Origin of the sequence: Thioalkalivibrio sulfidiphilus, from assembly GCF_000377945.1 — a bacterium.
In the GTDB taxonomy this organism is placed as follows: Bacteria; Pseudomonadota; Gammaproteobacteria; order Ectothiorhodospirales; family Ectothiorhodospiraceae; genus Thioalkalivibrio_A; species Thioalkalivibrio_A sulfidiphilus_A.
This window is the reverse complement of the sequence record NZ_KB898930.1, coordinates 55,471-100,161: the sequence shown is the minus strand read 5'-3', so window position 1 is coordinate 100,161 and position 44,691 is coordinate 55,471. Positions and strand designations below refer to the sequence as shown.

At 63.1% G+C, this 44,691-nt stretch carries 47 protein-coding genes (1 of these 47 only partly in view); 12 read left to right on the top strand and 35 right to left on the bottom strand.

Features of this window, described 5'->3' with window-relative positions; all coding sequences use genetic code 11:
* The first annotated feature begins 412 nt into the window (after window positions 1-412).
* The 7 genes from D580_RS0105830 (at window position 413) to D580_RS0105800 (ending at window position 8,347) form a co-directional block, all read left to right on the top strand.
* Window positions 413-982 (top strand): hypothetical protein, encoded by a 570-nt coding sequence (locus D580_RS0105830; protein WP_018953493.1) that lies wholly within the window; start codon window positions 413-415, stop codon window positions 980-982.
* 134 nt (window positions 983-1,116) lie between these two features.
* Window positions 1,117-2,289: a cation diffusion facilitator family transporter gene (locus D580_RS0105825; RefSeq protein WP_018953492.1), complete on the top strand. Its 1,173-nt coding sequence runs from the start codon at window positions 1,117-1,119 to the stop codon at window positions 2,287-2,289.
* A 254-nt stretch (window positions 2,290-2,543) separates the two neighbouring features.
* Complete coding sequence (glnA, locus tag D580_RS0105820; protein ID WP_026289747.1) at window positions 2,544-3,953, top strand: glutamate--ammonia ligase; 1,410 nt, start codon at window positions 2,544-2,546, stop codon at window positions 3,951-3,953.
* A 146-nt stretch (window positions 3,954-4,099) separates the two neighbouring features.
* A complete protein-coding gene (locus D580_RS15235) occupies window positions 4,100-4,630 on the top strand; it encodes a DUF4124 domain-containing protein (protein ID WP_018953490.1) in 531 nt (176 codons plus the stop codon).
* A 246-nt stretch (window positions 4,631-4,876) separates the two neighbouring features.
* Window positions 4,877-5,944 carry a nitrogen regulation protein NR(II) gene (gene glnL, locus D580_RS0105810; protein ID WP_018953489.1) on the top strand — a complete coding sequence of 356 codons (1,068 nt, stop codon included), beginning with the start codon at window positions 4,877-4,879 and terminating at the stop codon, window positions 5,942-5,944.
* Window positions 5,945-6,113: 169 nt separating this feature from the next.
* Entirely contained in the window at window positions 6,114-7,529 is a 1,416-nt protein-coding gene (gene ntrC, locus D580_RS0105805; protein WP_018953488.1) for a nitrogen regulation protein NR(I), read from the top strand.
* 314 nt (window positions 7,530-7,843) lie between these two features.
* The gene (locus D580_RS0105800) at window positions 7,844-8,347 is read left to right on the top strand and encodes an REP-associated tyrosine transposase (RefSeq protein ID WP_018953487.1); all 504 of its coding nucleotides are present in this window, start codon (window positions 7,844-7,846) and stop codon (window positions 8,345-8,347) included.
* Between the two features lie 135 nt (window positions 8,348-8,482).
* Here the strand turns inward: D580_RS0105800 and D580_RS0105795 are convergent, their stop codons facing one another.
* From D580_RS0105795 to D580_RS0105720, 17 genes are all read right to left on the bottom strand, one after another.
* Window positions 8,483-11,278, bottom strand: a complete 2,796-nt coding sequence (locus D580_RS0105795; RefSeq protein ID WP_018953486.1) for a DUF6701 domain-containing protein — start codon at window positions 11,276-11,278, stop codon at window positions 8,483-8,485.
* A gap of 16 nt (window positions 11,279-11,294) precedes the next feature.
* Complete coding sequence (locus D580_RS0105790; protein ID WP_018953485.1) at window positions 11,295-11,690, bottom strand: hypothetical protein; 396 nt, start codon at window positions 11,688-11,690, stop codon at window positions 11,295-11,297.
* On the bottom strand, window positions 11,687-12,571 hold the full coding sequence (locus D580_RS0105785) for a type II secretion system protein (RefSeq protein WP_018953484.1): 885 nt from the start codon (window positions 12,569-12,571) through the stop codon (window positions 11,687-11,689). Before D580_RS0105785 ends, D580_RS0105790 begins: the two co-directional genes overlap by 4 nt.
* A 4-nt stretch (window positions 12,572-12,575) precedes the next feature.
* Window positions 12,576-13,103, bottom strand: coding sequence for a prepilin-type N-terminal cleavage/methylation domain-containing protein (locus D580_RS0105780; RefSeq protein ID WP_018953483.1), 528 nt, complete (start codon window positions 13,101-13,103; stop codon window positions 12,576-12,578).
* A complete protein-coding gene (locus tag D580_RS0105775) occupies window positions 13,093-13,533 on the bottom strand; it encodes a pilus assembly FimT family protein (RefSeq protein ID WP_018953482.1) in 441 nt (146 codons plus the stop codon). Before D580_RS0105775 ends, D580_RS0105780 begins: the two co-directional genes overlap by 11 nt.
* A 43-nt stretch (window positions 13,534-13,576) precedes the next feature.
* Window positions 13,577-13,957, bottom strand: coding sequence for a type IV pilin protein (locus tag D580_RS16965; RefSeq protein WP_038043226.1), 381 nt, complete (start codon window positions 13,955-13,957; stop codon window positions 13,577-13,579).
* Between the two features lie 281 nt (window positions 13,958-14,238).
* Window positions 14,239-14,733, bottom strand: a complete 495-nt coding sequence (locus D580_RS0105770; protein ID WP_018953481.1) for a hypothetical protein — start codon at window positions 14,731-14,733, stop codon at window positions 14,239-14,241.
* Entirely contained in the window at window positions 14,730-15,950 is a 1,221-nt protein-coding gene (locus D580_RS0105765) for a type II secretion system F family protein (RefSeq protein ID WP_018953480.1), read from the bottom strand. Before D580_RS0105765 ends, D580_RS0105770 begins: the two co-directional genes overlap by 4 nt.
* Window positions 15,951-16,013: 63 nt before the next feature.
* Window positions 16,014-17,738, bottom strand: a complete 1,725-nt coding sequence (locus D580_RS0105760; protein WP_038043233.1) for a GspE/PulE family protein — start codon at window positions 17,736-17,738, stop codon at window positions 16,014-16,016.
* 25 nt (window positions 17,739-17,763) lie between these two features.
* The gene (locus D580_RS0105755; RefSeq protein WP_018953478.1) at window positions 17,764-19,131 is read right to left on the bottom strand and encodes a tetratricopeptide repeat protein; all 1,368 of its coding nucleotides are present in this window, start codon (window positions 19,129-19,131) and stop codon (window positions 17,764-17,766) included.
* Complete coding sequence (locus tag D580_RS0105750) at window positions 19,128-20,030, bottom strand: ExeA family protein (protein WP_018953477.1); 903 nt, start codon at window positions 20,028-20,030, stop codon at window positions 19,128-19,130. The genes D580_RS0105755 and D580_RS0105750 overlap by 4 nt, the downstream gene beginning before the upstream one ends.
* An 8-nt stretch (window positions 20,031-20,038) precedes the next feature.
* A complete protein-coding gene (gene mshL / locus D580_RS0105745; RefSeq protein WP_018953476.1) occupies window positions 20,039-21,706 on the bottom strand; it encodes a pilus (MSHA type) biogenesis protein MshL in 1,668 nt (555 codons plus the stop codon).
* The gene (locus tag D580_RS15830; RefSeq protein ID WP_155999737.1) at window positions 21,703-22,125 is read right to left on the bottom strand and encodes a hypothetical protein; all 423 of its coding nucleotides are present in this window, start codon (window positions 22,123-22,125) and stop codon (window positions 21,703-21,705) included. The genes mshL and D580_RS15830 overlap by 4 nt, the downstream gene beginning before the upstream one ends.
* Window positions 22,118-22,780, bottom strand: coding sequence for a hypothetical protein (locus tag D580_RS0105735; protein ID WP_018953474.1), 663 nt, complete (start codon window positions 22,778-22,780; stop codon window positions 22,118-22,120). Before D580_RS0105735 ends, D580_RS15830 begins: the two co-directional genes overlap by 8 nt.
* Window positions 22,777-23,427: a PilN domain-containing protein gene (locus D580_RS0105730; RefSeq protein ID WP_018953473.1), complete on the bottom strand. Its 651-nt coding sequence runs from the start codon at window positions 23,425-23,427 to the stop codon at window positions 22,777-22,779. Before D580_RS0105730 ends, D580_RS0105735 begins: the two co-directional genes overlap by 4 nt.
* On the bottom strand, window positions 23,424-24,416 hold the full coding sequence (pilM, locus tag D580_RS0105725) for a pilus assembly protein PilM (protein WP_018953472.1): 993 nt from the start codon (window positions 24,414-24,416) through the stop codon (window positions 23,424-23,426). The genes D580_RS0105730 and pilM overlap by 4 nt, the downstream gene beginning before the upstream one ends.
* Window positions 24,417-24,863: 447 nt before the next feature.
* The gene (locus D580_RS0105720) at window positions 24,864-25,829 is read right to left on the bottom strand and encodes a dihydroorotate dehydrogenase (protein ID WP_018953471.1); all 966 of its coding nucleotides are present in this window, start codon (window positions 25,827-25,829) and stop codon (window positions 24,864-24,866) included.
* On the opposite strand from D580_RS0105720, the gene D580_RS0105715 reads away from it, so the two are divergent.
* Window positions 25,828-26,301, top strand: a complete 474-nt coding sequence (locus tag D580_RS0105715) for a tRNA (cytidine(34)-2'-O)-methyltransferase (protein ID WP_018953470.1) — start codon at window positions 25,828-25,830, stop codon at window positions 26,299-26,301. The genes D580_RS0105720 and D580_RS0105715 overlap by 2 nt on opposite strands.
* 63 nt (window positions 26,302-26,364) lie before the next feature.
* Here the strand turns inward: D580_RS0105715 and D580_RS0105710 are convergent, their stop codons facing one another.
* The 6 genes from D580_RS0105710 to D580_RS0105685 all read right to left on the bottom strand — a co-directional run bounded on the left by D580_RS0105710 (window position 26,365) and on the right by D580_RS0105685 (window position 29,622).
* The gene (locus tag D580_RS0105710) at window positions 26,365-27,366 is read right to left on the bottom strand and encodes an NAD(P)H-dependent glycerol-3-phosphate dehydrogenase (protein WP_026289746.1); all 1,002 of its coding nucleotides are present in this window, start codon (window positions 27,364-27,366) and stop codon (window positions 26,365-26,367) included.
* 13 nt (window positions 27,367-27,379) lie between these two features.
* On the bottom strand, window positions 27,380-27,886 hold the full coding sequence (gene secB / locus D580_RS0105705; RefSeq protein ID WP_018953468.1) for a protein-export chaperone SecB: 507 nt from the start codon (window positions 27,884-27,886) through the stop codon (window positions 27,380-27,382).
* Between the two features lie 224 nt (window positions 27,887-28,110).
* On the bottom strand, window positions 28,111-28,551 hold the full coding sequence (gene trxC / locus D580_RS0105700) for a thioredoxin TrxC (RefSeq protein WP_018953467.1): 441 nt from the start codon (window positions 28,549-28,551) through the stop codon (window positions 28,111-28,113).
* Window positions 28,552-28,561: 10 nt separating this feature from the next.
* Window positions 28,562-28,828 carry a glutaredoxin 3 gene (gene grxC / locus D580_RS0105695; protein ID WP_026289745.1) on the bottom strand — a complete coding sequence of 89 codons (267 nt, stop codon included), beginning with the start codon at window positions 28,826-28,828 and terminating at the stop codon, window positions 28,562-28,564.
* An 11-nt stretch (window positions 28,829-28,839) separates the two neighbouring features.
* On the bottom strand, window positions 28,840-29,265 hold the full coding sequence (locus D580_RS0105690; RefSeq protein WP_018953465.1) for a rhodanese-like domain-containing protein: 426 nt from the start codon (window positions 29,263-29,265) through the stop codon (window positions 28,840-28,842).
* Between the two features lie 36 nt (window positions 29,266-29,301).
* Complete coding sequence (locus D580_RS0105685; protein WP_012639815.1) at window positions 29,302-29,622, bottom strand: ArsR/SmtB family transcription factor; 321 nt, start codon at window positions 29,620-29,622, stop codon at window positions 29,302-29,304.
* 115 nt (window positions 29,623-29,737) lie between these two features.
* Between D580_RS0105685 and D580_RS16960 the strand changes: the two genes are divergently transcribed.
* The 4 genes from D580_RS16960 (at window position 29,738) to D580_RS0105665 (ending at window position 33,726) form a co-directional block, all read left to right on the top strand.
* Window positions 29,738-30,925 (top strand): murein hydrolase activator EnvC family protein, encoded by a 1,188-nt coding sequence (locus D580_RS16960; RefSeq protein ID WP_018953463.1) that lies wholly within the window; start codon window positions 29,738-29,740, stop codon window positions 30,923-30,925.
* A gap of 169 nt (window positions 30,926-31,094) precedes the next feature.
* The gene (locus tag D580_RS0105675; protein WP_018953462.1) at window positions 31,095-32,393 is read left to right on the top strand and encodes a S41 family peptidase; all 1,299 of its coding nucleotides are present in this window, start codon (window positions 31,095-31,097) and stop codon (window positions 32,391-32,393) included.
* Window positions 32,393-33,232 carry a divergent polysaccharide deacetylase family protein gene (locus D580_RS0105670; RefSeq protein ID WP_018953461.1) on the top strand — a complete coding sequence of 280 codons (840 nt, stop codon included), beginning with the start codon at window positions 32,393-32,395 and terminating at the stop codon, window positions 33,230-33,232. The genes D580_RS0105675 and D580_RS0105670 overlap by 1 nt, the downstream gene beginning before the upstream one ends.
* Entirely contained in the window at window positions 33,172-33,726 is a 555-nt protein-coding gene (locus D580_RS0105665; RefSeq protein ID WP_018953460.1) for a DJ-1 family glyoxalase III, read from the top strand. The genes D580_RS0105670 and D580_RS0105665 overlap by 61 nt, the downstream gene beginning before the upstream one ends.
* 190 nt (window positions 33,727-33,916) lie before the next feature.
* Here the strand turns inward: D580_RS0105665 and purT are convergent, their stop codons facing one another.
* From purT to D580_RS0105620, 12 genes are all read right to left on the bottom strand, one after another.
* Window positions 33,917-35,122 (bottom strand): formate-dependent phosphoribosylglycinamide formyltransferase, encoded by a 1,206-nt coding sequence (purT, locus tag D580_RS0105660; RefSeq protein WP_018953459.1) that lies wholly within the window; start codon window positions 35,120-35,122, stop codon window positions 33,917-33,919.
* Window positions 35,123-35,400: 278 nt separating this feature from the next.
* The gene (locus tag D580_RS0105655; protein WP_018953458.1) at window positions 35,401-35,712 is read right to left on the bottom strand and encodes a hypothetical protein; all 312 of its coding nucleotides are present in this window, start codon (window positions 35,710-35,712) and stop codon (window positions 35,401-35,403) included.
* Between the two features lie 155 nt (window positions 35,713-35,867).
* On the bottom strand, window positions 35,868-36,140 hold the full coding sequence (locus tag D580_RS0105650) for a hypothetical protein (protein WP_012639822.1): 273 nt from the start codon (window positions 36,138-36,140) through the stop codon (window positions 35,868-35,870).
* A gap of 541 nt (window positions 36,141-36,681) precedes the next feature.
* Window positions 36,682-37,935: a DNA sulfur modification protein DndB gene (locus D580_RS16095; RefSeq protein WP_081617245.1), complete on the bottom strand. Its 1,254-nt coding sequence runs from the start codon at window positions 37,933-37,935 to the stop codon at window positions 36,682-36,684.
* 31 nt (window positions 37,936-37,966) lie between these two features.
* Window positions 37,967-38,299, bottom strand: a complete 333-nt coding sequence (locus D580_RS17065) for a GIY-YIG nuclease family protein (RefSeq protein WP_081617244.1) — start codon at window positions 38,297-38,299, stop codon at window positions 37,967-37,969.
* 4 nt (window positions 38,300-38,303) lie between these two features.
* Window positions 38,304-38,579, bottom strand: a complete 276-nt coding sequence (locus tag D580_RS16530) for a hypothetical protein (protein WP_155999735.1) — start codon at window positions 38,577-38,579, stop codon at window positions 38,304-38,306.
* A gap of 35 nt (window positions 38,580-38,614) precedes the next feature.
* Complete coding sequence (locus D580_RS0105645; RefSeq protein ID WP_018953457.1) at window positions 38,615-39,439, bottom strand: phosphoadenosine phosphosulfate reductase family protein; 825 nt, start codon at window positions 39,437-39,439, stop codon at window positions 38,615-38,617.
* Entirely contained in the window at window positions 39,432-42,932 is a 3,501-nt protein-coding gene (locus D580_RS0105640) for a hypothetical protein (RefSeq protein ID WP_026289743.1), read from the bottom strand. The genes D580_RS0105645 and D580_RS0105640 overlap by 8 nt, the downstream gene beginning before the upstream one ends.
* Entirely contained in the window at window positions 42,929-43,855 is a 927-nt protein-coding gene (locus D580_RS0105635) for a DUF4007 family protein (protein ID WP_018953454.1), read from the bottom strand. The genes D580_RS0105640 and D580_RS0105635 overlap by 4 nt, the downstream gene beginning before the upstream one ends.
* Complete coding sequence (locus D580_RS0105630) at window positions 43,852-44,025, bottom strand: hypothetical protein (protein WP_196799724.1); 174 nt, start codon at window positions 44,023-44,025, stop codon at window positions 43,852-43,854. The genes D580_RS0105635 and D580_RS0105630 overlap by 4 nt, the downstream gene beginning before the upstream one ends.
* A gap of 187 nt (window positions 44,026-44,212) precedes the next feature.
* Entirely contained in the window at window positions 44,213-44,404 is a 192-nt protein-coding gene (locus D580_RS0105625) for a hypothetical protein (RefSeq protein ID WP_018953452.1), read from the bottom strand.
* A gap of 42 nt (window positions 44,405-44,446) precedes the next feature.
* Window positions 44,447-44,691, bottom strand: partial view of a type II toxin-antitoxin system RelE family toxin gene (locus tag D580_RS0105620; protein WP_018953451.1) — the 3' portion only. It continues 19 nt past the right edge of the window; 245 of the gene's 264 nt are visible here — the last part of the coding sequence; the start codon falls outside the window, past its right edge; the stop codon is at window positions 44,447-44,449.

The window sequence follows — 44,691 nt, the reverse complement described above, 5'->3', positions numbered from 1 at the left end:
CGGCTGGCGTGGTTGCGCAAAGGGGCTAGTGTCCTGTCTGTTAAATATCTTGTCATTCAGCGCGGCTGCGCGGGCGTGTGGCTAGGCACGCTTGCGCAGGAATGGCCACCCCCATTTCAAGCAAGCGTAACAACGCCACACGCCCGCGCAGCCGCGCCCGCAGGGAGCCTCGCAAAAGCGCCAAGGCAAGGCGCGCACCGCAGCCAATGGCAAGCCCTTGGCAAGGTGCGCAACGCCGCATTGGCGCTTTTGCGAGGCTCTGATTGGCAAGATATTTATCAGACAGGGCACTACAGTATACCGTCCGGGCCGCATCACAGACCAGCCGTCTGCCCGGACGTTGAACCTGGCCCAGTTGATGCTAAGAAAAACAGAGAGGACTTCTTTTGCATCCACGCAACGGGAGGATCGCATGCCTGAACTCATCATGGAGCCCACCCCTGCCGCCCAGTGGCAGCGCCTCGTGCAGGAGGCCGCCGGCCAGGTTCACCAGGAACTGGACGAGACCCTGGAGAGCTACCTGGTCCTGCTCATGATCCGTTTCACCGAAAACCCCGAGACCGGACACCGCATCATGGCCCTGGACTATCTGCACGGACTGCGTGCCGCGCCCCGGGCCCAGGCCGTGGCCCTGCGGGACGTGGGCGATCACTGCCTGCTGTTCTCCGGCCTGTTCAGCCAGCGGGCCCGGCGCCGGCGGGTGAACGTGGGCTACTTCGTGGACATCGGCCGCTCCGCCTACCAGCAGGTGGCCGACCGCCAGCCGGGTGGCTCCCTGAGCGACCTGTTCGGCGCCCTGGCCCACGGCTTCATGGGCCTTTCCGACGTGCTGCGCGCCATGCGCGAACTGGGCGGCGCCCCGGGACTCTCCGCCCTGGAGGCCATGGAATTGTGGCAGGACCACGGCAGCCGCCAGGCCCGCCAGGTGCTGGAAGGCCTCACCGATGCCACCCCCCTGCGCGGGCCTGAGACACGGCAATGAAGTGGCAAGTGGCAAGTGGCAAGTGGCAAGGAAAATTCTGCAACGTATTACCTCTCATCAGGGAGAGGGTCGGAATGGTTTTCCTTGCCACTTGAGACTAGCCACTAGCCACTGTCATCCATCAAACTGGATGGATGACTGACACCTCCGAACTCCTGCCCGGCAAATCCCGCGAGCGCACCATGCGCCGCGTGACGCTCACGGCGGCGTTCACCAACCTCACGCTCTCGGCGGCACAGATCGTCGGCGGCGTGTTCACCCAGTCCCAGGCCCTGATCGCCGACGGCGTGCACACCCTCTCGGACCTGATGAGCGACGGCGTGGTGCTGCTGGCCGGTCGCCAGGCCAACGTGGCGCCCGACAGCGAACACCCCTACGGTCACGGACGCATCGAGACCCTGGCCACCGTGGTCGTCGGCCTGCTGCTGCTGGGCGTGGGCATCGGCATCGGGGTCGATGCCGGGCAGCGCCTGTTCGAACCCGAGCGCCTGCTGAGCCCCGAACCCCTGGCCCTGGCCTTCGCGGTGCTGGCCATCGTGTTCAAGGAGGGGCTGTACCAGTACACCATCCGGGTCGCCCGGCGCATCCGCTCCAACCTGCTCAAGGCCAACGCCTGGCACCACCGCTCCGACGTGGTCTCCTCCATCGTGGTGCTGGTGGGCGTGGGCGGCACCCTGGCCGGCCTGCCCTACCTGGACGCCGTGGCCGCGGTGCTGGTGGCGGCGCTCATCGCCCACATGGGCGGGAAACTGATCTGGGACAGCGCCCGGGAGCTGATCGATACGGGTCTGGCCGAGGAGCGGGTCGAGCGCATCCGCCAGACCATCCTCGCGGTGGAAGGGGTGAAGAACCTGCACATGCTGCGCACCCGGCGCATGGCCGGCACGGCCCTGGCCGATGTACACATCCAGGTGCCTTCCCGGCTGAGCATCTCCGAGGGCCACCAGATCAGCGAGCGTGTGCGCCAGGCAGTCACCGAGGCCATCGACGAGGTCACGGACGTGACCGTGCACATCGACCCCGAGGACGACCAGCACAACCCGCCAGCCCTGGACCTGCCCACACGCACGGATCTGCTCTCCCGGCTCCAGGGGCAGTGGGCGGAGATCCCCGAAACCCGCCAATTGGAGAATGTGGTGCTACATTATCTGGGCGGGCGGGTACACCTGGAGCTTTATCTGCCCCAAAGTGTGGCGCCGGACGCCGAATCTGCCTCAAACCTGACCAGCCGTCTGCGACAGGCCAGCAAGCAGCTTGCGGATGTGGGTGAAGTGGTGGTCTATTTCCGGGGCAACGGATCGCGATAGGCGCACGAGGCACGTCGCCCGACCCTGATGCACCAGAATGGAACGAGCGCTTGGCGATTCGCACCATGATGGTGCGATTTTGTTTCCGCACCGATCCCTGACGCCCCTGCAGCCCTTGCTGCGCCGCCATTGGGCGGATGGCATGGATCATGCCTCATAACAGGGCAGACGGTTCGCCAGGGCACCGATGAAGCACCTGGCGTACCGGTAACAACCATTTCGACCACGTTTATTTACTCCCCGGAGGAGCAGGCATGTCCCCAGCAGATGTGATGAAGATGATCAAGGAAAACGGCGTCAAGTTCATCGACTTCCGTTTTACCGACACCCGTGGCAAGGAGCAGCACGTCTCTGTGCCCGCCCACACCATTGAAGAGGACGTCTTCGAGAGCGGCAAGATGTTCGACGGCTCCTCCATCGCCGGCTGGAAGGGCATCAACGAGTCCGACATGATCCTCATGCCCGACGCCGCCAGCGCCGTCATGGACCCCTTCTTCGACGAGCCCACCCTGATTATCCGTTGCGGCGTCGTGGAACCCGCCACCATGCAGGGCTATGACCGCTGCCCCCGTTCGCTGGCCCAGCGCGCCGAGGCCTACCTGGCCAGCACCGGCATCGCCGACGGCGCCCTGTTCGGCCCCGAAAACGAGTTCTTCGTGTTCGACGACGTGAAGTGGGGCAACGAGATCTCCGGCTCCTTCTTCCGCGTGGACTCCGACGAGGCCTCCTGGAACTCCGAGAAGGTGTTCGAGGGCGGCAACATCGGCCACCGCCCCACCGTCAAGGGCGGCTACTTCCCCGTGCCCCCGGTGGACAGCCTGCAGGACCTGCGTTCCGCCATGTGCCTGGCCCTGGAAGAGATGGGTCTGACCACCGAGGTGCACCACCACGAGGTGGCCACCGCCGGCCAGTGCGAGATCGGCGTCGGCGCCGCCAGCCTGACCCGCAAGGCCGACGAGGTGCAGATCCTCAAGTACGTGGTGCAGAACGTGGCCCACAACTATGGCAAGACCGCCACCTTCATGCCCAAGCCCCTGGTGGGCGACAACGGCAGCGGCATGCACGTGCACATGTCCCTGTCCAAGGGCGGCGTGAACCTGTTCAGCGGTGACCAGTACGGCGGCCTGTCCGAGACCGCCCTGTACTACATCGGCGGCATCATCAAGCACGCCCGCGCCCTGAACGCCTTCACCAACGCCTCCACCAACAGCTACAAGCGTCTGGTGCCCGGTTTCGAGGCCCCGGTGATGCTGGCCTACTCCGCCCGCAACCGTTCCGCCTCCATCCGCATCCCGTTCGTGATGAGCCCCAAGGCCCGCCGCATCGAGGTGCGCTTCCCGGATTCCACCGCCAACCCCTACCTGGCCTTCGCGGCCCTGATGATGGCGGGTATCGACGGCATCCTGAACAAGATCCACCCCGGAGAGGCCATGGACAAGAACCTGTACGACCTGCCCCCCGAAGAGGAGAAGCAGATCCCGCAGGTCTGCCACGCCCTGGATCAGGCCCTCAACGCCCTGGACAAGGACCGCGAGTTCCTCAAGGCCGGCGGCGTGTTCACCGACGACATGATCGACGCCTACATCGCCCTGAAGATGGAAGACGTGACCCGCATCCGCATGACCACCCACCCGGTGGAGTACGACATGTATTACAGCCTCTAAACGAAGCTGAAGGCCCCAAAAAAGAAGGCCCCGCATTGCGGGGCCTTCTTTTTTGGGCAGAGGCAAGCGGCAAGTAAAGGCATTGTTCCTCTTGTCTCTTGCCTCTTGTATCTTGTATCTGGTCCACCACACGCTAGGCTCTAACCATGCGCCTCAAATTTATACCCCTGCTGCTCCTCGCCCTCACGGCGTCCGCTCATGCCGATGTCTACCGCTGGACCGATGCCGAGGGCAACGTGGTGTTCGGCGACAACCCGCCCAAGGGGGTGGAGGCGGAGCGCATACAGCTGCGCCAGCCCATGACCACGCCTGCCATGCCCGAGGCCCGGCAGATCCTGGATCGGGCGCGCGAGACCCGCGATGAGACCCCCGCCACCCCCTACCAGCGCCTGCGCATCGCAAGCCCCGGCGACGACGAGCCGGTGCGTGCCAACGACGGCAACTTCACCATCTCGGTGGAGATCCACCCGGAACTGCGCACCCAGCAAGGACACCGCCTGCGCCTGATCATGGACGGCAGCCCCGTGGGCACCAGCGACCGGCCCAGCTTCGAGATGCGCAACATCGACCGTGGCACCCACCGGATCCAGGTCCAGGTGCTGGACCGCAATGACCAGGTCATCCAGGAGTCCGAGCGGGTCGAGTTCCACCTGCTGCGTCATCATATCCGTCGCTAGCCCGCACCGCGAGATCAAACGCACCTCCGGTGCGCCTCTCTCGTACCAAACATCAGCGCACGCACCGATTTGGTGCAATAATGCATCCGGCCCTGTGATCAGGCACCGTCCTGGCGCCTGACCGCACACGCCTTCTGCTGGCCGGACCCCCGGAAAATCCCGGTCTTCCGCGCCATGCCCCAGGGCTGTGCAGTGATCGCCGGTTTCTGCACCAGGCTGGTTTGCTTTTTGCATGGTGGTCAGCGTATGCCCAAGTCACAGACGCCCTACCCCTACCTGCTGGAAAACCTGACCACCGCCGTGCTGGTGCTGGATGCCCAACTGCATCTCAGCTACATGAACCCGGCGGCGGAAATGCTGTTCGAGATCAGCCTGGGTAGGGTGCAGGGCCAGTCCATGGACGCCCTGGTGCGCGAGGATGCCCAGCTGCGCACCAGCCTGGAGCATTCCCTGCGCACCGGGCACCCGTTTACCGAGCGCGAGCACATACTGCACCCGGTGCACGGCCGCCAGGCCACCGTGGACATGACCGTCACGCCGCTCACCGAGACCCACCAGCCCCGCCAGCTGCTGGTGGAACTGGTGCAGATCGACCGCCAGCTGCGCATCTCCCGGGAGGAGAGCCTGCTCAGCCAGCACGCCGCCACCCGCGCCCTGGTGCGCGGCCTGGCCCACGAGATCAAGAACCCGCTGGGCGGCCTGCGCGGCGCGGCCCAGCTGCTGGAGCGTGAACTGCCGGACAAGGGCCTGCACGAGTACACGCGCATCATCATCGGCGAGGCGGATCGGCTGCAGGCCCTGGTGGACCGCATGCTCGGCCCCAACAACATCCCGCGCAAGAAGCTGCTCAACGTCCACGAGGTGCTGGAACACGTGCGCAGCCTGCTGTCGGTGGAGGCCCCGGAAGGCGTGCGCATCGACTCCGACTACGACCCCAGCATCCCCGAGCTGCTTGCCGACCGCGACCTGATCATCCAGGCGGTGCTCAACATCGCCCGCAACGCCCTGCAGGCGGTGGGCGAGTCCGGGCGCATCGTGCTGCGCACCCGGGTGCTGCGCCAGTACACCGTGGGCCAGGTGCGGCACAAACTGGTCGCCCGCATCCAGATCATCGACAACGGCCCGGGCATCCCCGAGGAGATGCGCGAGCGCATCTTCTACCCCATGGTGTCTGGCCGCGACGGCGGCACCGGCCTCGGCCTGTCCATCGCCCAATCCCTCATCAACCAGCACGGCGGGCTGATCGAATGCAGCTCCCAGCCGGGCAAGACCGTATTTTCGCTGCTGATTCCGCTGGAGACCACGGATGATTAACCTGCATAGCCCACCCCCGTTCTACTGCGGCCGTCGAACTGCTCCCTGTGGCGGGGCGTACTCGCTCCAGCCGACTCGAGGTAGTGAGCACTACACCTTCGCCGACTTCCGCTCCGTTCCCCCCGCCACAGCGGCATTTCGTCACCCTCGCTACGAACAGAGGTGAGCCATGCAGGTTAGTCACGAACACGTCTGGGTCATCGACGACGACCGATCCATTCGCTGGGTCCTGGAACGGGCCCTGGACAAGGCAGGCATCGAGGTCACCTCCTTCGAGACCGCCGGCGCCGCCCTCGATGCCCTGGAGAAGGACACCCCCGACGCGGTGGTGACCGACATCCGCATGCCTGGCATGGACGGCCTGGAACTGCTCGACCGCCTGCACCGGGATCACCCGCAGCTTCCGGTGATCATCATGACCGCCCACTCGGACCTGGAGAGCGCCGTCTCCGCCTACCAGGGGGGCGCCTTCGAGTACCTGCCCAAGCCCTTCGACGTGGACGACGCCGTGGCCCTGGTGCACCGTGCCTGCCAGCTGCACCGGGAGCGGGCACAGCCGGAGGTGGGCCATAACGGCGAGAGCACCGAGATCATCGGCGAGGCGCCGGCCATGCAGGAGGTCTTCCGCGCCATCGGCCGGCTGTCGCGTTCCAACATCACCGTGCTCATCAACGGCGAATCCGGCACCGGCAAGGAACTGGTGGCCCGGGCCCTGCACCGGCACAGCCCGCGGGCGAACATGCCCTTCATCGCGCTCAACACCGCCGCCATCCCCAAGGACCTGCTGGAATCGGAACTGTTCGGCCACGAGAAGGGCGCCTTCACCGGCGCCCAGGCCTCACGCCGCGGCCGCTTCGAGCAGGCCGACGGCGGCACCCTGTTCCTGGACGAGATCGGCGACATGCCCGCGGAGCTGCAGACCCGCCTGCTGCGCGTGCTGGCCGACGGCGAGTTCTACCGGGTGGGCGGCCACACCCCCATCCGGGTGGACGTGCGCATCATCGCCGCCACCCACCAGAACCTGGAACAGCGGGTGCGCGAGGGCCTGTTCCGCGAGGACCTGTTCCACCGCCTCAACGTGATCCGCATCCACGTGCCCTCCCTGCGCGAACGCCGCGAGGACATCCCGCTGCTGCTCAACCATTTCCTGGGCCAGGCGGCCAAGGAACTGAACGTGGAGCGCAAGGTGCTCCTGCCCGAGGTGCGGGATTACCTCTCGAGTCTCGACTGGCCCGGCAACGTGCGCCAGCTGGAGAACACCTGCCGCTGGCTCACGGTCATGGCCTCCGGTCGCGAGGTGCACCTGGACGACCTGCCGCCCGAGTTCCGCGAGCAGCCCGAGACCACCACCGCCATCGGCTGGGAACAGGCCCTGGCCCAGTGGGCCGACCAGGCCCTCGCCCGTGGCGAACACGCCCTGCTGGAACAGGCCATGCCCGCGTTCGAGCGCATCATGATCCGTGCCGCCCTGAAGCGCACCGGCGGCCGTCGCCAGGACGCCGCCAAAATGCTGGGCTGGGGCCGCAACACCCTGACACGCAAGATCAACGAACTGGGCATGGAAGAAGGCAAGGACGAGGCGTAGGCCGGACAGAGCGCAGCGGTGTCCGGCATCTGGCTGCCCGATACCGCTTCGCTTTATCGGGCCTACGGTCGGAACACGATCCTCGTAGGCCGGACAGAGCGCAAGCGGCGTCCGGCATCTGGCTGCCTGTTACCGCTTTGTCTTGCCTATGGCTCCGAGATAGGATTTACGTAGGCCGGACAGAGCGCAGCGGTGTCCGGCTCCCGATGCCCGATACCGCTTCGCTTAATCGGGCCTACGCTCAAACCGCGATCTCGTAGGCCGGTCCGAACGTCAGCGGTGTCCGGCAACCCACGAAGGTTCAAGGAGGAACCATGTCCGACTATCGACGCGTCTATCATTACGGCGGCCTGTACTTCTTCACTGCCGTCACTGCCAACCGGCGCCCCCTCTTCTCCAACGCACAATCCATCGAGATACTGCGCATGGCCTTTCGCTATGTCATGCAGCGGCGCCCCTTCCAACTCGAGGCCATCGTGATTCTGCCTGACCATCTGCATTGCCTGTTGCTATTGCCGGAGACAGACAGCGACTATTCCAACCGTTGGAAAATGCTCAAGGGGTATGTCAGCCGCCGTCTGGGCAACAAAAATGGCCCCATCTGGCAACCACGCTTCTGGGAACACCTGATCCGCGACGATCATGATCGACGGCGCCACATGGACTACATCCACTTCAATCCGGTCAAACATGGGCTTGTCGATGATCCGGCGTCCTGGCCCGCAAGTTCTTTCCGCCGATATCTGGAACGAGGCATTTATCCGACAGGTTGGGGCCGGAGTGAACCCGCGCAGATTGCAGCCATGAACTGCGAATGACTTTGTCGTGTCCCGGGTCGCCCGATACCGCTTTGCTTTATCGGGCCTACGGTCGGAACACGATCCTCGTAGGCCGGACAGAGCGCAAGCGGTGTCCGGCATCAGCCCGCCCGATGACGCCTCTGCCTTTCGGGCCTATGGCAACTCGCGGATGTATATGTGGCGCTCGTTGCCTCCGTATACGCCGAAGGTGGCACGGGCCTCGGGACCACGCAGGGTGCCGTCACCATCCCAGTCAAATGTGAGCCAGGGCAGGTCCGCGCCGTTGGACACGGAGATGTCCGGGGTCACGTCCACGTAGCCCGTATTGCCCGCGCCGGGCGCGTTGAGCCGAACGTCTAGACGCCCGCCCGAAGCCGGGGTGTTCACTACGCTGGCACTCGTGGTGCCGCCGGAGAGCTGGATGTCCAGAGCAATGTCGCTGGCATCGATCGCCGTGCAGTTGTCCTCCGTGTTCAAGCGGAAGGCCCCATCACGGAAATAGGTAGTGTACATGGGCACCGTGAGCGGCAGCAGCTCGGGCCCATGGGCGTTTTGCATCTCCAGCCGCCCCCAGCGTTGCTCGTCGTTGCCGCCCTCGAAGCCGATCGTGAATACGAACGGGTTGCCAGGAAAGGCGACGCCATCAGCATCCACCACCTCGAATTCGACACGCACGGCACCGTTGATCGGGTCCACAGGATCGCCATTTCGGTCATAGGTGAACTCACCGCCGAAGCCCACGGTCACTTCACCCTGACAACCGTTGCACTGAATGGGGTCGTCATGGGTTGCCATCTCCACAAAAACAACACCATCCGGCAACGAGTCTGGCCCCCCGTGACTGTAGTCGGGACTGATGTGTGACAGTCGCCACCACGGTCCATCGTAGTTTTGGGTGATCGCGCCATCTCGATTGCGCGCCGTGATGCGTACCTGGGGCGCGGTGGCATAGGTGAACGGCTGGGACAGATAAGTGAACGTGCCGCAGGCGGGCTGGAAACTGGGTTGGTTCACCAGCGCCACATGGAAATGATCCGGCGTGAAGCGGCCGATGTTCGACGAACACACATCGACACCTACACCCTGAAAAGCGACGCTCGTCTCGAATCGGATGATGCCGACCTCGCCGAAGGAAACTTCGGCGGCTGTCTCACTGGTGCCTTGCGCAAAGACCGCGTCTCCACTGGAGTAGGTAAGGCCTGGATTAATGCCACCCGTTGGCAGCGTCAGATCCACTGCGGGCTGGCCGATGTTCCATGCCGGTACCCAGGCATAAACCCCAGGGTCGCTGAGCATGACAGAGCCACAACCGTCCCAACGCCCATCACCATTACCATCCAGTCCAGGCTGCCAGCGCAGACTCTTGAAGGTTAGATCGAATACTTCGCCGGCCTTCTTGAAGGGATCACCCTCATGATCCGCAGCTGCGGGGTTATCGACCGCCCCCACATAGACCGCAAGGGGCCGCACCACAAACATGTTGCTCGTGTCATAGCTTGGAATGACATCTCCCGTGGGGTTGTTTGACTCATCGAACACAGGGATGTCCAGATCGACACGCAAGGCGTAACGACCCGCATCCATGGACTGAAAACTGAAAGGCGCGGAACCATCACTCCCGAACATCAGGTTCACTGACTCAGGAGCGCCTGAGGATGTTAGGGTCGCTGTAGTTGCCGCCTGGATGATCAGGGTATTGTCCGCAAGCCCATCAGTTGCCACAGGCACCAGATAACTGAACTGCGCCGTGAGCTCTGCGTTTTGCAGGCCGGCGACGCAAGCGCCGGTCTCGTCGTCCGTGCGCACTACACGCACCCTTTGAACCGCCGCATTGTACCCGGTGTTGGATGGTTTGCCGGCGATCTGCTCGGGCACGTCGCTCTTCGTAATGCCGTCGTCACCATCACCGTCAAGGAGGACGCCTACGTCGGCAAACGTGATCTGGCAAGGCGGACCGCCGCTCGTGTTTACGCACTGCGTTTCATTCGTCGCGGCAGGTGCGCTTGCTAAGAGCGTAATGGCACCTCCAGCAAGGTAGCGCAGATGCACCGTGGTTTCACCGGTCACAGGGACAGGATTTTGCGACCACGTCCCTCCCGAAAGACTGGTCGCCAAAGACACATCAACGGGGTCTGTGAACAGCGCCGAGCAATCCGCATCCGCACAGGCCTGCACCGTCACAGGCACCGAGGTACAAGTTAGCCCCTGACCACTGTGCAACAGGCGGATGTGGTGGGGTCCCATGGCGGCGCCGGAATTGAGTACGAAGGACTGCGCCACCCAGTTTGTACTCGTACCGCTTGTGGATACCCTTGAACCGGTCGGCCCGGACTCCCGGGGCTCGTGGGTCACACGGATGGTCGCGCCGTTCGGCCCGGCGCCAATCTGCTGAAAAGACACCGACGTCATGCCTCCCGGTGTCGTGAGAGTGGCCCCCCCATTGGCATTGGCGAACAAGGTGACAAGCTGACCCCCCGCGGGACCGACCGTGAGCGAGGGCGCAGTGACCGTGTTGCCGGAACCCGACTGGTGGCCCTGGCCACCGATGGGGCTCAGTGGGTCAACCCCACGGTAGCTGGCGATTGCACCCGCTATACGCACAAGCCCGGGCGCACCTGGGTCGGGGGTAAGCCCCCAGGTGTATTGTGTTGGCTCACTCTCCTGCGCAACCCTTAGAAAGGTCCGCATCTCAAGTTCGCCACTGATATTGTGCTGGAGCAGCGTCCAACCAGACGCTGTAGACACATTATTCATACGGCGGGTGGTCAACTGCGCAAGCAACACATCACCAGACGCCGTGCCACCTGGTCGGGAAAGCGTGAACCCCGTCCCGGGGTTACCTGTACTGTCCCCTGACGTACCAACCAGGGTGATGGTCGCTCCGGCATTCGCCATCCAGAACAACAGAATCAGGCTGAGCAATAAACGCGGATAAACCAGAGTTTTCATCGGCCGCTGCCTTCCCTCACGGTTGCCCCACGACGCTAATCTGGATCTGCCGACGAACAAGGTTGCCCTGCTCGATGCTGCCCCGGGCCGCCGTGGCGGTCAGACGGTAGACGTTGTATTGCGTGCCCGCCTCGTTCACGTCCCACGATTCACAGCCCAGGCTGACCGTGAGCCCCTCAACGGGGAGCGACGCGGCTACGTTGGCACATCCGCCGGTAAGGGCCTGTGCGGCCGCGACATCCACGCCGCTGCGCGCGGCATAGTGAGCCCGCAGGGCCTCCAGGCCCTGGGCTGTGGTGACACTGCGCCCGGAGAGCAACAGGGCCGAGACGGTCGCCACCGTGAGGATACCGGTGATCAGCAACACCGCCGAGATCAGCGCGAAGCCCTGTTGATGATGTCTGTCTCTCATGGTGTGTTCAGCACGTGTACCTGTTGCAGCAGGGAGACCGTCTCCCCTGCGTCACTGAGGCTCAGCCGTATCGACACCAGACCGTTGCGCGTACCCGCGCCAGGGTCGAAGCGAATATCACATCCTGTGACAAACCGCGCTGCCGTCTCCCCGACACCCAGCTCGGCGCTGGATACCGGCTGGCTGCCCTGAAAGCCGTATCCCTGATGCCGGGTCAACACGCCGGCGACGGGATCACAGACATAACTCACGGGCGAAGACACCAGTTGAAAACGCTGGGCCGGAGACGCGAAGGGAAACCGGTGTGCCGCTGCCAGGGCGATATAGGTGCTGCTGCTGCCCGCTGCATCCACCGGCGCCCGGTTGTCGCTTGCATAGGCGTTGCCCTGCCCGCCCACAGCCGTCAGGTTGTAGACCACCACGGCGCTGCCCGGTACGGGTGCCGAGGGCAGCGGACCCATCACGTCGAAGCCGGTGTCCGTGGTGCCGAAATCCAGGATATCGCCGCTGCCATCCCCAGCCAGGGTCGCGCGGTAACGCCCCCCCGACAGAGTGGGAATGAACTCCAGAACCGTTCGCCCGCCGGCACTCTGGACACGCACACTGTTCGGCAGCGCCGCACGCAACTCTCGGGTCATGAGCATCAGCGCCGAATCGGCCGCCTCCACCAGTTCCGCCCGCCGCTTCATATCGTCGAAGGCGCGAAACGGCTGCACGATGAAGACCGAAGACACGGCCACCAGCGCACCCAGCAGCACGATGACCATGATCATCTCGATCAGGGTGAAACCCCTCTGAAGTGGGAAGGGCGAATTGGGAAGTGCGAAGGACAGACCAGCCCCCCTCTTGCCTCTTGCCTCTTGTCTCTTGTCTCTGCGCATTACTTCAGTACTGCGCCCTGTAGCCGGCCAGTGAGAGATTGATGGGCTGGCTCGTGTGGCTGACCTGTACCTCCACGCGCCGGGCCGCGACGCCACCGAGACTCGTATCAGACACATTCACCGTGACGCGATAGGCAGACAGGCCAGGCAGACCATTGCCCTGCTGGTCCGTCGGTGTTTGCGCGTTGATGCAATCGTAGGCCGCGACACCTTGCCACTGATCCCGGGGGCCTGCGCAATCAGCTGGTCCGTCGTAGGGTCGCAGCAGGGCCTCCTCCAGATAGGACTGCGCGATATAGACCGCCTGGGTCTGAATCATGGGATCGACACTGCGCGCTGCCACGTTGGCCACCAGCAGCATCACACCGCCCACCGCCGCGCCGATGACGACGATGGCGATGATCAGTTCGATGAGCGTAAAACCCCTCTGAAGGGGGAAGTGTGAATTGGGAAGTGGAAATGTAATGCGTCCTTGAAGCGGCCCTTCCTTGCCACTAGCCACTAGCCACTTGCCACTGCCTTTAACCGACATAACCAGCGCCCGAGACCGTGATGGTCCGGTTTTCCACGGCAACACTGCCGCCCGCCGTCCGGCCGAGTGCATCGAAGGTGATCGTCAGCGTCCCAACCGATAAACCGGAAGGCACAACACCCTGATAGGCACCGCTCTGAATGGGTCGCGGCACGGCATGGGTGAATGCGCCCGAGCCGCAGGATTGCCCTGCGGCACCGGCACGCACGAATACACCATAGGCCGCGGGCGTAATCTGAACCTGTACGTCACACCCCGAGGCCAACGCCAGGGCACGGCCGTGACGCAGCGCCGCCTTCAACTCCTGTTCGAAGGCGGCCGCATCCACGGCCGTGCGGTCCATCATGCGCGGCAGGGCAAACACCGAGATGGCCCCGAGCAGCACGATCACCGTGACCAGTTCAATTAGAGTAAACCCTCGGTTGATCATGCCCGGCCACACTGACTATCAATATTTTATTATGAGTTCTATGTTAGAAACCCGCTCTGCTTAGGACTGCTGGTGCTGCGCCTGACTCAGGTGTCGCGACACAGATCTCAAAACTATCTCGCACGATACAAGCATCAGCTGCGCCACCGACTGCCCACCCTTCTGGAGCCGGGCTCAGTACATCAAGCAGGTGTTGTCCTGTGCTTACCCCTAAAGGCACTTCAGTAGTCGCTCCTGCGAGATTTCCGGCAAAGTTAATTGCAACGCCTGCCTGAACGGCACCATATACACCTTCCGCTGAAGCAATTTCAGCTCGGCTCTGCAAATCGATATACCGCGGCAGCGCGATCACCGCCAGCGCACCCAGAATCACGATCACCATGATCAGTTCGATCAGGGTGAAACCACTTTGTCTTGCCTGCATGGTGTTACTCCTCATTTTCAAGTTTGACGTTTGAACTCAACCTTCGAGACGTGTTCCGGAAATCCCCCGTCACTTCACCTCTCCGGGTACTGCACGGTGGACCAGGCCACCGAATCTTACAGCCCAATGTAGGCCCGATATAGCGCACGCGGTATCGGGCGGCCTGCGCCGGACACCGCTAACGCTCTGTCCGGCCTACGAGGATCGCAGCCCGCCGTAGGCACGATGAAACGAAGCGGTATCGGGCAACCTGTCCCGGACACCGCTGCGCTTTGTCCGGCCTACTTCCATGTAAACGGCTCTGCCGCTACCAACCGCACCCCTTGGGGTGATCCATCCCTGGGATGTTCGACCACCTCGACCCGGAACCGCGCTCTCGGCACCCCTTCTACGCCGGATTCGAAGCGCCCCGTATGGGCGACCCGGTATACCAGCAACCCCTGCTGCGCGTCGTAATACCAGCGGCCCTGCGGCACCGCCCCGGCCTCTGCGGGACCCAGCGCCCCCAGGTAGGTGCCGGGCACCTGGGCCAGCCAGTCCATGGGGTTGATCCCGGCCATCTCCGGCACCGTGTCCAGCCGGCCGTTCACCACCCGCTCGGCGAACTCCATGGCCAGGGCGCTGTTGAGCGCCGCCACGGTGCGTTGCATGTTGACCCGCTCCACGTCCGCCTCCAGACGCAGGATCTTGGTCATGGCGAGCCACATCAGCAGCCCGACGACGACCACCACCAGGGCGAACTCCAGCAGCGTCAGACCACGCTCGTGCCGCCTCATCGACCTGCGATCTGGGTCAGGTCCCACATGGGCAGGAAGACCCCCAATGCCAAGATAAAGACGATCACGCCCACTGCCACGACTAGTACCGGCTGGATGGTCTCGCCCAGCCGACGAACGTCATAGTCCACCTCGGTCTCGTAGAACTCGGCCACCTCATCGAGCATCTCGTCCACCTGACCGGTCTCCTCGCCCACGGTGATCATCTGCATCACCAGGGGCGTGAACACGCGTGAGGCCGCGGCGGTACGGGCGATGGTTTCGCCGCGCTCGATGCCTTCGCGCATGCCGCGGATCTTGCCGGCGATGTAGGCGTTGTCCGCCGTGCGCGAGACCACATTGAGGGCCTGCAGCAGGGGCACGCCGGAGCGCGAGGCCATGGCGAAGGCCCGGGCGAAGCGGGCCAATGATGCGCGCAGCACGATGTCACCCACCACCGGGAAACGCAGCTTCTGGCGGTCCCACCACAGACGTCCGTCGTCACGACGGGTCCAGTGACGGAATCCGAACCAGGCCGCGGCCACACCCGCCAGAATCAGCCACCACCAGGCGGACACGAAATTGGACACGGCGATGATCGCGCGGGTGGCCAGGGGCAGGTCCAGGTCGAAGCGTTCGAACACCTGGGCGAATACCGGAATCACGTAGGCCATGAGAATGAAGATGGCGACGCTGATGGCGATCACCACGAACATGGGATAACGCAGCGCGGTGCGGATCTGGTTCACCGTCTGGCGCTCGCGCTCCATGTAGTTGAACACCCGCAGCAGGGCATCATCCAGCCGACCCGAGGCCTCGCCCACCTGCACCATGCTCACGAACAGGGGGCTGAAGATGTCCGGGTGCCGCGCCATGGCGCCGGCGAGATCACGCCCGGATTCCAGGTCGTCCACCACCTCGCGCAGAGCCTTGGACATGCGCTCGTTCTTGCTGGCATCGGCCAGCTGGTTCAGACCCCGGATAATCGGCACGCCGGCCTTGGTGAGGGCGTAGAGTTGGCGCGCCAGCAGGGTGATCTCGCTGCTGGATGGACGCCTCGGCGGCAGGCGGATGGGCATGTTGAGAGAAGCACCGCCGGCGCGCAGAGGCTGGATGTCCACGGGGATGAAGCCGTCGCTGCTCAGCTGGTCGGCGACGGCCATCAGGGTCGGCGCCTCCATCTGGCCGTCAATGGCCTGACCCTGGGCATTGCGGGCGCGGTAGCTGAAACGGGGCATGTCAGTCCGGCCTCCGGGTCACGGCGTCTCGCACGGGGTCAATCGACTGGCGTGGTCCGAACATCAGTGCACCTCCACCTCGGCGGCGAGCCGCATGGCCTCGTCCACGCTGGTGCGGCCTTCCAGGGCGTAGTCCAGGGCCACGCGCATGAGCGGACGATACAGGGGATTGGCACGGGCGGCCCTGGCGAACTCGTCCATGCGGGAACGGCGCAACGCGGTGAGCATGGCCTCGTCCGGCTCCAGGTATTCATGCACGCCGATGCGGCCCCGATAACCGGTGTTGTTGCAATGGGTACAGCCGCGCCCCTGGCGCAGGCGCGAGAAGTCGGCGCCATCGCCCAGCACCGTGCGCATCCAGCTCGCCTGATGCGCATCGGGTACGTGGGCCTCGGCGCAGAACTCGCACACCCGCCGCACCAGACGCTGGGCGATGATGGCGCGCAGCGAGGAGGCCAGCAGGAAACCCTGGGCGCCCATGTCCAGCAGTCGGTCGGCGGTGCTGATGGCATCATTGGTGTGCAGGGTGGAGAGCACCAGGTGGCCGGTCATGGCGGCGCGCAGTCCGATCTCGGCGGTCTCCTGGTCGCGCATCTCGCCCACCAGGATCACGTCCGGGTCCTGTCGCAGGGCGGCGCGCAGCACCGTGGCGAATTCCAGCCCGATGCGCGGGTTCACCTGCACCTGGTTGATGCGCGGCAGTCGGTACTCCACCGGGTCTTCCACGGTGATGATCTTGCGGTCAGGCACGTTGAGTTCCTGCAGCGCGGCGTACAGGGTCGTGGTCTTGCCGCTGCCGGTGGGGCCGGTGACCAGCACCATGCCGCTGGGGTGGCGCAGCACCCGGCGCAGGCGTTTCATCATCTCCTCGGACATCCCCAGGTGGCCGAGCTCCAGCATGCCGCTGGATTGATCCAGCAGTCGCATCACCACCGACTCGCCATGCTGGATGGGCATGGTGGAGAGTCGCACGTCGATGCTCTTGTTCTTGACCTTGATGTTGAAGCGCCCGTCCTGGGGCAGGCGCTTCTCGGAGATGTTCAGGCCCGCCATGAGCTTGAGGCGCAGCACCACCGCGTTGGCGATGCGCTTCTCCTTCATCACCTGTTCCTGCAGCACGCCATCGATACGCTGACGAATGCGAAGGGCGTTCTCGTCGGGCTCGATGTGAATGTCCGAGGCGCCCACCTGCACGGCGTCCTCGAACAGGCTCTGCAGGAGCTTGACTACCGGCGCATCGGTCACCTCGTCGCCGGCACTGAGTTGTGCCACGTCGAAGTCACTCTCCGCCAGTTCCTGACCCAGTTCCTCGGCCAGATCGACGATCTCCTCCGTACGCCGGTAGACGGTGTCGAAGGTCTGCAACAGGTCCGCCTCGCGCACCACCGCCGCCTGCACGGGCCTGCCCAACAGGCGCGTGATCTCGTCCTGGGCGAAGATGTCCGTGGGATCGGCCATGCCCACCAGGTAGCCGTCGTCCTGCTCTGCCAACAGGATGCAGCGGAAACGCCGCGCCGCGGTCTCCGGCAGGCGATGCAGCAGCTCGCTGTTGAATCGATAGTGGCGCAAGTCCACCAGCGGAATGTTGAGCTGGCGGGACAGGAAGTTGAGCAGCGCGTCCTCGGAGATCACGCCCATGTCTATAAGCGTGCGACCCAGCTTGTTGCCGGTGCGCTTCTGGACGGACAGGGCCTCCTCCAGCTGCTGGCCGGAGATGATGCCGTTCTCCACCAGCAGGTCACCCAGCCGGATCTTGCGTCGACCCTCGGATGGTGCGGGCATGCTCATGCCGGAAGTCTCCATGGAGTCTGTTTCATGGCCGACCCTCCAGGGCCAGGATACGGCTCTGGGCGTAGTCCGTCAGACGCGGGTCCACCCCCCCCAGCGCCAGGGCACGCCGGTAGGCCTGGGGTGCACCCGCCGCCGAACCGGCACTCTCCAGGGCAATGCCCAGCCCCACCCACCAGCCGCCCACGTCGTTGCGCGCCGACAGGGCCCGCCGATAGGCGGCCACGGCCGCCTCGGCACGACCCTGTCGCTGGTACAGGGCCGCCAGCGCCGCCAGGGTCTCGGCATCCCCGGCGCCCGCTTCCAGCAGCGCCACCGCCCCGTCCAGATCGTTGCGCCCCGCCATGAGTCGCGCCAGCAGGACCCGGGACTCGGACCGTGCCGGCGCCTCACGCAGGCCCGCTTGCAGCAGGGCCATGGCCTCCTGCTCCCGGGCGTCGCTGGCCAGCAGGGTGGCCAGGGATTCCCGGGCCTCATGCAAATGGGGCGCCCGCTCCAGCACCCGGCGCAACTCGCGCTCGCCGGTGGACAGATCCCCCCGGCGCACGGCCTCCATGGCCTGGGCATAGAGATCCGCGTGGCTGCGCCGGGCCACGGGGTTGGCTGGCTGCGCCGCCACCTGCCTCGGGCGCTGCGGCTCGGCCAGCGTTGGCTCGGTGCGGCTCCCTGCGTAAGCGCGTGTCTCTTCCATGGGATTGGCGCTATCGGCGTGGGCAACTCGCTCCGCCCTGGACGGGGCCATGGCCACGGCCGACTCCGGCGCACGGAACACCAGTGTCAATCGACGGCCGTCAGCATCGCGCTCCAGCGCCACCGTGGAACCGGGCCGTGCGCGGAATTGCAACATCGGCTCGTCTTCATGACTGATGCCAAGCCCGCCCAGGGGACCCGTGGCAGGCGCCACCGGCAGGGCCGGCGCATCCCTCAGTTCGACGCCGGTGAGCGGCAGATAGGCATCATCACCCTCGCGTTGCAGTGCCACCGTCTCGGGTACTGACGCGGAAAAGCGCAGGCTCACGCGCGTCTCGCCGGGCATCTGCTGGGAATCCACACCCACCCATCGGACACGCGGCGTGACAGTGGCTCGTGTTTCCGGCGCCGGCGTCAGCATGGCCACCTGCAAGGCGGGCTCCGAGCCCTGCGCTTGCTGTTCTGGAAGTGTCTCGACCAACGCCAGAGGCTGCACGGATAGGGCATCCTCCCGGCCGGAGGCCGCCACCCAGGCCACGCCCGCGATGCCCACCAAGCCAGCCAGGGCCAGCACCCCGCCCCAGGGAATCCGTCCAGCCCTGCCGGCGCGGGGCACGGGGCGAACATCGCCGGCGATGACCGCCGTCTGTCCCGCGGGCCGGCGACGGTCCAGATCACGGAGCATGTCGTTGATCAGGCTCATGGCAGCCAGGCCCCCAGGGCTGCGGCGGCGGCCCCTAGTCCCACGCTGCCTAGCGCGGCCAGGGCCCAGCCCCGCAGGGATGCCGGCCTGCGGGCGTCTTCGGTGTCCAGGGCGGCACGACGCACGTGTCCCGGGCTGATCTGCGCCGCGCCCTCGCCGTAGGCGGCGAGCAGTGCCTTGTGGGCAAGGATATTCACCAGGCGCGGGATGCCACGGGAGGCCCGATGCAGGGCCGCCAGGGCCCTGCGGCCGAACAGGGATCGATCAGGCACACCCGCCACGGCCAGGCGGTGATGCACATACTGAGTCACGCCGGCGCGGTCCAGGGGCTCGAGCCGGTGGCTGAAGCTGATGCGCTGGCGCAACTGGCGCAGCCGTGACCCGGCCAGGCGTTCGTCCAGTTCAGGCTGCCCGAACAGCACCACCTGCAGGAGCTTGTGGCGCTCGGTTTCCAGGTTGGTGAGCAGGCGCAGGGCCTCCAGGCTCTCGTCGGGCAGGGCCTGGGCTTCGTCCAGCAGCACCACCACCCGCCGACCCGCTGCGGCCAGGTGCAGCAGATGTTCCTGGATGCGCTCCAGCACCCGGTGCTGTCCCAGGTTGCGGGGCAGGTCCAGGCCCAGCTCCCGGGCCAGGGCGGCGCGCAGTCCGTTGCCGGTCAGGCAGGGGTTGGGCAGATAGGCGGTCACGTGAGTCGCCTCCAGCGCCTCCATCAGCATGCGGCACAGGAGGGTCTTGCCCGTGCCCACCTCGCCGGTGACCTTGACGAAACCCTCCCCGGCGCGCAGTGCCAGCACGAGTACGTTGAGCGCCTCCCGATGGGCCCGGTAATCGAAATAGAAGGCCGTGTCCGGCGTGAGCCGGAAGGGTTCATCCCGAAGACCGAAGTGACTGGCGTACATGGCCGGTCTTACTCCATCCTCATCAGTTCACGCATGCGTTCCGAGCCCCGGGCCTGGTCCCAGGCACTGTCCCGGTCCACCACCACGGGGCGCAACAGGATCACCAGCTCAGTCTTGCGGCTGCTGCGCTGGGTGTGACGGAACAGGTTGCCCACCACCGGAATCCGGCCCAGCACCGGCGTGTTCGCCTGGCGGTCCCGGGAGGTCTCGGTCATCAGGCCGCCGATCACCACGATCTGACCGCTGCGGGCGCGCACGATGCTGTCGGACTCGCGCACTGTGGACAGGGCCAGGGGCACCGACTGGGTGTCGCCCCCCAGGCTCAGGTTCTTGGACTGCTCGGTCACCTCGCTCACCGTGGGATGGATGTGCAGGATCACGTCACCCTCGCGGCTGATCTGCGGGGTCACATCCAGGGCGATACCGGAGAAGAACGGTGTCAGGGTCACGTTGGGCGAGGTGGTCGCCGCCGTGCCGACGACGGTGGTGGAGGAGATGTCGGTGACGAAGAACTCGTCCGCGCCCACCTTGATCACCGCCTTCTGGTTGTTCACCGTGGAGACCCGCGGGCTCGAGAGCACCTGCACCTCGCCCTGGGTCTCCAGCAGTTCGATGAAGGCCGTGAAGTCGCCCACCCGGGCGGCCACTGAGAATACCCCGCCAAACGCGGAGGTCAGTGCGTTGTTCACCGGGTCCAGGTTGTTGGGGTCCAGGTTGCCGGTCTGGCCGGCAATATCGGAGCGCCCGGTCTCGCCGAAGATGGTGCCGCCGCCGGTCTGGCCGAACAGCAGTTCACTGTCGCTGCGCGGGCGGCCCAGGGCAGCCCAGTTGATGCCCGCCTGGAAGCCGTCGGAGAGCACCACCTCGACGATCTTGGCCTCCAGGATCACCTGCCGGTTCATGTTGCCCTGCACGTCGGCGAGATAGGCCTCCACCTCGCGCAGTTCCGAGGGCAGGCCGCGCACCACCACCAGGTTGGACTGGGGCGTGACCACCACGCTGCGGCCCTCGCCGTCGCCCACGATGGAGCGCAGGGCGAAGTCGAGCTCGTTCCAGAAGTCCGAAGCGGTCTCGGTGCGCACCCGGGTACCAAAGGCCTCGGCGCTGCCGCGGGCGCCGCCCACCAGGCCGTCCTGCAGTCCGTCCCGGTCGCGGCGGGTCTCGCCGGAGCTGACCCGGGTCTGGGACTCGCCGTCCCTTCGCAGGTTGAGATAGTTCACGTGGAAGATGCGCGCCTGAAGTCGGGCGGGCATCACCAGGTAGCCGGTACGGTGGCGCTCATATTCAAAGCCGTAGACCTGGCGCACCACGTCCATGACCTCGGGGATGGTGACACCGGACAGGGTCAGGCTGATCTGCCCCTCCACCGAGGGATGCACCACCATGTTGTAGGGGCTGTCCTTGACCAGGCCCATGAAGAACGCGCGGGCCGACACGTCCGTGACATCGATGTCAAAACGCGGTTCCGCCGGGGCCCGGGTCTCGGGCAGGGCGAGCGGTGGCAGCAGGGCCTCGGTCACCTCCGGCGGTGGTATCACCGGAGCCGGCGCGGGCGGGGGTGCCTCGGCCCGGGTCTCCGGAGCCGGCGACTGGGCGGGGTTGCTGGCGCACCCGCCGAGCCCGAGACCGCCGAGCAGCAGGACCAGCAGGAAGAGGGTGTTCGGCCTGGTGATCATTGACTTGCCTCTGTGGATGTCGTTTCCAGGTAATCGTATTCGCGGGCCTGGGCAGGCCGGGTGACCTTGGGCACGGCCAGGGCCAGGCTGAACTCGCCCCGGGCGTCGCGCAGGCGCACCCGGGCCTGTTCGATGCCCAGTACCCGCGCGCCGCCGATCTGATCCCCCTCCACCACCACGCGCCCATTAATCACCGCGCTGCGGCGTTCCTCCGAGACCCGGGTGGACTGCAGGGTGTAATTGCGCGCCGGCGGCTGGGGTGCCGCACGCACCGGCTCCACCGCCACCGGCGGCCGCGTCGGATCCCGCACCGTCTCAGCCCAGAGATTCGCTGAAGCGAGCGCCAGGCACACGCCAATCAACAGCAGCCGCATTCCCTTGCCACTCGCCACCAGCCACTTGCCACTGCATTCAAACACCGATCCAGCCCTCCTCCAGACTCAGGGTGAACACCCGGATGCGGAACCGCCCCGGGGCTGCCTCTTCGCTGTCGATGCGCAGGGATTCCCAGAACAAGCCCCAGGGCAGTGCCTCCACGGTGCGCAGGTAGGCCAGCAGGGCCAGGTAATCCCCCTGAAGCTCCATGACCAGGCCATGGCGGTAGACCGGCGGCAGTCCCTCGCCCACGGCCAGGGACTCCACCCGCGTGGCGGGCTCGCTGCGCATGCCCAGCAGGCTCAGGCCCTCGCTGCCCCTGATCAGGTCTTCCAGCAGCCCCGGCATGCGCCGGGGAGAGACGAAGGTCAGGGTGCGGGCGAGCAGGGCCTCGTCCAGCGCCGACACCTCGCCGCGCAGGACCTCCAGCTGTGCGCGCAACCGGGCATTGGGGTCTTCCGCCGCCTGGGCATTCAGGGCCTCCAGGCGGCTCATCAGCGTCTGTTGCTGGGTGGTCAGGCGTTCCAGCCGCTGGGTCTCCGCGACGGTCGACCGCTGGATCGGACCGAGCCACAGGGCATCCGCCGCCAGCACGGTGACCACCACCGCCACGCCCAGGAGCAGCAACCGCTCGCGCAGGGCCAGGCCGTTGATGCGCGCGGCCAGCTGGGCGACCGGGCCCTGGGCCTTGTTGCTCATCGGCCCTCCTCCCCGCGCAGGCAGTCCTCGCCCCGCAGCCGTGTGCCATCTGCACCGATGCAGGGGGTGACCAGGGTGAAGCTGTGTGTACGGGCGCCCTCGGGGCGCTGCAGGCTGAAGGTGTCGAAGGTGGTGCCCACGAACACCGGTTCCTCGGCCAGGGCCTGCAGGTAGCGCGGTAGCAGTTCCGCACGCAGGGTGTTCCCGGACAGGGAAATCACGCTGCCGCCCCGGGAGAGATGGATGTGCTGCAGCCACAGGCCCTCGGGATGACGTCGACCCAGACCTTCCAGCTGCGCCGAAAACCCGGCCGTGTTGCCCAGGGATTCATCGGAGATGCGTTCCAGCAGGGCGCGCTTACCATCGCGCTCCCGTTCCAGGCGTTCCACCTGCCGGGCCAGGGCATCACTGGCACCCCTCGCCGCGAGCGTCGCGGCCACCCGTTCCACCTGGGCACCCAGGGCGGCCACCTCCGCCTCCAGGGCATCGGCCCGGGCACGCATCTGATCCAGGCGCCACTGCTGCCAGAGTCCGAACAGCAGCAGGATCACCAGGGCCAGCAGAAACGCGATCCCCAGCTGACGCGCCGAGAAACGTTCCCGGGGTCCCAGCAGGGCCGGACCGTAGAGATTGATCTCCTGCCTCACCGGGCCACCTCCGCACGCGCTGCCTCGGTCTGAGTACCCTTTTCGGGCCTGACACGGGTGGGCTCATTCAGTACCCCGCCCAGGGCCAGCAGGGCATGGGCGTCCAGCGCCGCCTGACCGGCGATCCCGGGAAACAGTCCTGCCACGTCCAGTACGCCTGCAGGCAGACCCACCCCCTCGCCCACGCCGGCGGCGAGGGCGGCCATCTCCTCGCCCGGGGGCATGATGATGAGACGCTTCACCGGCGCCGCGCCGAAGTGGCTGTCGTAATAATCCATGGTGCGCTGCAGCTCCAGGGCCACCCGGTCATAGGGCCCGCCGAAGCCACCGCCCCCTTCCCGGGCGGCACTGATCACGGCCTCGCTGCCGTACTCCAGCACCCGGGTGAGGTAGAGACTGTCGGCGCGGGTGATCTGAACCATGCCTCGATGGGGCATGAGAAATAGGCTGGCCACGGTCTCATTGCCCTGGGTCTGGCGTTCGGCCAGGTTGCGCAGGGCCAGCTCCGCCACGTCGATCTTCCAGGGGGCAAGCCCCGCGGATTCGGCCAGCGCCACCTGGGCGCGCAGGGCCTCGGCCCGCGCCACCACCACATTGATCATGGGTGTGCGTCCCCGCTGAGCGTGCGCGGGCAGCTCAAAGACGTCGGTGATGGCTTCGTCCAGGGGGAAATCGATCAGGTCGCGCACCCGCCAACGCACCGCGGCGGCCAGTTCACCGGCCTCCACCGCGGGACGCTCCATCTGCATGAGGCTGTAGCTGCCCGGCTCCAGGGTGATGACGGCAGGCGCACGACGCAGACCCTGCTGCTCCACCCATCGGGTGAGCAGGGCAGCGGCCTCGGCGCGGCTGGCGACAGGGGTGCTTTCGGTGTGCAGCTGCCCGTCGGTGGAGAGGGCTGCCAGGGCGAGGTGTCCGTCGCCCAGACACAGGGAGACGGTCTTGTTCGCGCGACCCCATCCTGGCAACAGTCTGTGCAGGCCCATCATGGCACCATCAACCGACTCAAAACTGAATTTGAGAAGTAATTCACAGAATAATCGGGCGAGCCCGCTCCCTTTGGTTCTTATAACACCTGAGGTTTGCAGACTAACTTCCTGCTGTCAATAAAAAAGTTGGGGCTTCGATGCTGACGGTGAAACCTCTGGGGTCACCGTACTGGCCTGGCAGGATGCGGCCGATTCCAGGTCTCCGTCTGACGCGGACAGTGCATCCCATCATCACGATGCCTGCGGCCTCCCGGCCAGTCCGGTCCCAGCGTCTTCCGGGACAAGCGTCGTCGGAGCTTGGCCTTCAGGCCGACAGCCATGGCTCGGTCAGACGCCGCAAGTCGGGCTGAAGCCCGACCTACAAGCATGCGGAATCGGCGGGCGCGAGTACGCCCCGCGGCGGGGATGTCTCAGAGGCGGCAGAAGACCTGCGGCAGGAAATCCGGTTCAGCCGCAGGCGCGGGGGGTGTTCAGGGTGAGGCTGCCGGTGAGCTGGCCCACGCTGGCCAGACCATGGCGATCCAGATAGTCCCGGATGCCCTGGTTGATCTTCTTGCAGATCAGCGGGTCGTAGAACAGCGCCGTGCCGACGCCCACGGCGCTGGCGCCGGCGATGAGGAATTCCAGGGCGTCGCTGGGCGAGGTCACGCCGCCCTGTCCGATGATGGGCACGCCGTGGGGGCGCGCCACCTGGTAGACCTGGTGCACCTTGAGCAGCGCGATGGGTTTGATGGCCGGCCCGGACAGGCCGCCCTGGTTGTTGCCGATCACCGCCTCCCGGGACTCGGCGTCGATGGCCATGCCCATGAGGGTGTTGATCACGGCGAAGGCGTCGGTGCCCGCCTCGATGCAGCGCCGGGCGTTCTCGGCGATGTCGGTCTGGTTGGGGGAGAGCTTGGTGATGAGCGGCTTCTGCGTCACCTGGCGGCAGGCCGCCACCACCCGGGCGGACATGTCCGGGTCGTTGCCAAAAGCCACGCCGCCCTCCTTCACGTTGGGGCAGGAGATGTTGATCTCGATGGCGTCCACCGGCGAGTCGTCGAAGCGCCGGGTCACCGCGATGTATTCCTCGATGGTGGAGCCGGAGACGTTGGCGATGAAGCGGGTCTCGTCGAAATCCAGGGTGGGCAGGATCTCGTCCACCACCTTGTCCACGCCGGGGTTCTGCAGGCCGATGGCGTTGAGCATGCCCATGGGGGTCTCGTACACCCGGTGGGGCAGGTTGCCCAGGCGCGCCTGGCCGGTGGTGCCCTTCAAGCACACGGCGCCCACGTCACGGTTGGAGAAACCAGCGACCCGGGTATACTCCTCGCCGAATCCCACGCACCCGGAGAGCAGCACCAGGGGCGTGGCGAAATCCATACCGCAGAAGTCGATGGCCAGCGGGTCGCGCCGGGAATGCTCAGCCGTCATGTTTCACGTGGTCCTCTATCAACCGGAGATCGCCCCCAACACGGGCAACATCATGCGCCTGTGCGCCAACACGGGTTGCCGCCTGCACCTGATCCACCCCCTGGGCTTCAGCCTAGATGAGGCGAAACTCAAACGCGCGGGGCTGGATTATCGGGACATGGCGCAGGTGGCAGAGTATGACAGCCTCGCGGCCTTCGCGTCAGCCGTGGCGCCCGAGCGCATGTTCGCCCTGACCACCCGGGCCAGCCTGCCCCACTCGGCTCCTGCCTTCCGGCCCGGCGACGCCTTCCTGTTCGGCCCCGAGACCCGCGGCCTGCCTGCGGAGATCCTGGATGGCCTGCCCGAAGACCGCCGCCTGCGCATCCCCATGGCGCCCGGCAGCCGCAGCCTCAACCTCTCCAATGCGGCGGCGGTGATGGTGTATGAGGCGTGGCGGCAGTGCGGCTTTGCCGCACTGAAGTTGGAAGTGTAAATTGGGAAGTGCGAAGTTAAAGGCCTTTACTTCCCACTTCCAAATTCCCACTTCTTACTTCAACTAAAACTCCGGCTTCTGATCCCTGCCCAGCAGCTCCCCCACCGCCTCGATGGCCGAGCGGCCCACGTACAGCACCCGGTGCACCTGGTGGCAGATGGGCATGTCCACGCCCAGTTCGGCGGCCTTGGAGACCGCCATGCGGGCGGTGCGCGCGCCCTCCACCGCCTGGCCGATGGCGGCCAGCGCCGCGTCCAGGGACTCGCCCCGGCCCAGGGCCAGGCCGAGGCGTCGGTTGCGCGACTGGTCGTCGGTGCAGGTGAGCACCAGGTCGCCGAGGCCGGACAGGCCCATGAGGGTCTCGCGGCGGGCGCCGGCGGCATCCCCCAGGCGCATCAGTTCGGCCAGGCCCCGGGTGATCAGCGCCGCCCGGGCGTTGGCGCCGAAGCCCAGGCCGTCGGAGATGCCGGCGGCGATGGCCAGCACGTTCTTGAAGGCCCCGCCCAGCTGCACACCCAGCACATCGTCGCTCAGGTAGACCCGCATGCGCTCGCCATGAAACCACTCGGCCACCCGCTCGGCCACGCCGGGGGTGGTGGAGGCCACGGTGAGCGCCGTGGGCAGGCCCCGGGCCACTTCCCTGGCGAAGCTGGGTCCGGAGATCACGGCGCAGGGAAAGTTGAACCCCAGCTCCTCGGCCACCACCTGGTGCAGCCACTGGCCGCTGTGTTCCTCCAGGCCCTTTGTGGCCCAGACCAGCACCCGGGCGTCGTCCCGGTAGGGGGCCAGTTTCTGCAGCATCTCCCGGAAGGCCTGGCTGGGCACCCCCACCAGCCAGCAAGTGGTCTCGCGCAGCGCCGCTTCCAGATCCGCGGTGGGTTCCAGCCCCGGGGGGAACGGCGCGTCGGGCAGGTAACGGGTATTGCAATTTGCCTCGGCCATGGCGGCCATGGCCTCGGGGTCACGGCCCCAGAGACGCACCCGGTGGCCCTGGCGGGCCAGGTGGATGGCCAGGGCAGTGCCCCAGGAGCCGGCGCCCAGCACTGCGACGGGTGGCTGGCTCATGGAGGCGCGGACCTCAGTGACTCGCGCCGGCGGGCGCGGATTCTTCCCCTGCCTTGCCGGCATGATTCTGCGCAAGCTGCTGGGCGTAGAGGGCGTCGAAGTTCACCGGCGCCAGCAGCATCTGGGGGAAGCCGGCCTTGCTCACCAGGTCGGTGACGGCCTCGCGGGCGAAGGGGAACAAGGTGGTCGGGCAGTAGGCCGCCAGCAGGTGACCCATCTGCTCCTTGGGAAAGCCCCGGGCCAGGAACACGCCCGCCTGCTTGACCTCCACCAGGTAGGCCACCTCACCGCCGGACTTGGTGGTCACGGTCAGGGTCAGTTCCACCTCGAACAGGCCCTGGTCGTCCAGGGGACGGGCCAGGCTGTTCAACTGCACGTTGGTCTCGGGCTTCCACTCACCGGTGAACACCTGGGGAGAACGGGGGCACTCCAGGGAGACGTCCTTGAGGTAGAACTTCTGCAGGGCGAATTCGGTCTTGGGCTGTTCGGTGGCGGCGCCGGGCTGCTGGCTGTCGGACATGATGACTCCGGAAGATGGCTTGATATGAAGGCGGGACAGGCCGCACATGATAGGCGGCTGCGCGGGGGCCGGCAAACTTCATGGGCACCCGTGAAAAGCGAACCGCGAAGGGCGCGAAGGTCTGCGCCAAGGACGCCAGGGGCTACTTGATCAGGCATTCCTTCGCGAACCTTCGCGCAGACCTTGGCGTTCCTTGGCGGTTCGCTTTTGCGATTACGAGCGTTTCAGCCCCGCAGCGCCCCGCGCGCCCAGGCCACGATGGATCGGGCGTCCATGGCGCCGCTGGTGCGGGCCACTTCCCGGCCCTGGTGGAACAGGATCAGGGTGGGGATGCCGCGGATGCCGAAGCGGGCGGCGGGATCGGGGTAGGCCTGGGTGTCGAGCTTGGCCACGCGCATGGCCGGCTCCAGTTCCCGGCAGGCCTGGGCATAGGCCGGCGCCATCATCTTACAGGGGCCGCACCAGGGGGCCCAGAAGTCCACCAGCACGGGGATGTGGCTGCGGGAGATCTGGCGCTCCAGGCCGGCGGCGTCCAGTTCCGCGGGATGACCGTCGAACAGGGCCTGGTGGCAGCGGCCGCAGCGGGCCTCCCGGGCGGGCTTATCCGTCGGCAGGCGGTTGACGCCGCCGCAATGGGGACAGACGACGTGGGGTGCCTCGCTCATGGTGCCTCGCTCAGGTCAGGCCCAGCATGGGGTCCAGGCGCCCGGCCCGGTCCAGGGCGGCCATGTCGTCGTAGCCGCCCACGTGGAATTCGCCGATGAAGATCTGCGGTACCGAGGTGCGCCCGCTGCGCTGCTCCATCACCGCGCGCTGACCGGGCTCCCGGTCCACGCGGATCTCCTCGAAGGCCACGCCCTTGTCGGAGAGCATGCGCCGCGCCCACATGCAGTAGGGGCAGAAACCGCTGGTGTAGATGACGACGGCGGGGGTCTCGGCCATGGCGCGCTCCATCACTTCTTGCTCACGGGCATGTTGTTGGCCTGCCAGGCCATCATGCCGCCGTGCAGGTTGACCACCTTCTCGAACCCGTTGCTGGTGAGGATGTCGCAGGCCTGGGCGGAGCGGTTGCCGCTGCGGCAGTAGACCACCACGGACTTGTCCTTGTACTTGGACAGCTCGTTGAGGCGGTCTTTCAGCTCTTTCAGAGGGATGTGCTTGGCGCCCTTGATGCGCCCGGAACGCACCTCGGCGTTCTCGCGCACGTCCAGGATCAGGCTGCCTTCCTCGTTCATGGCGCGCACCGCCTGGGCCGGCGGCAGATTCTGATAACGGCGCGAGAGGCGCTTGGTCTCGGTGAACACAATCATGCCCATGATGGCGAGCAGGGCGATGATCAGGATGGGGTTATTGCGGGAAAACTCCAGGATCTGTTCCATGAGGGACAGTCGGCTCCGAGCAGTCGGGTGGGTGGATCAGGCGGACCGGCAGAAGACTTCCTGCATCATGCCGATCAGGCGCAGTGTACGCGCGTCGCCCACCCGGTAGTAGACCCGGTTGGCGTCCTTGCGGGAGGCCAGGATACCCTTGTCACGCAGGATGGCCAGGTGCTGGGAGATGTTGCTCTGGGAGGTGCCCACATTGTCGACGATCTCCTGGACACTGACCTCGCGGTCGCCGAGGATGCACAGGATCTTGAGACGCAGGGGATGGGACATGGCCTTGAGTGACCGGGAAGCACGCTCGATATCTTCTTCCTGGGTCATCAGTTCGGGATGGATCGCGCTAGCATTCATGGGTATGGGAGGCCTCGATCATGGCGCCCGCGCTGAAATATCACGGGCAACTCTGTGCAATATAATAAAGAACTGATTAAGTTATATGCCAACCCCGTAAAATTCAACATTTCCCGTGCGCCTAACCGCCCTCCTGACCGCACTCGCCCTGTCCCTGCTGCTGGCCCTACCCACCGCCTTGGCCGCCGACGAGCGCGCCGACGCCACCCGCCGCCTGGAGCAGGTGCAGAAGGAGATGTCCGCCCTGCGCCAGCGCATGGAGGCCGCCCGGGGCGAGCAAGGCCGGGCGGAGGCCGCCCTGCGGCAAAGCGATCAGGAGATCGCCCGGGTGGACCAGGCCCTGGCCCGGGTGGAACGGGACATGGCCGGCGCCGAGAGTCGGCTCAAGGACCTGGAGGCGGAACACGCCCGGGAGCGTGAACGGCTGGCCACCCAGCTGGAGCAGCTTTCCCGCCAGCTGCGCGCCGCCTACCTCACCGGACGCCAGGACCGTCTGCGCCTGCTGCTCAACCAGGAAGACCCCGCCGTGGTGGGCCGCCTGCTGGTCTACTACCAGCATTTCAACGAGGCCCGGGGCGAACGCATCGTTGCCGCCCGGGCGGACCTGGAGCGCCTGGCGCGTCTGAGCGACGAGGTCCGGGCCTCCCGGGAGGCCCTGGCCGCGGACCGGGCCCGGCGCCAGGCGCTGCGCGATGAGCTCGAACAGGGCCGCGCCGAGCGCCGTCGCCTGCTGGCGAGGCTCGAAGCCGAGATGGCCGCCGCCGGCAGCAGCCTGCGACGGCTGGAGGAGGATGAGAAGGAACTCGAACAGCTGCTGCGCTCCCTGGACAACGCCCTGCGCGACATCCCCGCCTACAGCGCCCTGGACGAACCCTTCGCCGGGCGCCGGGGCAAGCTGCCCTGGCCCACCGCCGGCAGGCTCAATGCCCGCTTCGGCAGCCCCCGCAGCGGCCAGGCAGGACTGACCTGGCGCGGCGTCATCATCGACGCCGCGCCAGGCGACCCGGTGCACGCCATCCACCACGGCCGGGTGGTGTTCGCCGACTGGATGCGTGGCTACGGCCTGCTCACCATCATCGACCACGGCGGCGGCTACATGACCCTCTACGGCCACAACCAGAGCCTCTACCGCGCCCCGGGCGACTGGGTGCAGGCCGGCGAACTGATCGCCCGGGTGGGCGATGGCCCCTCCGCCGACACCCGCGGGCTCTACTTCGAGATCCGCCACCAGGGCAAGCCGCTGAACCCTGACCGCTGGTGCGACTCTAAGGTACTAATCGCCGGTCCTTCCTCCCGGCGCTGACCGCCAAGCCACCACTGCTCCCCCGCCCGATCGCCGCCCGGCTCCAATGAGCTGACCGGCGGTCACCGGCCCGGGCCGGTGCGATAGGCGGGTCAGATCGGGGGTGTTATGATCGGAGTCAACGGGGCCGCCCGGAGAGGTGCGGCCCAACGCCGTGGAGAATTGCCGTATGAAACCGACCACCCGGATCAGCGCTGGGGTTCTGACGGGCATCCTGCTGGGTTTCGCGCTCAGCCTGTCCTTCGGGGTCTTCGCCAACAAGCAGGAAAACGAGGCCATCCCCCTTGAGGACTTGCGCGCCTTCACCGACGTCTACATGCGCATCAAGCGCAACTACGTGGATTACGTGGACGACACCACCCTGCTGGAGAACGCCATCCGCGGCATGCTCTCCGGCCTCGATCCCCACTCCAGCTACCTGACCCCCAGGGACTTCCAGGACCTGCAGATCGGCACCAGCGGCGAGTTCGGTGGCCTGGGTCTCGAGGTGGGCATGGAGGACGGCTTCGTCAAGGTGATCGCCCCCATCGACGACACCCCGGCGAGCCGCGCCGGCGTGCGCGCCGGTGATCTGATCATCCGTCTGGACGACCGGCCGGTGAAGGGCATGACCCTCAATGAGGCGGTCAACATGATGCGCGGCCCCAAGGGCACCGACATCACCCTGACCATCATGCGCGAGGGCGCCGAACAGCCCATCCGCATCACCCTCACCCGCGACACCATCCGGGTGCGCAGCGTGCGCAGCGAGATGCTGGAGCCCGGCTTCGCCTACGTGCGCATCAGCAACTTCCAGTCCCGCACCGCCCAGAACCTGGTGGAGGAGATCAACAAGCTGCAGCGCGAGGGCAACGGCCTGCGCGGCCTGATCCTGGACCTGCGCAACAACCCGGGCGGCGTGCTCAACGGCGCCGTGGGTGTCTCCGATGCCTTCCTGGAAGACGGCCTGATCGTCTATACCGAGGGCCGCACCGCCGACGCCCAGTTCCGCTACCAGGCCTCCCCCGGCGACGTGCTCAAGGGCGCGCCCATGGTGGTACTGGTCAACGAGGGCTCCGCCTCCGCCTCCGAGATCGTCGCCGGCGCCCTGCAGGACCACCAGCGCGCCGTGATCATGGGCACCCGCACCTTCGGCAAGGGCTCGGTGCAGACCATCCTGCCGCTGCGTCAGGACACCGCGCTCAAGCTCACCACCGCCCGCTACTACACCCCCGAGGGCCGCTCCATACAGGCCGAGGGCATCGAGCCTGACATCAAGCTCGAGCGCCTGCAGGTCAGCGCCGCGGAGACCGACGGCTCCCGCCCGGTGACCGAGGCCTCCCTGCAGCGTCACCTGCAGCGCCAGCGCGCCACCGAGGAGGCCGGCGAGCAGCCCGTCGACAACGGCTCCCTGGCCCAGCGCGACTACCAGCTCTACGAGGCCCTCAACCTGCTCAAGGGGCTGACCATTCTCCAGGCCCGCCGCTGATGCGGCGGGGTTCGCGGCGGCTTCAGCCGCTCTGGCTGGCGATCCTGCTCCCGGGCCTGTGGCTCTGGACAGGCGCCAGCCAGGCCCTGGAGCCGCCGCGACCTTTCATCGCCATCATCATCGACGACCTGGGCAACCAGCTCGGTCCCGATCGTCGCACTCTGGCCCTGCCCGGCCCCGTCACCGTGGCCATCCTTCCCCACACCCCCTTCGCCCGCCGCCTCGCGGAAGAGGCCGACCATGTGGGCAAGGAAGTGATGTTGCACCTGCCCATGCAAGCCACTCATCCTTTCCCCCTCGGCCCGGGTGCCATCACCGTGGACATGGAACGCGAGGCGCTGCGGGAAACCTTCCTGGCGGCACTGGCCTCCGTGCCCCACGTGCGGGGCGTGAACAACCACATGGGCAGCCTGCTCACCCGGCACATCGGCTACATGGACTGGTTCATGGCGGAACTGGCGACGCAAAACGGCCTGTATTTCGTCGACAGCCGGACCACGGCCCTGAGCGTGGCCCAACGGGTGGCCCTGCACCACGGTCTGCCCGCCACCCGTCGCGACGTATTCCTCGACACCCTCCCGGACAACGAGGAATTCGTCGAGGCCCAGATGGATCAGCTCATCAGCCTGGCCCAGCGGCGCGGTCACGCCCTGGCCATCGGCCACCCCTACGGCGCCACCCTGGATGTGTTGGAACGCAGACTCGCTACACTCCATGAAGCGGGTATCGAACTGGTGCCCGTGAGCGAATACCTGACACGGAAGGAGGCGATCCCCCTATGGCAAGCATCCTTATCCCCCTCGCCAACGGCTGCGAGGAGCTCGAAGCCGTCACCCTGATCGACCTGTTCCGCCGCGCCGGCTTCAACGTGGTCACCGCCGGCCTGGAACCGGGCCCGGTACGCTGCTCCCGCGGCACCACGATCCTGCCCGATCAAACCCTCGACGAGGCCAGGGACGGCCGCTACGACCTCATGGTTCTGCCCGGCGGCCTGCCCGGCGCCGACCACCTCAATGCCGACCCGCGCATCCACGCCCTGCTGAAGAAACTGGCCGCCGAGGGCCGCTACGTGGGCGCCATCTGCGCCGCCCCCAAGGTGCTGGCGAACGCCGGACTGCTCAAGGGCAAGCAGGCCACCGCCTACCCCGGCGTGCTGGAGGCCATGGACCTGGGATCGGACACGAAGCTCACCGCCGCCGCCGTGCAGCGCGACGGCAACGTCATCACCTCCAAGGGCCCCGGCACGGCCATGGACTTCGCCCTGGACCTGATCGAACTGCTCGCCGGCCCGGACAAACGCCGCCAGGTGGAAGAGCCGCTGCAACGGCCCTGAACTATTGAAATTTGGTCCGCGAATGAACGCAAATGGACGCGAATTAACCCTTTAGCATGAACAAAACCGCTGAGGGGGCGAGGATGATTCAGGCATCCAGCGAACCTTGGCGTCCGCGACGTTAGTGTTACGTTCCTGTTTTTGAGTCCCTTATTCGCGTCCTTTTGCGTTCATTTGCGGACCCGGATCTTCAGTTATCCAGAACCACCCTGACCCGCCCCGCAGCCTCCCGGGCACGGGCGCGGCAATCCTCGATGTCATCCCCGTGGGCCACAGCCACCCCCATGCGGCGGCGTTCGAAGGCCTCCGGCTTGCCGAACAGACGCAAATCCGTGCCCGGCACGGCGAGCGCCTGGTCCACGCCCTCGAAGGCCACGCCCTGCGCCTCCACGCCGCCGTAGATCACCGCGCTGGCGCCGGGATTGCGCAGGCGCGTGTCCACTGGAAGCCCCAGGATCGCCCGGGCGTGCAACTCGAACTCGCTCTGCCACTGGGTGGCCAGGGTCACCAGGCCCGTGTCATGGGGCCGGGGGCTCACCTCGCTGAACCAGACCTCGTCGCCGCGCACGAAGAACTCCACCCCGAACAGCCCCTGCCCGCCCAGGGCGCCGGTCACCGCCGCCGCCATCTCCCGGGCCTTGTCCAGGGCTGTCTCGCTCATGGGCTGGGGCTGCCAGCTCTCCACGTAGTCGCCCTTCACCTGGCGGTGGCCCACCGGGGCGCAGAAATCGGTGCGTATGTTGCCGTCCCCGCCCCTGGATCGTACCGTCAGCAGGGTGATCTCGAAGTCGAATTCCACCACCGCCTCGACGATCACCCGCCCCTGGTCCACCCGACCGGCGGAGCGGGCGTAGTCCCAGGCCTTGGCCAGTTCCGAGGCGTCCGCCACCAGGGACTGTCCCTTGCCCGAGGAGGACATCACCGGCTTGATGATGCAGGGGTAGCCGATGCCGCCGTCGATGGCGGCGGTCAGCGATTCCAGGGAGTCGGCAAAGGCATAGCGGGAGGTCTGAAGCCCCAGCTCCTCGGCGGCCAGGCGCCGGATGCCCTCCCGGTTCATGGTCAGCTGGGTGGCCCGGGCCGTGGGGATCACCCGGGCGATCCCCTCCGCCTCGATGCGCGCCAGTTCATCGGTGGCGATGGCCTCGATCTCCGGCACGATCAGATCCGGCTTCTCCCGGAGCACCAGTTCCCGCAGGGCGCTGGCATCGGTCATGGGGATCACGTGGGCCCGGTGGGCCACCTGGTGCCCCGGGGCGTTCTCATAGCGATCCACAGCGATCACCTCCACCCCCAGCCGCTGCAGGGCGATGATCACTTCCTTGCCCAGTTCCCCGGCACCTAGCAGCATCACACGGGTGGCGGAAGGCGAGAGGGGGGTACCGATACGGGTCATGGCGGGTCTCCGGGCTGGTGGCATCACTGGCGGGCCAGTATAGCCGGTGGGCCGTTGTAGGGGTCCGCGAATGAACGCAAATGAGCGCGAATGAATTATCGATAACCGGAACCTAAACGTCCCGGAGGTAAGCCAGCGGAAAAGACCTGCTTGTTTAGTTGGGTCGTGCTGTTCTGGCCTTATTCGCGTCCATTTGCGTTCATTTGCGGACCCTTAAAAACGCCCACAAAAAAGCCGGGCACCAGGCCCGGCTTCTTCGACTGCCATGAGGCAGACCCTCAGGCGGCGGCGCTCACCTGGTTGCTGCGCAGCAGGGGACGCTGACCGCTCTGCACGGCGCGACGGATGAAGTCGGCACGGCCGGCCTCACGGGCGTTCACGGCCGCGGCGCACTGGGAGTCCACATAGGCGGCGGCGGAGAGCAGCACTTCCAGCTCTTCCAGGTCCACCTTGGGGATGGTCAGATCAGCGGCCTGGGGATTCAGCTTGCGGCCGAACTCCCAGAACATCCGGGGGTTCCACATCTTCTGCATCACGCGGGGGCTCTGAAACAGCTCCACGCAGCGGGTGTTCAGTTCTTTCTGATCCATGTTTCTACTCTCCGCCATGACGGCACGGTTTTGACCGCCGGGCAAATTACCCCAGAACGGGCAGGCGTACAACCGAGCGTCTTAGTCGGATATTGGTCTGTACGGACAGACTTTGTTGGGATCGCTTCCCCGAAGCAGGTTAACGCGAAATCAGACTACCGATCCTCGTGCAAACGTCCTTCAACGTACTTGTGAAGGATGCTCGCAACGAGGGTCTGGTAGGGAATGCCTTCCGCCAACGCCTTCTTCTGCAACGCCCGCAAATCCTTGGAGGAAAGCCGGATATTGATCCGCGCATCCTTCTTGAACATCGCTTCCGCGTATTTCTGATGCCGTGCCTGAATTTCAGCTGCATTAGTCGGGCGCTTGAGTTTCCCTGCCTCAAACGCCTCCAGGAGTTCACGTTCGTCTTGGTCCAACTTGCTCATCACCGACCTCAGGTCAATGCGCTGTGTTGATGACTCTTGGAATCCCCATCCGGGCCATCAGGCCCCTGGTGGATCAGAATAACCCCTCCGTGCTGGATGGCGTGATAGAGGCATCATCGATTCTGGGTCATGACGACACCATTTGGGCCAAAAGCGGGTGGCAGATTAGATGCAATGACTGGACGGATCGCCGAACACGGTGCCATGTTGGCCTTGGTGAGCCATTTTGCCCCCAGAAATTGCCCTCAAAGCAGTAATCGCAGCCCCAAAGCAAGGCTTTGGCTCTATATATCAATATGTTGCCATGCTCCGACCACGTTCTAGCCTGATCATCGAGGATCAGAAGCACGTGGCGACGTAGATACATTTGGGACGCGGCTCTGCTGACTAGCTACGCACAGAACCTCATAGGCACCAGAAGAGCGCCATTATCGATCCATGAAATGGCGCTCTACGTGTGAACCCCAACCCGAAGGAAAGGCGTTCACACAATATACCAATGGTTATCGTGGTCTGACCTCCATATCCGTCAACAACATAATCATGCTATGGGCTTAGGTAAATCTTTTCCTTCATTACCTGGATGACCACGGTATTGATCGCGCAATACCTCTAACTCTTTAGGAAATGTCTTCTGACCTAGATAATACGCGATAAATCTTGCAGCAAATTTAGCTGACTGCTTACCTGTTACCACTTTATCACCGGACATCAAAACACCTTGCCATAAAGGTGCATCTGATCTCCAATCTACCAGGTTTATTCTTTCTGTTACTTCATTCCAAGATAGACGCGAGCCATCGTTTTCCTCACTCCTTAGTCTAAGCACAGCGTCCACTAGAGCGAGTTGTGCTATCGGCTTGCCAAGTACAAAATCTCGCCGAATTTCTCTGCGCTTGTCATCACCATTCTCAGATGGATCATGAAGTGCATTCTCGAACAGACTTACTTTTTGACACAGCGTTTCCCAGTGCTCACGAACAACCTGTCTGTATAAATTCTGATCCGCGGGAGAAGGAAGTGTCGTTCTGTCAACCTTTCCAAAGGTGTCCTCAAGGATAAGACCAGTCGCCTCATACAAAGTGGAAAGGGTAGTAAAGTAAGGGGATGAGGCATTGAGTGTATTAGAGTCATAGTTTACAAGCCGCTCATGAATGACTTTATCCGCCACTTCCTCACGCGTTATTATCGCAACGATATCATCATCAGCCGTGATAAGATTGTCAGATTTTGAAGTCGCCTTAGCATACCTATTCACTTTATTGAATATCTTTCTTGCCTTCCTTGGATCATGCTTGAGCAAGATCACCGTGCAAAGATCACTTGCAACCTCCATATTAGGACTAAGACCGGGTATATCCTTTCCTTTCTCATCTTTTCCTGATATCGCGAACTTAATCGCGGCAAGTCTATGTTGCCCATCTAAGGGAACTAATACCTCATCACCTTGAAAGTAGAGAAATCCGAAAGCACTACCTGCTCGCTGATATAGCGCTGGCAATTTGCTTATTATGTTATCAATGGGCTCGAATTCGACATTATCTCCATTGTAAATATCAACAATAAACGCGCCAAAGAATCGATCCTCATCGTGCGCAAGATATGGCGCTATGTGCTTTTTAACACGCCCATAATTTACTTCGCGCTGAAATCTCTCTTCAATCGACATATCATCCCAATCTTCCAATTCCTTAGGTATGATTAGACGATCAGCAAGCTCTTTCGCACGCATAGTCACTAAATAATACTCTGTCGTACCAAACTTCCCTTTCATAGCAGGTATTGCGGTTGCCATTTTGACTCCTTAAAAATGGGACAATGCTAAGCTATTTACTTTGATACCTTATTTTATTTGTTATCGGCTGAAATCTTCTGATATAAAACTTTTCGTATACTTGTATCTGTTCTTTGTGGTCGATCATTTTTACCACGAACCGGATTTCGCCTGGTTTAGCGGCGAGCCATTGCTTTAGAAGATCATTATGACAATTCGCCCAATGCTGTTTTAATCTTTCTGTCAGAACCTGATCTTCCGCTTTCCCTATATATATGCAACGCCCTCGATACCAAAAACCATAGATACCATAGCCGTGGTACTCAGGCCTTTCTATTTCACTTAATCTAAATGGCCGAGAGGCGTTTCTAGGGTCGCAAGACATATTGCTACTCTTCTACAATATATCCCGCCATTTTTTCAGCCGACTCCTTTCTTACCCAAATCTCAAGCCCATGCAGTTTATTATTATTCATCAACCTAAGCTCTTCTAATCGATCTGACAAAGAACGCGCGGATATATATATAAAATAGTCTCGCTTACTTCTGCTCTCTATGACATCTACCACTGCTTGGTAGCCGCGCTTTGTATACATAACGTATGGCTCAGATGTAATTATTATTCTCTTCGGCTCGATATCGATTTTAAGCTGATTCTTATCCATAAATTTGTTGATCTCTATCACGGCATTAGCAAGACCTACAAACTACATATCAAGCAGGACTGGTCTTCAGGGTCATCATCTTCTTCACCACTACGCAATGAGTCCTGCCAGCGTACCGCCGTTTTGGTCGCTCTTGGCCCCAACATCTTGCGCTTGTTCATTGCGTGTTGTGCGACTTCCTCAAGCGTTCGTCCCTGAACCCAGGTGTACCCGTTACCAGCCTCTTTTTCTATGCTCACTGCCATATCAAATAGGGTAGGATGTTCTTCTTTTAACCCCAGCCACTCTTCTTGTCGTTGAAAAAAGCAGAAATAGCATCCGGATCTACTGCGCCATTTATAGTATTCGGGAATACCTACAGAATCTTCTAGAATTTGAAAAATATCGTCCCGTACCAGCCCGTCCTCAATGAAGGGGTACACGGCTTTGATATTATCTTTGTGGCTTATATACCCCTCTCTGAACTCGTCAGCCCTAATACCAATGTAGCTAATGGCATCATCCGTTCCAATCCAGCGCTCGAAGGGCTCAATCTTCATGACGCGAGTACACCAGCGCTGTCTTGGTGAAGGCAAGAAGTCGTTATGGACCTTTAACCAATGCTCAAATGGCCTTCCGCTACTGAGCCGAATTATCTCTTTTCCGAGGTAAGCTTCGAGCTTTTCAAGAACGTCGTAGACCTCTTGAAGCTCAGCGCCTGTGTCGGAAAAGAAGTACTCCATTCGATCATGTAGTTCTGGATAGCGATCCTTGATGTAAACCGCCAAGGCGGCACTGTCTTTTCCACCGGATAACCCTAAAACGTGCCGGGCATCGGTGCGCTTAAGGGCATCTTGGATATTGTACTTACGCTCACTCATTTCGCGCGTCCTTTAGCTTTTTGTCTCGGCTTGTGGCTCTGTGCTCTGAGGACTGCTGCTGTCTGTATTCCGCAAGAAACTCATCTACGAATTCAGCGACTGCGGCAAGCTGAAGTTCGTGATCCGCATACTGGCTAATAGATGCCAAAAGGTCTCGTTTGACGACCTGGACAGCCTCATGACGTTTGGCGTCAACGGCGACCACCTCCTCAATAGCCTCACCCCCTCGCTTGAGGGATTTCAGCAGGTAAACATCGAAATCACCAGAAACCTTCTTCCTTGTCTTGTCGTAGTGTAGACGTAATGTTTCTAGGTCAAGAATACGGGAAGCAAAGTCACTCAAGCGAACTTCCGCCTCGCTCGTGTCCGCGTCGGCCCACTTCTCAGGAGGCTTTTGGCCAAGAAACATCAGGAGGTTTTGCAGCCACTCTTCGTCCGTGCCGCTAGTCTTAGTTAGGCGCTTGAGGAAGGCCCTTAGTCCATCGACGTCGACCGTGAGCTCCTCCAGACCTGCATAGCGCCCAGCCAATTTAACTCGAAGCTCCGATAGTGGTGTAGATGCGTCGAGTTGGAACGCCTGCGCTAGCAGACGTTGCTGCGCCTGCAGAAGTTTTGGGAAGGCATTCTTGAGTTCTCGCAGCGCGTCTCGCAGTCGCGCTGCAAATTCTTCTGGATCGAAACTCTTGCTTGTATCTAGTGCGCTGACATCAAAACCTAGCGCTGCAGGCAGATCGTTGAAAAGCAGGCGCTCCGGCGATTTCGCCAAATTGAATGCCGTTCTCACTGCTTTAGCATCTTCGGATATTGTCTGACTCTTGGTCTTCTTCGCATATTCAGGCAATCCACCAATGAAATTGGCAAGAGGACGTACAATCTCGATGACAGTTTTGCGGCTGCCATCATTGAATAGAGCCCTGGAATACTGCTCAAACAGCGATGCACGTACGCCTTCAATCCTGAAGCGCTGGACCTGAAATGCGTCAGGGGTTTTGGTCAACCGCTCCAGGTGTTCTGGTGACAGGAACGGAACATACGCTCGGTTTTCATAAATTGCGAGCTCGTCCTTGAATACCAGGCTGGCCGCTAGCGCAAGAATCGGCAATACACCCGACTTGATTCCATAGGGTGGTCCGGCTAGCACATCAAACAATTCCTGGAAGCTACGCGACTCACGCTCGGTCGTTGCCATGAACTCTTCAATAGCCTTCCATGACTGGTAGAAGGGTGAACGCTTTGTAGGCGCACTAAATGACCAAACGCCCGGTTCAGTCATCTGATGCAAACGGGTCTCGCGCAATAGAGAACGATAGATGGCCTTCTCAGGTGGAAACTTCTCGATTCCCAGATCTGCCTTGTCACCCGCCTCGATCATCGCCGCAAACAGTTTGTTCCTTGCGGCGGCGGCTTGGCTGGAAAGCTTGTCTCGATTGATGAGCTCATTCCGAACTGCAGGGGCGCTATGAAAGACGCTACGCAATATATACGAGAGCGCTTCTTGGAATTGGCGCTTGGTGGTGACAGTGAGGAGATCGCCTCGCCAGTACCATTGGTTATGAGCTGGTCGCTCAGTCAACGCGCTGAGTAGCTGTTGCTCAACAAGTTGGGCGGCAGCATAGCGATCTTTGAATTCCCGTTGGGCGACCGGATCCGCATGGAGCTCCTGCGCCTCACGCTGAACCGCTTCAAGCGCCAGGTTCTCAGCAACGGCTTCTCTTAGCAGACTGGCATTCCTGTGTAGAACGACAAGATCTAAGTCATCGAAATTCTTGATGACATCTGAACAGAAGACACTCTCGTCATTCTGCCCCTCTGACAGGTAGAAGATTATCCGCGGTTGATCTTCGCACCGCGCAATGGTTCTATAGCTTTTCGCATCGACAAACACAGGGACAAAGTATCTGAGTGTCCCGCTCTGAATGGTGTACTTACGGGCGACTATTGGGAGCAATGCGTGCCGACGGTTCAGAACTTCCGCGAGTTCGAATCGACCGAGCTTTGCTCGCTGCTCATCAACAGCTGCGTCTAGATCGAAATCACTTCCTTGCCATACGCGATATTCGCCGCTAAATGTTCTAAATTGAATTAGCGACTTGGAGATTAGCGCCTGAGTGGCGCGCTTTACTTCGGTTTTCTTTGAAAGGGCAAGATCTACCAGGACTTTTGAAGCCTTGAATCCGCCTTGGGGGCCGACGATGTTGAAAAGCCCGATGGTCTTAAGGAGCTGGCCCTCGATATCTGGAGCGTCACCAAGGCGCTCAACAGCCGTAACCACTTCAGCCCAACGGCGATGCGTGTAGTGATCGGATACAGCCGCCGGTTGGTTGAGAATGAAGTACTCGTAGATCTCCCAGGGATAGATCCAATCACCCACCTTCTCCAAACGCATTAGACTGTCACGGAAGCCATGAGGCTCCTGGCTCCCGAGATAGCTGAATAGCGTTCGCTCATTCTGAGCCACTTTTTGGCACAGAATCGGTAACAGGATGGCCGCGATCGGATGGATCGGATAGCAATTGGTGAAGAGTTCGGCAGCCGCCTTCTCATCCAACATGCTCGGCAACGCACCGGCTGCTGCAAGATCATTTGACCACTTCGTTGCAGTTGCCTTGATCTCGGCTCGATCAGTGGTGCTCAGCTGATGCGTAAACGCAGCAGCGACGACACGCAGCGTTTGCTCTGTCGACTCTAGGAATGGGATATTCTCGAAGCGGCCTTGCACCTTGGCCCATTCGTTCTTAAGGTTCTCGCCAAGACCCTTGGCGTAATGCTCGAAAGACTGATGCTGCAAGACCACAAGCGTGAGGTTGGCCTTGTGTCCAGCACAGGCATGCTCCGCGAGAGCCTGCAGCAAGAAGATGTCATTAGCTCCGTAGTGCCTTGCTTCATACTCAAGAAACTTTCCAAGTTCATCGATGACGATGAGTACACCATTACCACCAACCTTGGCGACGGCATCCTGAAGTGCTTCAACACCTTCCAGAATGTCCGTAGTCGTAATTCCTGCCTTGGCAGCGAGAGCAGCTAGATCCTTAACCACTTTCGGGGCCCGGCCTGGTCGGTTTGACCAGTAAGATGCGGCTGACTCAGCGAGCGCATTTGCCAGCCGGCTACTCAGTGGCTCAGGGCTGCCTGTCAACAGGACATAGCAATGCCCAAGGCTGTCTTTCCCGAAGCTCTCAAAACGCTTAGCCAATTTGGCGTTGGCTTTTCGCAACACCATTGCTGCTGACTTTGTAGCATCTTGATCAGCCCGCGCCAGCAGGTGCGCGAGGAAAATCGCGAATGATGATTTGCCGGAACCATAGGGGCCCACCAGGGACCAAGCACGCGGTGCTTGAGCTGTCTCAAAGGAATCCGCGATACGATCCAGTGTCTTAATGGCTCGCGAAGTCGGGATATACGCTCCGACGACTGCAGTGGAGTTCGCATCACGCTCTAAGTTGATGGAACGGGTGTAATACGCATTAACAGCGACCTTATTGGCAAGGCTCATGCGGCCACCTCGCTGTAGTGGGCACTGTAGTGATGGTCTAAATAGGAGATCTTCGGCTTCTCCTCGAGAAGATATAATTGATGGACTCCCGCCGTCTCTCGAGTCTCATACGCTCCTGGGAAAACGCGCACCATCTCCTCTAACTTGCTGATCAGCCCAGCCTCTGTTAGGCGGAAGACGCCGCCGATTGCGGGATAAGCCGCTCGACCATACATCAACTCCTCGATCGGCACTTCTTTGGCCTTGGTGAACTGGAGGTAATCCGCCACGGCATACGCGAAAACTCCCACCGGAAGACCATCACGCGTGTCGGGGCGTGACTGATAACGCTTGGAACCTGGCAGGTGCGAAACTAGACCCAACAACGATAGTGGTGAATCAAGGGCTTCCTCCAGCGGGGTGCGAGCACTTCTGCTAGATTGCGTATACATCCGAAGTAGGATTGCAGCATCTTGTTTCACTGTCGATGCGGCAACTCGGGTTTTGATATCGCTCTTTACGAAGTCCACGAGTGCTGCGCCTACTTCTTGAGATGTAAACTCTGGCTTGTGGAATCGATTAAAGAACCAATACCAGGCGGTGGCGAGCTCGGCATTAGTTGCAATCAACCAATGAATCAGCCAAATGGTAGCCTCATCTTCCATATAGGGGTCGTACCCATGGCCTGGACTGAAAAGTTCCTCCCCTATCTGCGTAAGAATTAGCTGACCATCACGACGCTCAGCTAACTGTGCTGCCTCTATCCAATATCGAATGGCAGAAACCATGTTCTTCCCCACGCCAAGCGTGACGGTGGCTTCATCGGATTGGAATACGGTGGAATCTTCCAAAAGCGCATGGATGCCCTTGGTAAGCCAACTGTAACGAAGGGGGAAGGTCTCGTGGCGTCCGAATGCCGTTTTTTCGCTGTTAAAGCGCATCATGAGTAGGCCTCCTCCTTGAGGTCATTTCCAAACGGTAGCGGGAGTGTGAGTTGGGACTTTTCCCGCAAGTATTGTTCAGCATTATCGAGGAACCACTGTTTCAGGCTGACCCCTTCCTTGGAAAGGGTGGCATGGAGTTCCTGCTTAAGCTCTGGATCGATCTCGATCACGATCCGTCCGCTGTGTCCCACTGGCATGAGTTTAACCCGCTCTTGTTACGCAACTCATGTAACATAGCATATGTTACATGACATCGCCTCTTAACTTAGCTGATGTTGCTCATACAACCCCATAAACCACACCCCCGCCATCGCAACCTATTGTTCTTTATAGCAAAGGTACGCCTTTCGCTGGTGGCTATTCCACCGTCACCGACTTCGCCAGATTCCTCGGCTGATCCACATCCGTGCCCTTGAGTACTGCCGTGTGATACGCCAGCAATTGCAACGGGATGGTGTAGACGATGGGCGCGGTGCTGGGGCAGATGTCGGCCAGGGTCAGGCTGTGGTAGTGGTCCAGGTTGACCCTTATGCGCTCGTCGCTGAGCATGAACAGCTCACCTCCGCGGCGGTGCGAGGTAGGCGGGTCTGCTCAGATCTTTCGGTACACTTCTCGCCTGTGTCCTATTTTCACGACCGTCACGATCAGCTCATCATCCACAATCTCGTAAATGATACGGTACACGCCCTGGCGCACCCGGTAGCGTTCCTGGCCCGAAAGCTTCTGGCTATCGGACGGTCGTGGATCGTCTGCAAGTGCCTCGATGCGCTTGAGTATCCGGGCGATATCCCGGCTGGGAATCGGCCGCAGGTCCTTGGCAACGGATTTTCTGAAGG

Excerpts from the sequence above, each read along its gene's own strand:
- D580_RS0105830 (WP_018953493.1), top strand. The coding sequence starts at position 413 with ATGCCTGAACTCATCATGGAGCCCACCCCTGCCGCCCAGTGGCAGCGC.
- D580_RS0105825 (WP_018953492.1), top strand. The coding sequence starts at position 1,117 with ATGACTGACACCTCCGAACTCCTGCCCGGCAAATCCCGCGAGCGCACC.
- glnA (WP_026289747.1), top strand. The coding sequence starts at position 2,544 with ATGTCCCCAGCAGATGTGATGAAGATGATCAAGGAAAACGGCGTCAAG.
- D580_RS15235 (WP_018953490.1), top strand. The coding sequence starts at position 4,100 with ATGCGCCTCAAATTTATACCCCTGCTGCTCCTCGCCCTCACGGCGTCC.
- glnL (WP_018953489.1), top strand. The coding sequence starts at position 4,877 with ATGCCCAAGTCACAGACGCCCTACCCCTACCTGCTGGAAAACCTGACC.
- ntrC (WP_018953488.1), top strand. The coding sequence starts at position 6,114 with ATGCAGGTTAGTCACGAACACGTCTGGGTCATCGACGACGACCGATCC.
- D580_RS0105800 (WP_018953487.1), top strand. The coding sequence starts at position 7,844 with ATGTCCGACTATCGACGCGTCTATCATTACGGCGGCCTGTACTTCTTC.
- D580_RS0105795 (WP_018953486.1), bottom strand. The coding sequence starts at position 11,278 with ATGAAAACTCTGGTTTATCCGCGTTTATTGCTCAGCCTGATTCTGTTG.
- D580_RS0105790 (WP_018953485.1), bottom strand. The coding sequence starts at position 11,690 with ATGAGAGACAGACATCATCAACAGGGCTTCGCGCTGATCTCGGCGGTG.
- D580_RS0105785 (WP_018953484.1), bottom strand. The coding sequence starts at position 12,571 with ATGCGCAGAGACAAGAGACAAGAGGCAAGAGGCAAGAGGGGGGCTGGT.
- D580_RS0105780 (WP_018953483.1), bottom strand. The coding sequence starts at position 13,103 with ATGTCGGTTAAAGGCAGTGGCAAGTGGCTAGTGGCTAGTGGCAAGGAA.
- D580_RS0105775 (WP_018953482.1), bottom strand. The coding sequence starts at position 13,533 with ATGATCAACCGAGGGTTTACTCTAATTGAACTGGTCACGGTGATCGTG.
- D580_RS16965 (WP_038043226.1), bottom strand. The coding sequence starts at position 13,957 with ATGCAGGCAAGACAAAGTGGTTTCACCCTGATCGAACTGATCATGGTG.
- D580_RS0105770 (WP_018953481.1), bottom strand. The coding sequence starts at position 14,733 with ATGAGGCGGCACGAGCGTGGTCTGACGCTGCTGGAGTTCGCCCTGGTG.
- D580_RS0105765 (WP_018953480.1), bottom strand. The coding sequence starts at position 15,950 with ATGCCCCGTTTCAGCTACCGCGCCCGCAATGCCCAGGGTCAGGCCATT.
- D580_RS0105760 (WP_038043233.1), bottom strand. The coding sequence starts at position 17,738 with ATGAGCATGCCCGCACCATCCGAGGGTCGACGCAAGATCCGGCTGGGT.
- D580_RS0105755 (WP_018953478.1), bottom strand. The coding sequence starts at position 19,131 with ATGAGCCTGATCAACGACATGCTCCGTGATCTGGACCGTCGCCGGCCC.
- D580_RS0105750 (WP_018953477.1), bottom strand. The coding sequence starts at position 20,030 with ATGTACGCCAGTCACTTCGGTCTTCGGGATGAACCCTTCCGGCTCACG.
- mshL (WP_018953476.1), bottom strand. The coding sequence starts at position 21,706 with ATGATCACCAGGCCGAACACCCTCTTCCTGCTGGTCCTGCTGCTCGGC.
- D580_RS0105735 (WP_018953474.1), bottom strand. The coding sequence starts at position 22,780 with ATGAGCAACAAGGCCCAGGGCCCGGTCGCCCAGCTGGCCGCGCGCATC.
- pilM (WP_018953472.1), bottom strand. The coding sequence starts at position 24,416 with ATGATGGGCCTGCACAGACTGTTGCCAGGATGGGGTCGCGCGAACAAG.
- D580_RS0105715 (WP_018953470.1), top strand. The coding sequence starts at position 25,828 with ATGTTTCACGTGGTCCTCTATCAACCGGAGATCGCCCCCAACACGGGC.
- D580_RS0105720 (WP_018953471.1), bottom strand. The coding sequence starts at position 25,829 with ATGACGGCTGAGCATTCCCGGCGCGACCCGCTGGCCATCGACTTCTGC.
- D580_RS0105710 (WP_026289746.1), bottom strand. The coding sequence starts at position 27,366 with ATGAGCCAGCCACCCGTCGCAGTGCTGGGCGCCGGCTCCTGGGGCACT.
- secB (WP_018953468.1), bottom strand. The coding sequence starts at position 27,886 with ATGTCCGACAGCCAGCAGCCCGGCGCCGCCACCGAACAGCCCAAGACC.
- trxC (WP_018953467.1), bottom strand. The coding sequence starts at position 28,551 with ATGAGCGAGGCACCCCACGTCGTCTGTCCCCATTGCGGCGGCGTCAAC.
- grxC (WP_026289745.1), bottom strand. The coding sequence starts at position 28,828 with ATGGCCGAGACCCCCGCCGTCGTCATCTACACCAGCGGTTTCTGCCCC.
- D580_RS0105690 (WP_018953465.1), bottom strand. The coding sequence starts at position 29,265 with ATGGAACAGATCCTGGAGTTTTCCCGCAATAACCCCATCCTGATCATC.
- D580_RS0105685 (WP_012639815.1), bottom strand. The coding sequence starts at position 29,622 with ATGAATGCTAGCGCGATCCATCCCGAACTGATGACCCAGGAAGAAGAT.
- D580_RS0105675 (WP_018953462.1), top strand. The coding sequence starts at position 31,095 with ATGAAACCGACCACCCGGATCAGCGCTGGGGTTCTGACGGGCATCCTG.
- D580_RS0105670 (WP_018953461.1), top strand. The coding sequence starts at position 32,393 with ATGCGGCGGGGTTCGCGGCGGCTTCAGCCGCTCTGGCTGGCGATCCTG.
- D580_RS0105665 (WP_018953460.1), top strand. The coding sequence starts at position 33,172 with ATGGCAAGCATCCTTATCCCCCTCGCCAACGGCTGCGAGGAGCTCGAA.
- purT (WP_018953459.1), bottom strand. The coding sequence starts at position 35,122 with ATGACCCGTATCGGTACCCCCCTCTCGCCTTCCGCCACCCGTGTGATG.
- D580_RS0105655 (WP_018953458.1), bottom strand. The coding sequence starts at position 35,712 with ATGGATCAGAAAGAACTGAACACCCGCTGCGTGGAGCTGTTTCAGAGC.
- D580_RS0105650 (WP_012639822.1), bottom strand. The coding sequence starts at position 36,140 with ATGAGCAAGTTGGACCAAGACGAACGTGAACTCCTGGAGGCGTTTGAG.
- D580_RS16095 (WP_081617245.1), bottom strand. The coding sequence starts at position 37,935 with ATGGCAACCGCAATACCTGCTATGAAAGGGAAGTTTGGTACGACAGAG.
- D580_RS17065 (WP_081617244.1), bottom strand. The coding sequence starts at position 38,299 with ATGTCTTGCGACCCTAGAAACGCCTCTCGGCCATTTAGATTAAGTGAA.
- D580_RS16530 (WP_155999735.1), bottom strand. The coding sequence starts at position 38,579 with ATGGATAAGAATCAGCTTAAAATCGATATCGAGCCGAAGAGAATAATA.
- D580_RS0105645 (WP_018953457.1), bottom strand. The coding sequence starts at position 39,439 with ATGAGTGAGCGTAAGTACAATATCCAAGATGCCCTTAAGCGCACCGAT.
- D580_RS0105640 (WP_026289743.1), bottom strand. The coding sequence starts at position 42,932 with ATGAGCCTTGCCAATAAGGTCGCTGTTAATGCGTATTACACCCGTTCC.
- D580_RS0105635 (WP_018953454.1), bottom strand. The coding sequence starts at position 43,855 with ATGATGCGCTTTAACAGCGAAAAAACGGCATTCGGACGCCACGAGACC.
- D580_RS0105625 (WP_018953452.1), bottom strand. The coding sequence starts at position 44,404 with ATGCTCAGCGACGAGCGCATAAGGGTCAACCTGGACCACTACCACAGC.